54 protein-coding genes, 2 tRNA genes and 1 pseudogene (2 of these 57 only partly in view) are annotated in these 56128 nt (G+C 70.7%); 20 read left to right on the top strand and 37 right to left on the bottom strand.

Annotated features, from left to right (window positions below):
* The 4 genes from EER30_RS02665 to EER30_RS46880 form a co-directional block, all read right to left on the bottom strand.
* Positions 1-374: the 5' portion of a M18 family aminopeptidase gene (locus EER30_RS02665; protein ID WP_127497871.1), read on the bottom strand. The gene continues 904 nt to the left of window position 1, outside the view; only the first 374 of its 1278 coding nucleotides appear in the window; the start codon lies at positions 372-374; its stop codon lies off the left edge, out of view.
* Positions 375-408: 34 nt separating this feature from the next.
* Entirely contained in the window at positions 409-1755 is a 1347-nt protein-coding gene (locus EER30_RS02660; protein WP_127497870.1) for an ABC1 kinase family protein, read from the bottom strand.
* 95 nt (positions 1756-1850) lie between these two features.
* A complete protein-coding gene (locus tag EER30_RS02655; RefSeq protein ID WP_240669717.1) occupies positions 1851-2870 on the bottom strand; it encodes a ThiF family adenylyltransferase in 1020 nt (339 codons plus the stop codon).
* Between the two features lie 274 nt (positions 2871-3144).
* On the bottom strand, positions 3145-3306 hold the full coding sequence (locus EER30_RS46880; RefSeq protein WP_164842208.1) for a DUF5679 domain-containing protein: 162 nt from the start codon (positions 3304-3306) through the stop codon (positions 3145-3147).
* Between the two features lie 472 nt (positions 3307-3778).
* Here EER30_RS46880 and EER30_RS02650 point away from each other — a divergent pair, with 472 nt between their 5' ends.
* Together EER30_RS02650 and EER30_RS02645 are read left to right on the top strand one after the other, a co-directional pair.
* Entirely contained in the window at positions 3779-4312 is a 534-nt protein-coding gene (locus EER30_RS02650; RefSeq protein WP_127497868.1) for a M48 metallopeptidase family protein, read from the top strand.
* Positions 4313-4341: 29 nt separating this feature from the next.
* A complete protein-coding gene (locus EER30_RS02645; protein WP_127497866.1) occupies positions 4342-4938 on the top strand; it encodes a hypothetical protein in 597 nt (198 codons plus the stop codon).
* Positions 4939-4978: 40 nt separating this feature from the next.
* On the opposite strand, the gene EER30_RS02640 is transcribed toward EER30_RS02645, so the two are convergent.
* Positions 4979-6229, bottom strand: coding sequence for a zinc-dependent metalloprotease (locus EER30_RS02640; RefSeq protein ID WP_127497864.1), 1251 nt, complete (start codon positions 6227-6229; stop codon positions 4979-4981).
* 90 nt (positions 6230-6319) lie between these two features.
* Between EER30_RS02640 and EER30_RS02635 the strand changes: the two genes are divergently transcribed.
* The 3 genes from EER30_RS02635 to EER30_RS02625 all read left to right on the top strand — a co-directional run bounded on the left by EER30_RS02635 (position 6320) and on the right by EER30_RS02625 (position 10541).
* A complete protein-coding gene (locus EER30_RS02635) occupies positions 6320-7345 on the top strand; it encodes a YlbL family protein (protein ID WP_127497862.1) in 1026 nt (341 codons plus the stop codon).
* A 79-nt stretch (positions 7346-7424) separates the two neighbouring features.
* A complete protein-coding gene (locus tag EER30_RS02630; RefSeq protein ID WP_127497860.1) occupies positions 7425-10385 on the top strand; it encodes a UPF0182 family membrane protein in 2961 nt (986 codons plus the stop codon).
* An 82-nt stretch (positions 10386-10467) separates the two neighbouring features.
* Positions 10468-10541 (top strand) — tRNA-Met (locus EER30_RS02625).
* A 56-nt stretch (positions 10542-10597) separates the two neighbouring features.
* Here the strand turns inward: EER30_RS02625 and EER30_RS02620 are convergent.
* Positions 10598-11803: an integrase core domain-containing protein gene (locus tag EER30_RS02620; protein WP_127497858.1), complete on the bottom strand. Its 1206-nt coding sequence runs from the start codon at positions 11801-11803 to the stop codon at positions 10598-10600.
* A gap of 190 nt (positions 11804-11993) precedes the next feature.
* On the opposite strand from EER30_RS02620, the gene EER30_RS02615 reads away from it, so the two are divergent.
* The gene (locus tag EER30_RS02615; protein WP_127497856.1) at positions 11994-12203 is read left to right on the top strand and encodes a hypothetical protein; all 210 of its coding nucleotides are present in this window, start codon (positions 11994-11996) and stop codon (positions 12201-12203) included.
* A 67-nt stretch (positions 12204-12270) separates the two neighbouring features.
* Here EER30_RS02615 and EER30_RS02610 read toward each other — a convergent pair whose 3' ends face one another.
* From EER30_RS02610 to EER30_RS46875, 5 genes are read right to left on the bottom strand one after another with little or no spacing between them, the layout of a single operon-like run.
* The gene (locus EER30_RS02610) at positions 12271-12639 is read right to left on the bottom strand and encodes a S26 family signal peptidase (RefSeq protein ID WP_240669716.1); all 369 of its coding nucleotides are present in this window, start codon (positions 12637-12639) and stop codon (positions 12271-12273) included.
* Positions 12636-14438, bottom strand: coding sequence for an ABC transporter ATP-binding protein (locus tag EER30_RS02605; RefSeq protein WP_127497854.1), 1803 nt, complete (start codon positions 14436-14438; stop codon positions 12636-12638). Before EER30_RS02605 ends, EER30_RS02610 begins: the two co-directional genes overlap by 4 nt.
* Positions 14435-14986, bottom strand: a complete 552-nt coding sequence (locus EER30_RS02600) for a hypothetical protein (protein WP_127497852.1) — start codon at positions 14984-14986, stop codon at positions 14435-14437. The genes EER30_RS02605 and EER30_RS02600 overlap by 4 nt, the downstream gene beginning before the upstream one ends.
* A 10-nt stretch (positions 14987-14996) precedes the next feature.
* Positions 14997-15509: a MauE/DoxX family redox-associated membrane protein gene (locus EER30_RS02595; RefSeq protein WP_127497850.1), complete on the bottom strand. Its 513-nt coding sequence runs from the start codon at positions 15507-15509 to the stop codon at positions 14997-14999.
* Positions 15510-15561: 52 nt separating this feature from the next.
* The gene (locus EER30_RS46875) at positions 15562-15738 is read right to left on the bottom strand and encodes a hypothetical protein (RefSeq protein ID WP_164842207.1); all 177 of its coding nucleotides are present in this window, start codon (positions 15736-15738) and stop codon (positions 15562-15564) included.
* A gap of 174 nt (positions 15739-15912) precedes the next feature.
* On the opposite strand from EER30_RS46875, the gene EER30_RS02590 reads away from it, so the two are divergent.
* Positions 15913-16647, top strand: a complete 735-nt coding sequence (locus EER30_RS02590; RefSeq protein WP_164842206.1) for an AfsR/SARP family transcriptional regulator — start codon at positions 15913-15915, stop codon at positions 16645-16647.
* On the opposite strand, the gene EER30_RS02585 is transcribed toward EER30_RS02590, so the two are convergent.
* Positions 16644-19376, bottom strand: a complete 2733-nt coding sequence (locus EER30_RS02585) for an AfsR/SARP family transcriptional regulator (RefSeq protein ID WP_127497846.1) — start codon at positions 19374-19376, stop codon at positions 16644-16646. The two genes, EER30_RS02590 and EER30_RS02585, sit on opposite strands and share 4 nt — an antisense overlap.
* Positions 19377-19523: 147 nt before the next feature.
* Positions 19524-20354: pseudogene (locus EER30_RS02580) on the bottom strand (M20/M25/M40 family metallo-hydrolase).
* Positions 20355-20504: 150 nt separating this feature from the next.
* Here EER30_RS02580 and EER30_RS02575 point away from each other — a divergent pair.
* Positions 20505-20578 (top strand) — tRNA-Met (locus EER30_RS02575).
* A gap of 139 nt (positions 20579-20717) precedes the next feature.
* Here the strand turns inward: EER30_RS02575 and EER30_RS02570 are convergent.
* From EER30_RS02570 to EER30_RS02540, 7 genes are read right to left on the bottom strand one after another with little or no spacing between them, the layout of a single operon-like run.
* On the bottom strand, positions 20718-21869 hold the full coding sequence (locus EER30_RS02570) for a DUF6745 domain-containing protein (RefSeq protein WP_127497844.1): 1152 nt from the start codon (positions 21867-21869) through the stop codon (positions 20718-20720).
* A 12-nt stretch (positions 21870-21881) separates the two neighbouring features.
* Entirely contained in the window at positions 21882-22199 is a 318-nt protein-coding gene (locus EER30_RS02565) for a DUF8820 family protein (RefSeq protein ID WP_127497842.1), read from the bottom strand.
* Positions 22199-23113, bottom strand: a complete 915-nt coding sequence (locus EER30_RS02560) for an STM4011 family radical SAM protein (RefSeq protein WP_127497840.1) — start codon at positions 23111-23113, stop codon at positions 22199-22201. Before EER30_RS02560 ends, EER30_RS02565 begins: the two co-directional genes overlap by 1 nt.
* Positions 23100-24401 carry an STM4012 family radical SAM protein gene (locus EER30_RS02555; RefSeq protein WP_127497838.1) on the bottom strand — a complete coding sequence of 434 codons (1302 nt, stop codon included), beginning with the start codon at positions 24399-24401 and terminating at the stop codon, positions 23100-23102. Before EER30_RS02555 ends, EER30_RS02560 begins: the two co-directional genes overlap by 14 nt.
* Positions 24398-25177 carry an STM4013/SEN3800 family hydrolase gene (locus EER30_RS02550; protein WP_127497836.1) on the bottom strand — a complete coding sequence of 260 codons (780 nt, stop codon included), beginning with the start codon at positions 25175-25177 and terminating at the stop codon, positions 24398-24400. The genes EER30_RS02555 and EER30_RS02550 overlap by 4 nt, the downstream gene beginning before the upstream one ends.
* Entirely contained in the window at positions 25165-26238 is a 1074-nt protein-coding gene (locus EER30_RS02545; RefSeq protein ID WP_240669715.1) for an STM4014 family protein, read from the bottom strand. Before EER30_RS02545 ends, EER30_RS02550 begins: the two co-directional genes overlap by 13 nt.
* Positions 26208-27128 (bottom strand): STM4015 family protein, encoded by a 921-nt coding sequence (locus tag EER30_RS02540; protein WP_127497834.1) that lies wholly within the window; start codon positions 27126-27128, stop codon positions 26208-26210. The genes EER30_RS02545 and EER30_RS02540 overlap by 31 nt, the downstream gene beginning before the upstream one ends.
* A 146-nt stretch (positions 27129-27274) precedes the next feature.
* Here EER30_RS02540 and EER30_RS02535 point away from each other — a divergent pair, with 146 nt between their 5' ends.
* The gene (locus EER30_RS02535) at positions 27275-30541 is read left to right on the top strand and encodes a S8 family peptidase (RefSeq protein ID WP_127497832.1); all 3267 of its coding nucleotides are present in this window, start codon (positions 27275-27277) and stop codon (positions 30539-30541) included.
* A gap of 47 nt (positions 30542-30588) precedes the next feature.
* On the opposite strand, the gene EER30_RS02530 is transcribed toward EER30_RS02535, so the two are convergent.
* Positions 30589-31017, bottom strand: coding sequence for an SDR family NAD(P)-dependent oxidoreductase (locus EER30_RS02530; protein WP_127497830.1), 429 nt, complete (start codon positions 31015-31017; stop codon positions 30589-30591).
* Here EER30_RS02530 and EER30_RS02525 point away from each other — a divergent pair.
* Positions 30995-31438 (top strand): TetR/AcrR family transcriptional regulator, encoded by a 444-nt coding sequence (locus EER30_RS02525; protein WP_127497828.1) that lies wholly within the window; start codon positions 30995-30997, stop codon positions 31436-31438. The two genes, EER30_RS02530 and EER30_RS02525, sit on opposite strands and share 23 nt — an antisense overlap.
* On the opposite strand, the gene EER30_RS02520 is transcribed toward EER30_RS02525, so the two are convergent.
* Together EER30_RS02520 and EER30_RS02515 are read right to left on the bottom strand one after the other, a co-directional pair.
* Entirely contained in the window at positions 31423-32490 is a 1068-nt protein-coding gene (locus tag EER30_RS02520) for a lamin tail domain-containing protein (protein WP_205650090.1), read from the bottom strand. The two genes, EER30_RS02525 and EER30_RS02520, sit on opposite strands and share 16 nt — an antisense overlap.
* A gap of 63 nt (positions 32491-32553) precedes the next feature.
* A complete protein-coding gene (locus tag EER30_RS02515; RefSeq protein WP_127497826.1) occupies positions 32554-33243 on the bottom strand; it encodes a hypothetical protein in 690 nt (229 codons plus the stop codon).
* Positions 33244-33321: 78 nt separating this feature from the next.
* Here EER30_RS02515 and EER30_RS02510 point away from each other — a divergent pair, with 78 nt between their 5' ends.
* Positions 33322-34107 (top strand): pentapeptide repeat-containing protein, encoded by a 786-nt coding sequence (locus EER30_RS02510; RefSeq protein ID WP_127497824.1) that lies wholly within the window; start codon positions 33322-33324, stop codon positions 34105-34107.
* A complete protein-coding gene (locus EER30_RS02505; protein WP_127497822.1) occupies positions 34107-35342 on the top strand; it encodes a TerC family protein in 1236 nt (411 codons plus the stop codon). The genes EER30_RS02510 and EER30_RS02505 overlap by 1 nt, the downstream gene beginning before the upstream one ends.
* Positions 35343-35402: 60 nt before the next feature.
* Here EER30_RS02505 and EER30_RS02495 read toward each other — a convergent pair whose 3' ends face one another.
* Together EER30_RS02495 and EER30_RS02490 are read right to left on the bottom strand one after the other, a co-directional pair.
* Positions 35403-36680, bottom strand: coding sequence for a translation initiation factor 2 (locus EER30_RS02495; RefSeq protein ID WP_205650089.1), 1278 nt, complete (start codon positions 36678-36680; stop codon positions 35403-35405).
* Positions 36681-36841: 161 nt separating this feature from the next.
* Entirely contained in the window at positions 36842-37693 is an 852-nt protein-coding gene (locus EER30_RS02490) for a spermidine synthase (protein ID WP_127497820.1), read from the bottom strand.
* Positions 37694-37828: 135 nt separating this feature from the next.
* On the opposite strand from EER30_RS02490, the gene EER30_RS02485 reads away from it, so the two are divergent.
* Positions 37829-38209 (top strand): hypothetical protein, encoded by a 381-nt coding sequence (locus EER30_RS02485; RefSeq protein ID WP_240669714.1) that lies wholly within the window; start codon positions 37829-37831, stop codon positions 38207-38209.
* A 19-nt stretch (positions 38210-38228) separates the two neighbouring features.
* On the opposite strand, the gene EER30_RS02480 is transcribed toward EER30_RS02485, so the two are convergent.
* Both EER30_RS02480 and malQ read right to left on the bottom strand, forming a co-directional pair.
* Complete coding sequence (locus EER30_RS02480) at positions 38229-38408, bottom strand: antitoxin (protein ID WP_127497818.1); 180 nt, start codon at positions 38406-38408, stop codon at positions 38229-38231.
* Positions 38405-40333: a 4-alpha-glucanotransferase gene (malQ, locus tag EER30_RS02475; RefSeq protein ID WP_127497816.1), complete on the bottom strand. Its 1929-nt coding sequence runs from the start codon at positions 40331-40333 to the stop codon at positions 38405-38407. The genes EER30_RS02480 and malQ overlap by 4 nt, the downstream gene beginning before the upstream one ends.
* Before the next feature lie 94 nt (positions 40334-40427).
* Here malQ and EER30_RS02470 point away from each other — a divergent pair, with 94 nt between their 5' ends.
* Positions 40428-40709 carry a hypothetical protein gene (locus EER30_RS02470; RefSeq protein WP_127497814.1) on the top strand — a complete coding sequence of 94 codons (282 nt, stop codon included), beginning with the start codon at positions 40428-40430 and terminating at the stop codon, positions 40707-40709.
* Between the two features lie 26 nt (positions 40710-40735).
* Positions 40736-41965 (top strand): chitosanase, encoded by a 1230-nt coding sequence (locus tag EER30_RS49560; protein WP_127497812.1) that lies wholly within the window; start codon positions 40736-40738, stop codon positions 41963-41965.
* Here the strand turns inward: EER30_RS49560 and EER30_RS02460 are convergent.
* From EER30_RS02460 to EER30_RS02450, 3 genes are all read right to left on the bottom strand, one after another.
* Positions 41962-43188 carry a glycoside hydrolase family 16 protein gene (locus EER30_RS02460; RefSeq protein WP_127497810.1) on the bottom strand — a complete coding sequence of 409 codons (1227 nt, stop codon included), beginning with the start codon at positions 43186-43188 and terminating at the stop codon, positions 41962-41964. The genes EER30_RS49560 and EER30_RS02460 overlap by 4 nt on opposite strands.
* A 93-nt stretch (positions 43189-43281) precedes the next feature.
* A complete protein-coding gene (locus EER30_RS02455; protein ID WP_164842205.1) occupies positions 43282-44088 on the bottom strand; it encodes a carbohydrate-binding protein in 807 nt (268 codons plus the stop codon).
* Between the two features lie 53 nt (positions 44089-44141).
* On the bottom strand, positions 44142-44642 hold the full coding sequence (locus tag EER30_RS02450; RefSeq protein ID WP_240669713.1) for an ATP-binding protein: 501 nt from the start codon (positions 44640-44642) through the stop codon (positions 44142-44144).
* Here EER30_RS02450 and macS point away from each other — a divergent pair.
* Positions 44626-45759, top strand: coding sequence for a MacS family sensor histidine kinase (macS, locus tag EER30_RS02445; protein WP_127497806.1), 1134 nt, complete (start codon positions 44626-44628; stop codon positions 45757-45759). The two genes, EER30_RS02450 and macS, sit on opposite strands and share 17 nt — an antisense overlap.
* Positions 45756-46418 carry a response regulator gene (locus EER30_RS02440; protein WP_127497804.1) on the top strand — a complete coding sequence of 221 codons (663 nt, stop codon included), beginning with the start codon at positions 45756-45758 and terminating at the stop codon, positions 46416-46418. The genes macS and EER30_RS02440 overlap by 4 nt, the downstream gene beginning before the upstream one ends.
* Here EER30_RS02440 and EER30_RS02435 read toward each other — a convergent pair.
* From EER30_RS02435 to aroA, 7 genes are all read right to left on the bottom strand, one after another.
* A complete protein-coding gene (locus EER30_RS02435; RefSeq protein WP_127497802.1) occupies positions 46409-46966 on the bottom strand; it encodes a DUF5709 domain-containing protein in 558 nt (185 codons plus the stop codon). The two genes, EER30_RS02440 and EER30_RS02435, sit on opposite strands and share 10 nt — an antisense overlap.
* 9 nt (positions 46967-46975) lie before the next feature.
* A complete protein-coding gene (locus EER30_RS02430; protein ID WP_205650088.1) occupies positions 46976-47791 on the bottom strand; it encodes an anti-anti-sigma factor in 816 nt (271 codons plus the stop codon).
* Positions 47792-47999: 208 nt separating this feature from the next.
* Positions 48000-48875, bottom strand: a complete 876-nt coding sequence (locus EER30_RS02425; RefSeq protein ID WP_240669843.1) for a hypothetical protein — start codon at positions 48873-48875, stop codon at positions 48000-48002.
* Between the two features lie 143 nt (positions 48876-49018).
* On the bottom strand, positions 49019-49813 hold the full coding sequence (hisN, locus tag EER30_RS02420; RefSeq protein WP_127497798.1) for a histidinol-phosphatase: 795 nt from the start codon (positions 49811-49813) through the stop codon (positions 49019-49021).
* A gap of 28 nt (positions 49814-49841) precedes the next feature.
* Positions 49842-51221 (bottom strand): IS607 family element RNA-guided endonuclease TnpB, encoded by a 1380-nt coding sequence (gene tnpB, locus EER30_RS02415; protein ID WP_127497796.1) that lies wholly within the window; start codon positions 51219-51221, stop codon positions 49842-49844.
* Between the two features lie 590 nt (positions 51222-51811).
* The gene (gene rsgA / locus EER30_RS02410) at positions 51812-52888 is read right to left on the bottom strand and encodes a ribosome small subunit-dependent GTPase A (RefSeq protein ID WP_205650122.1); all 1077 of its coding nucleotides are present in this window, start codon (positions 52886-52888) and stop codon (positions 51812-51814) included.
* 2 nt (positions 52889-52890) lie between these two features.
* Positions 52891-54183, bottom strand: coding sequence for a 3-phosphoshikimate 1-carboxyvinyltransferase (aroA, locus tag EER30_RS02405; RefSeq protein ID WP_127497794.1), 1293 nt, complete (start codon positions 54181-54183; stop codon positions 52891-52893).
* Between the two features lie 69 nt (positions 54184-54252).
* Between aroA and EER30_RS02400 the strand changes: the two genes are divergently transcribed.
* The 3 genes from EER30_RS02400 to EER30_RS02390 all read left to right on the top strand — a co-directional run.
* On the top strand, positions 54253-54945 hold the full coding sequence (locus tag EER30_RS02400) for an SOS response-associated peptidase (RefSeq protein WP_127497792.1): 693 nt from the start codon (positions 54253-54255) through the stop codon (positions 54943-54945).
* A gap of 443 nt (positions 54946-55388) precedes the next feature.
* Positions 55389-55784 (top strand): WhiB family transcriptional regulator, encoded by a 396-nt coding sequence (locus EER30_RS02395; RefSeq protein WP_127497790.1) that lies wholly within the window; start codon positions 55389-55391, stop codon positions 55782-55784.
* 72 nt (positions 55785-55856) lie between these two features.
* Positions 55857-56128 carry the beginning of an alpha/beta hydrolase family protein gene (locus EER30_RS02390; protein WP_127497788.1) on the top strand. Its footprint extends 331 nt past the window's final position, so 272 of the gene's 603 nt are visible here — the first part of the coding sequence; it begins with the start codon at positions 55857-55859; the stop codon falls past the right edge of the window.

Here is a 56128-nt window from a genome sequence, read left to right as displayed (position 1 = left end):
TCGAGTTCGCGGTCGAACCAGGACGACACGATCGGTCCGCCGTAGACCTCGACGCCGGCCTGCCACCAGCCGAACGTGACCGTCGACGGCTTGGGCTTGAGCTTGAAGCCGGGCGAGTCGGTGTGGCTGCCGAACACGCGGAACGGCGTGCCCCGGCCGGCCGTCGCGGGCAGAGCCAGAGCGATGACCGACCCATCCCGTATGGCCACGAGCCGCGCCCCGGGCTGCACGGCCTCGGACCAGTCGGCCGTCTCGTCGAGCGTCACGTAACCGGCCTCGCTCAGCCGGCGGGCGACCTCGTCGGCGGCGTGATAGGAGCTCGGCGACGCCGAGACGAAGGCGGCCAGGTCGTCGATGTGGGCGGAGGCATCCATGTCGACCATCAGATCATGGCTGGTTGCCGGGGGGTCATCCGACCGGAGCGAAGCCGGGCAGCCATTTCTCGAGGATCGCGCGGTAGGGGGCCTCGGCCTCGAGCTGGCAGAGCACACCGATCGAGCCCAGCGTGACCCGGTGGATCAGCAGGTAGGAGGGGGGCAGGTTGAGCTTGCGGCTGAGCTGGTAGGCCGGGGAGCGGGGGCTGCTCAGCCGGGTCGCCTCGCCGCGCAGCCAGGAGCGGGTGAAGCGGAAGTTGTCGACCGCGACCGGTTCGATCATCGGAAGCAGGAAGTCGAGCACGGCCTGCGCGTCGAGCTCGTCGTCGGGCTTGATGAAGCCCTCGTCACGCAGCCCGTCGGCGACCCCCTGGGCGTCGCCGTCGAGCGCCAGGCGCACCAGCCGGCCGATCGGCTCGGGGTGGCCGCCGGGCAGCCGGGCCACCGCGCCGAAGTCGATCACGCCGAGGCGGCCGTCGGGCAGCATGCGGAAATTACCCGGGTGGGGGTCGGCGTGCAGCAGGCCGGCCCGCGCGGGCGCCGAGAAGTGCAGCGTGGCCATCAGGCGGCCGGCCTCGTCGCGTTCCTCGATCGTGCCGTCGCTGATCACCCTGGACAGCGGGGTGCCCTCGACCCACTCGGTGACCAGCACCCGCGGCGCCGACGCGATCACCCGCGGCACGAAGATCTCGGGGTCTTTGGCGAACGCCTCGGCGAAGGCCGTCTGGGCCTCGGCCTCCATCGCGTAGTCGAGCTCTTCGGTGATGCGGGTGCGCAACTCGGCCAGGAGCGGCTTGATGTCCATGCCGGGCTGGATGATCTTGAACATGCCGGCCAGGCGGGAGAGCTGCTTGAGGTCGGACAGCAGCGCGTCGCCGGCCCCGGGGTATTGGACCTTGACGGCGACCTGCACGGTCTTGGGCCGGGCGTTGCGGCGGGCCGGCGGCAACTTCCACACCGCGCGGTGCACCTGGCCGATGCTGGCCGCGGCGGCCGGGCTGTCGTCGAACTCGGTGAACAGGTCGCGCCAGCCGGGGCCGAGCTGCTCGGCGAGAGCCTTGTGCAGGCTGGCCACCGGCATCGGCGGAGCGGCCTCTTGCAGCTTGGTCAGAGCCTGGCGATAGGGGCCGGCCATCTCTTCGGGCAGGGCGGCCTCGAAGACCGACAGTGCCTGACCGAACTTCATGGCGCCGCCCTTGAGCTGGCCCAGGACGCTGAACAGCTGCTCGGCGGTGCGTTGCTGGATGTCGGCCGAGATCACGTCGGTGGCGATGCCGACGGCGCGCTTGCCGAAGCCCAGCGCCGTGCGTCCCGCGAACCCCAGAGGTAGCGCGGCCAGCTTGGCGGTGCGGGCCGCCGCACGGCGCGGTATGTCGCTCACCAGATCATTGTGACCGAAGTAGCGCCATTCAACCGTCCGCCTCGATGGCTTTTGTACCCACTGCAAAGCAAAAGTCCGCCCCGGATTCTTGAACATCACCGGCTCCGGTGTGGGCGACGGGCGCAGGGGCACCCGGGATGAGGCGGCCAGGTGCGGCGGCGGAACCGGGACGGCGAGGTCAGCTCGGTTGAGGCGCCGAGCGTCTCGGGGGTGCCGCCGTCGAGGAACGCCAGAGTCTCTTCGACGGCGTAGGCCGTGGCTGCCAGCAGGGTCGCGACGGTGCAGGGCTCCGGCCCGGTGCGCGGCGGCGGGCCGGGCCAGTCGGCGTCGCGGTCGCGGCGGTGCCTGTCGAGGCAGGCCAGGCACGGGCTGCCGGTGGCGGGAACCAGCGGGCCGATCACCACGGTGCCCTCGCGGATCGTGACGGCCAGGTGCGGCTGGCGGCGCTGGGCGTGGCCGGCGGCCAGCAGGACGACGGGCATGTCGGGGTCGAGTTGGACGACCAGGGTCGCCGGGGAGCGGCCGCCGGCGGTGTCGATCTTCGGTACGACGCGCTCGAGAGCCTCGGCGACCGCCTTGTTGCGGGGTTTGCCGACGTCGGAGCCGCGCAGCGGACCGGCGGCCAGCTCGCCGCGCTGGACGACGCCCGGCAGCTCGGGATGGATGTGCCCGACGCCCGCCTCGGCCAGCGCGACCGCGATCGGGGCACCCAGCCGGCCCCGCCCGCTGATCGTCACCCGGGCGGCGCGGCGACGGCGCAGCCGGGTGGCGGGGGTGCGGGACGGATCGCCGCGCAGTGCCAGCACGGCGGCCTCGCCGGTGAGCCGGTGGCTCGAGGAGAACGAGGGCAGCAACGACGAGGCGGGCAGCGCCAGGCCGGCTGCGCGCAGTGAGTCGAGAACGGCCTGGGTGTCGTCGGGCGGGATGCCCTGTCGGGCGGCGTCGTGCAGCACTCGATGCTCGGGGCGGGTGCCGTCGAGCAGGTCGAGCACGCCGGCCGTGCGGGGGTCGGGGAAGCGGAGCATGACTGACCGCGCGGGATCGGAGCCGAGCTGAAGCTCGCCGCTCTCGCGCCAGACGCGGGGCAGACCGGGGATGAGGGTCGGGCGATTCACGCGTCACAGGATGTCATCGCGAGGATGCGGAGAGGATCGGTTGTCCACAGGCCCGAAGAACCCGTGACACGCGTTGTCCACAGCCTTCAGTGAGTTATCCACAGGCGTGGAGAGTTGTCCACAACCTCACTCAACGTGCCACGCGCGTACGGGATATGCGGTGCGGGTGGAAAGTACCGGGGAGGGCGACGTGCCCTCCCCGGGTGGGTGAACGGCCGGACCGCGGACCGGTGGAGCTGGCCTAGTGGGGCTGGTCCGCGGGGCCGTTCGTGGGTCAGACCTTGGCCTTGCCCAGAATGCGGTTCACCGTCGTCCCGCAGACCGGGCACTTGCCCTTGGCCATGTTCATGCCGGTCTTCGAGACCTCGACAGTGCCCTGGAAGTCGCGCTTCTCCTTGCACTTCACGCAGTAGCCGTTGTACGTGTTGTCGGCCACGGTTCCTCCTCGTCATGTTGTCGGCCGGGTCGGCCCTGTGCCTGCTCGCGGTGGCAGGCCGCGACCTGTGTTCGGCGCTGGACCGCTCCGGGACCACGTGGATGTGGCCACCCTTCGAAGGCGACCACTACCCAGGTCAGACCTGTTCCATGTCAGCGCGGCGTCGGCGGGTGTCACCGACGTCGTGAGTGTGCCCGTCCGAATCGCCCTTTTTGGGATGTTGTGCCGCAACACGCCGTGCGGAGCCTTCAAACGGGCGGAAAGGGGACGTTGGGCGTGATGTTGACAGGATCTCGTCATGAGTTAGGTTGACGAACGGCCATCGATGTTGCAGCCGTGGAAAATTTTTTCGGTATTACACGGAGAAACGGCACATATCCGGCGCGTGTCATCGGGCGTACTCTTGCGGTGACATGGGTCTCACGGATTAGCGTCTCAACGTGAACCCGAACCTGGGCTGCGCGAGCCGGTAATGGCCCGCACGCGCAAGCCTGTCGTGGAAGTGCGGCGCAGCCAGCGTCGTCGTCGCACAGTGTCCGCCTACCGTGACGGTGAGCGCGTGGTCGTGCTCATCCCCGACCGGTTCTCCCGCGCCGAAGAGACCGAGTGGGTCGAGCGGATGCTGGCGCGCCTGGCCGCGCGCGAGGAACGCATCCAGCGCACCGACGACGAGCTGCTGACCCGCGCCCGCCGGCTGACCGTGCGCTACCTCGCCGATCACGCCGACGAGGTCCGGCCGGCCAGTGTGCGCTGGGTGACCAACCAGAACGGCCGCTGGGGCTCCTGCACCCCCGACGACGGCACGATCCGCATCTCCCACCGCATCCAGGAGATGCCGGACTGGGTGATCGACTACGTGCTGCTCCACGAGTTGTCACATCTGGTCGTACCCAGCCACAGCCCCGACTTCTGGGAGCTGGTCAACCGCTACCCCAAGGCGGAACGCGCCCGCGGCTACCTGGAGGGCATCTCCGCCGCCACGGGTCTCGTGCTGGCCGACGACTGACGCCCCGCCCGCCCGGCTAGGGTTGGCGAGTGGTTCGACGGGTGGTTGCGGCGCTGCTGGTGCCGGTGGTGTGGAGTCCGCCCGGGGTCGACCTGGCGGCCTGGCGGGCGGCGCTCGCCGAAGACGTGGTCGACCTGCTGGCGCGGTTGGCGCAGGCTGAGGGCGCTGTCGCGGCGACACCGGAGGATCGCGAGCTGGCCGAGGAGATCGCCTGGCCCGGCATGCGCGTCTACGAGGTGCCCACCGCGACCTACCTGCCCGTCCTGAAGGCGGCCGCCGCCGATGGGTTCGACCAGGCGGCCGTCATCGCCGCCGACGCCGCCGACGTCCCGGGCATGATCCTGGGCAAGCTGCTGGCGCCGCTCGAGTCGAAGGCTGTGGCCGTTTCGTCCGGCGGGCCCGGCAACGGGCTGTTCGGGCTGGCCACGAGCCTGCCCGCTCCGTCCTGGCTCACCGACCACGATCTTGAGACGGCGACGGCGCAGCTTCTTCGCCGCACCGCGCCCAGCCCGGGCGACGTGTCCTCCACGCCCGAATGGCGTCGTTTGCGGGGGGCGGCCGAGCTGGCCAGCCTCGACCCGGCGCTGGAGGGCTGGGAGAACACGCGAGCGTTGCTCGGCGGATAGACGGCCGGCCCCTCCCGTGCGGGAGGAGCCGGCCTCGGGCTTACTTGTCGCTCTCGTCGCCCTTGTCGTCCTCTTTGCCGAGGTTGTCGAGCTCGCTGATGTCCCAATCGGCGCTGCCCTGGGCGAAGACCTGCGGGTTGGCGAAGTCTTCGTCGGTCGGCAGCAGGTCGGGGTGCCCCCACAGGGCGTCGCGGCCCTGAACGCCGCGCTGCTCGAGGACGGCCGACCACAGCGCGCCCGCCTCGCGCAGGCGGCGGGGGCGCAGCTCGAGACCGACGAGCGCGGCGAACGTCTGCTCGGCCGGACCGCCCGCGGCACGACGGCGGCGGAAGGCCTCGCCGAGCTGGACCACCGACGGCAGCCGATCACCGGCGGCGTTGTCGACGACGTGACCGACCCAGCCCTCGATCAGCGCGAGCGCCGTCTCGAGGCGGGCCAGGCTGGCCTTCTGCTGCGGGGTGTCTTCCGGCGTGAAGATGCCCTCGAGCGCCATCGCCTGCATCGACTCAGGGTCGGTCGGGTCGACGCGGCTCATCGCTTCCTCGATGGCCTCGCGGTTCACGGTGATGCCGTTGGCGTACGTCTCGACGGCGTTGAGCACGTGGGCGCGCAGCCACGGCACGTGGCCGAAGAGGCGCTGGTGGGCGGCCTCGCGGAGCGCCACGTAGAGGCGAACCTGGTCTTCCGGGATCTCGAGACCGTCGCCGTACGCCTTGATGTTGGCCGGGACGAGCGCGGCGGTGCCGGTCGGGCCGAGCGGGAGGCCGATGTCGCCGGCCGAGAGCACCTCGGCCGCGAGCTGGCCCAACGCCTGGCCGAGCTGACCGCCGAAGAGCGCGCCGCCGAGGGTCGCGACCATCGACTGCATGGGGCCGAGCTGGGCCTTCGCCTCGTCGGGGACGAGGTCGCCCATCGCGCCGACCATGCGGCCCGCGATCGGGTCGCACAGCTTCTTCCACACGTCGAGGGTGTTGTAGATCCACTCGTTGCGGTTCCAGGCGGCGGCCGTGCGGATGCCACTGGGCAGGGCCGAGGCGGGATCGAGCCACAGGTCGGCGAGCCGCAGCGACTCTTCCACCTGGTGACGCTCGAACATGTTCACCGCGGGGTCACCGGCGGCCGAGAGCTGGCTGGCGGCGACCTGCCGGGCCAGGTCCCAGTTCACGGGGCCGCTGCCGGGGCCGGCGAACATCTGCTGCAGCTGCGCCATGAACTGCTGCATCTGCTGCGGGTCGGAGGGGTCGGGCGGCTGGGCGCCCGGCAGGGAGAAGCCGAACGGGATATCAGGCACGTAGACAACCGTACGCGCGAAACGGCCGCTCCGGACCGAGGGCGGTGTCAGCTCAGAGAGAACTCAGGCAGGGGCGCTAGTCTCACGCGCATGAGACGTCGTGGTGTCACCGTTATCCTCGGCGCCCTGATCACCGCCCTTCTGGCCGTCGGTGTGATGGCCGCACCCCTGCCCTATGTCGTGTTGAAGCCCGGCCCGACGGTGAACACGCTCGGTTCGGACAACGGCACCGAGGTGATCCAGGTCAAGGACGCGAAGACGACGACGTCGACCGGTCAGCTGCGGCTGACCACCGTGAACGTGCAGTCGCAGGTCGAGTTGGTGTGGGCGATCAGTGGCTGGTTCAACTCGTCCGACGCGGTCGTGCCGCGCGAGCTGATCTATCCGCCCGATCGCACCGAGAAGCAGGTCGAACAGCGCAACGCCGAAGAATGGACCGAGTCGCAGAACAGCGCGGTCACGGTCGCCCTGACCAAACTGGGCTATCCGGTGCTCACCGTCGTCAAGGCGGTGACCGCGGGCGGCGCCGTCTCCGGCGTGCTGCAGAAGGGCGACGTGGTCACCGCCCTCGACGGCACGAAGATCACCGGTCCGGCCAAGCTGACCGAGCTGCTCCGGGCCAAGCCCGCCGGCACCACCTTCACCCTTTCCTATACGCGGGCCGGCAAGCCCGCCACCGCCAAGGTCACGACCAAGGCCGGCGAGGACAAGACGCCGCGCCTGGGCATCGAGATCGAGACCAAGCAGAACGCGCCCTTCAAGGTCGAGATCGATCTCGACAAGATCGGCGGACCGAGCGCGGGTCTGATGTTCACCCTCGGAATCATGGACAAGCTCGAGCCGGAGGACCTCACCGGCGGCAAGATCATTGCGGGTACGGGCACGATCGACAACAACGGCAACGTCGGGCCGATCGGTGGCATCCCGCAGAAGCTCGTCGGCGCCAAGAAGGCCGGCGCCCAACTCTTCCTGGTGCCTCAAGGCAACTGTGCCGAAGCGCTGCGTAACTCCGTCGACGGACTCCCGATGGCCGAGGTGGCCACCGTGGACGACGCGTTGACCGCGCTCAAGACCTTCACCGGGGGTGGCACACCCAAGCCGTGCTCGGCTGAGTGACAGATGTCGTACTGTGAGACACCGGCCCGACTGAAATGTGGAGCCTCCGTTGGTTATGCGTAACAGCCCTCTACCGAGGATGAGCCGGCGCGGTCGCGTCACCGTCGGCGTCCTGGTCGGGGTCTTCCTTCTTTTCACTCTGCTCGGGTGGGGCATCGACGCGTACACCGATTACCTCTGGTTCAACGAGGTCGACTTCACCAACGTCTTCTCCGGTGTACTGCTCACCCGTCTTCTTCTGTTCCTCGTCATCGGCCTCGGCGTCGCCCTGATCGTGGCCGGCAACCTCTATCTCGCCTACCGTCTGCGCCCGCTGCTGCGGCCACACTCGGCCGAACAGGCGACGCTCGAGCGCTACCGCATGATCCTCGCGCCGCGGCTGGGCACCTGGATCGCCGTGCTCACCGTGGTCATCGGCTTCTTCGCCGGGCTGTCGGCCCAGGGCCGGTGGAAAGACTGGATGCTGTTCCGCAACGGCGGCAGCTTCGGAGTCCGTGACCCCGAACACAACGTGGACATCGGCTTCTACATCTTCGACTACCCGATCCTGCGTTACGTGCTGGGCGTCGCCTTCACCGCGGTCGTGCTCTCGGTGCTCGGCGCGCTCGCCGTGCACTACATCTTCGGCGGCGTGCGTCTGCAGGGCGTCGGCGACCGCATGACCACCGCCGCTCGGGCCCACCTGACCTCGCTGGTCGCGCTCTTCGTGCTGCTCAAGGCCGTGGCCTACGTGCTCGACCGCCGCGCCCTGCTGCTCGAGCAGCACGTGTCGCCCGGGCTCTACGGCGCCGGCTATACCGACGTCAACGCGTTGCTGCCGGCCAAGGAGATCCTCGCGTACATCTCGATCGTCGTGGCGATCGCGATCATCGTGTTCTCCAACGCGGGCATGCGCAATCTGGTATGGCCCGGTGTCTCGCTGGCCCTGTTGGCGATCTCGGCCGTGGCGATCGGCGGCATCTACCCGCTGGCCGTGCAGAACTTCTCGGTCAAGCCCAGCCTGAGCGAGAAGGAAGCGCCCTACATCCAGCGCTCCATCGACGCGACAAGAGCGGCCTTCGGGCTCGACGGCACCCAGGTGGCCCCCTACCGGGCGACCAACGTCGTGCCTCCGAGCGGGCTGGCCGCCGACACCAGCGCCCAGAACGCGCGCCTGGTCGACCCGCAGCTCGTCTCGCAGGCCTTCACGCAGTCGCAGCAGTCCCGTGGCTTCTACGACTTCGGCAAGAAGCTCGACGTCGACCGCTACACGATCAACCAGAAGACCGCCGACTACGTGGTCGGCGCGCGGGAGATCAACGACGACAAGCTGACGCCGCAGCAGCGCAACTGGCTCAACCGCCACACCGTCTACACCCACGGGTACGGCCTGGTGGCCGCGCCCGCCAACCAAGTGGTCTGCGGCGGCCTGCCCTACTTCGTGTCGGGCTTCCTCGGTGACGACCGCCCGCCGGGCTGTTCCGCGCCGACCGAAGAGATCAAGGTCGACCAGCCGCGCATCTACTTCGGCGAGCAGTCCACCGAGTACGCGATCGTCGGCCAGGAGAGCGACGACCGCAAGGTCGAGTTCGACCGCCCGCAGGAAGAGAACAACAACGCCGAGGAGCTCTACACCTACAGCGGCGAGGGTGGTGTCCAGATCGGGTCGTTCTTCCGGCGGCTCGTCTTCGCGATCAAGAACACCGAGAGCAACTTCCTGCTCTCCGACGCGGTCAACAAAGACTCGCGACTCATGTACGTCCGTGAGCCGCGCGAGCGGGTGGCCAAGGTCGCGCCGTTCCTGACCATCGACGGCGACCCCTACCCGGCGGTCGTCAACGGCCGCATCACGTGGATCCTCGACGGCTACACCACGTCGGCGACCTACCCGTACGCCCAGAAGATCAACCTGGCCACCGAGACGCAGGACGAGCTCACCGGCCAGGGGCAGTTCGCTCTGGCCCGCGACGACGTCAGCTACATGCGCAACTCGGTGAAGGCGACGGTCGACGCGTACGACGGCACCGTCAAGCTCTACGAGTTCGACGAGAACGACCCGGTGCTCAAGGCTTGGAACAAGGCCTTCGGCGGTGACCTGATCATCCCGAAGTCGGAGACCCCGGCCGCGCTCGCCGCGCACTTCCGCTACCCGCAGGACCTGTTCAAGGTCCAGCGGAACCTGCTCACCCGGTTCCACGTGACCGACCCGCAGGCGTTCTTCTCGGGGCAAGACTTCTGGCAGGTCCCGAACGCGCCGGACGCGCCGTCGAGCAACCAGAAGCAGCCGCCGTTCTATCTCAACGTCCAGCTGCCCGAGCAGGAACAGACCAGATTCCAGCTCACGGCCGGTGTGACGCCGGCCAACCGGGAAAACCTGGCCGCGTTGATCTCCGGGTCATACGTGGACAACAAACCGGTGCTGGAGGTCCTCGAACTACCGGACCAGACGGTCATCCCCGGACCCATCCAGGTCCATCAGAAGATGACCAACAACGCGGGGGTGAGACAGCAGCTCACCCTGCTCTCCAACAACACGCAGTCGCAGGTCCTCTACGGCAACCTGATCTCCCTGCCGGTCGAGGGTGGCGTGCTCTACGTCGAACCGGTCTACGTGAAGACCGGCAACCAGGAGAACGCGGCGCCGCTGCTGCAGAAGGTCCTGATGTCCTACGGCGACGGCGGCACGTACGTGGTGCTGGCCGACAACCTGAAGCAGGGCCTCGAACAGTTGGTCCAGCAGGGCAAGGCCGCCCAGACCGGCACCAACAACCCGGGCAGCAACAGCGGCACCAACAACCCGGGCAACAACAACGCGCCACCACCGGCCCTGACGGGTGAGCTGGCCCAGGCGGCGACGGCGCTGGACACGGCGATCGCCAACGTCAAGGCGGCGCAGCAGTCCGGTGACTTCGCCAAGTACGGCGAGGCGCTCAAGGCCCTGGAAACGGCCATGGACAACTTCCAGAACGCCCAGAACGCGGCGGGGGGAGCCGCGCCCACACCGGGCGCCTCGGCAACACCCTCCGCCCCGGCCAACCCGTCGCCGACACCGAGCGGCTGAGCGAACGGGGTCCGGTGACTCGCGTGTCACCGGACCCCGTTTTGCAGCTAGCAGGCGGTCTGCGCTAGTCTTTACAAGGCGACGCGGGGTGGAGCAGCTCGGTAGCTCGCTGGGCTCATAACCCAGAGGTCGCAGGTTCAAATCCTGTCCCCGCTACAATGTGATGTCTCAGGACATCGGCATAGCTCGAACCTACGTTTTGTAGGTTCGGGCTATTTTGCTTTTGGGGTGGGTCCGGGTGGTCGGCCGGTGGGCTGGTAGTCGCGGCGGGGGTCGATGGTGAGTTCGCGGAGGAGTTCGCCGGTGGCGGCGTTGATGACGCGGACGTTGAGGTCTTGGACGAGTAGCAGGACGTAGGTTCCGGCGTAGGTTCGGCCGATGCCGAGGTGGCGGAGCCGGCCGGCGACGCGCAGGGTGACGGTGCCGGTTTTGCTGATGGTGTCGTGGCGGACCCGGTCGTGGGTGTCGCTGCTGCGGTCGGTGCCGGGGACAGCTTTCGGGCGGGCGTGGTAGGTGGTGGCGGGGGTGGCCCGGTGCGGTAGTGATCGGTGGGGCCGGCGGTGGTTGTACTCGTCGGTGAAGGCGTCGATCAGGGCTTGCAGCTGGGTGATGGTGGCTGGTTGCTGGGGTTGGGCGCGGAGCCATTTTTTCATCGTTTGCTGGAAGCGTTCGACTTTGCCGCAGGTGGTGGGGTGGTTCGGGCGGGAGTTCTTTTGCACGATGCCCAGCCGGCGCAGTTCGGTCTCGAGTGCGGTCCTTCCGCCGCGGCGGCTGGCGTAGCGCACGGTGTAGACCATGCCGTTGTCGGTGAGTGTGGATGCGGGATGTCCGTGCTGGTCAGCGGCCTTCTTGAAGGTGGCGAGCACGATCGGTGCGGTGATTCGTGGGTGGGCGCTGACGTGCAGGGCGTAGCGGGAGTGGTCGTCGAGCCAGGTGATGATCTCGGTGTCCGGGCCTGGCCGGTGGTCGGGTCGGGTGAGCCGGTAGTGGGTGAAGTCGGATTGCCAGGTCTCGTTGGGCTGCTCGGCTTCGAAGCGGAGGTAGGAGCTTTTCGGTCGCTTGGCGGGTTCGGGGGTGACCTGGCCGGCGCGGGTCAGGATCCGGTTGATCGTGGCCCGGGACACGGTGGTGTTGTGGTGGTGGTGCAGGTGCCAGGCGATGGTGTCGGCGCCGGCGTCCAGGCCCGTCTCGCTGAGCTGTTTGCGTAAGGCCAGGACGAGCTCGACCGTCGCGGCGGGGGTGGCGGCGGGGCGGGTCTTCGGGGCGCGGGAACGGGGCTCGAACGCCGCCTCGCCTTCGGCGTGGTAGCGGGTCATGAGCCGGCTGATCCAGCCCTGGGAGACGCCGTAGGTGCGGGCGGTCTCAGCCTGTGACGCGCCGGCCAGGACAGCGGTGATGACGAGTCGACGTGTGGACACGCCGCACCCTGCCGCAGCGACCCAGCACGGCTACGACGCCATGCCGATGTCCTGAGACATACCTATTCCGATGACGCGAGACCCCTATTCCGATGTCCTGAGCCAGGACACTGTCCCCGCTACAAAGTAAGTGCATGTCAAAGGCTCGTCACCCGAATGGGTGGCGAGCCTTTGTGTATTCCGTGGTCGCTTGACGGTCGGCTCGCTCCGAGCGAGCTCCGATCAGGTGCTGCTGGACGCGGCCATGCAGACCAGCAACGGCGAGGACAGCGGCTGGTCGGGTTCAGGCACCCACGCCCGCGCTGTGCGCTGCCTGTTCGGCGACCTGCGCCGCGCTGCGGCCCTGCTGCGCCCTGCGGGGGACGCGAAGCTTGAGCGTCACCGTTTCACTCAGGCTTGACCGTCACCGTTTCGCTCAGCGCGGGGGCGTCACCGTTTCGCTCAGCGCGGGAGCGTCACCGTTTCGCTCAGCGCGGGAGCGCACGACAGCAAACCCCGGCCACCGACCCGAGATCGAGATAGCCGAAGTGGCGGGAGTCCAGGCTCTCCGGGTTGTCGCCCAGCACGACCAGGCGGCCGGGCGGCACCGCCGGCTCGATCCGGCCGGTCGCGGCCCGGAAAGCGGCTGGGAGCGGGTCACCGGGCAGCGCCGCCACCCGCTTGATCAGCCAGCGCGGACGACCGGCCGAGCCGTCGCCGCGGAACATCTCGGGCGGCTCGAACGCCACGCAGTCCGCCACCGCGACCCGGCCGGTCCGCCGGAACAGCAGGCGGTCCCCGTCGGCGAAGGTGGGCGTCATGCTGGTGCCGACCACCCGGACCAGGAACCATCTCACCGAGGGGCCGCCTCGACGTCGTAGCCGCTGGCCTGCAGGCGGAACAGCGCCGCGTAGCGCCCGTCGGCCGCCATCAGTTCCTCGTGGCTGCCCTCCTCGGTGATCCGGCCGTTGTCCAGCACCACAATGCGGTCGGCGCCGCGCAGGGTGGAGAGCCGATGCGAGATCAGCAGGCAGGTACGCCCGTGCCGGTGGTCCCGCAGCGTCGCGTGGATCTCGTGTTCGGCGAGCGGATCCAGTCCCGCGCTCGGCTCGTCGAGGATCAACAGATCGGCTTCGGTACGCATCAACGACCGGGCCAAGGCGATCCGCTGCCACTGGCCGCCGGACGGGTTGACCCCGTGCTCTTCCTCGTCCTCGTCGAAGAACACCCGGCTCAGCATCGTGTCGTAGCCCTGTGGCAGCCCGGTCAGGTAGTCGTCGATGCCGGCCAGCGCGGCGGTCCGGCGTACCTCGGACAGCTCGCCCGCCCGCGGCAGGTCGCCGATCCCGACGCTCTCCCGCGCCGTCAGGTCGAACTCCATGAAATCCTGATAAGTCACGCCGTAGCGGCTTCGGAGCTCGGCCGAGTCGAGATCGCGCAGGTCGGCCCCGTCCCACCGGATGCTGCCCCTGGACGGGTCATAGAACCGGCAGAGCAGCTTGACCAGCGTGCTCTTGCCGGCCCCGTTGAGCCCGACCAGCCCGACCGTCTCGCCGCGGCGGATGGTGAACGAGGCGCCGCGCAGGATCCAGGGGCCGCGCGGGTAGCGGAACCAGACGTCGCGCAGCTCGATTCCGTCCCGCAGCGCCGGCACCCCGGCCCGCCCGGCCGGCAGGTCCTCGGTCCGGCGTTCGACGGTCAGGAAGCTCTCGAACAGCCCGAGCGAGAATCGGACCCGCCCGAACGCGTCGATCACCCCGGACAGGCCGAGTTGCAGACCGGCCACCGCCGCCCCGAGAAAGGCCACATCACCGATCGTGGACTGGCCGAGTAGCACCCGGTGCGCGACCACGAGCGTGCCGGCCGCCGCGATCACCCCGCCGACCAGCGCGAACACCGACTGGTTGAGGGCGGCCCGACGGGTGACGCTCAGTTCGGCGGCGTTGCCCCGGCGCAGCGCCCGCATCATCCGGCCGTGGAAGAACGCCCCCAGGCCATAGAGCCGGATCTCCTTGGCCGCCTGGGCGCTCAGCATGACCAGCTGATACATCGAGCGGCGGCGCATGCTCGACGCGATCGTGGCGGACGATGCGATATAGAGGCGGGCCAGGTAGGACTGGGCCGCGACCGCCCCGACCGCGCTGATCACGATCAGCACCACGAGCGGGGGCCAGAGGGCGAACACGACCCCGACATAGGCGGCCGCGGTGATCATCCCCCGGACGGTGTCGGTGACGAACGAGGCGACCGCGGCCGGCGCCTCGGTGGCTCCGTCCTGGGCCATCCGGAGCTGGTCCTGATAGCCCGGATCCTCGAACTGGTGCACCCCGACCAGCCGGTTGACCCGGTCGAACAGCCGGGCGTGGAGCAGCGCGGTGGTCCTCAGCTTGAGGAAGTGGGCAAGCACGTCGACCAGCTGACTGCCGGCCGCGGCGAGCGCGACGATGCCGGCCCCGGCGACCGCGTAGAACGTCACCCGGTGCGGGTCGGCGGCGTGGCCCCGGGTCAGCTCGTCGAGCAGCAGCTTGCCGAGCCAGGCGGCCGCCGCCGGAGCCACTCCGAGACCCAGCGTGAGCAGCATGAGCGCCACGCTGCCCAGGCGGGACGCCCGGAACTGGACCGCCGCCGCCTCCCGGGCCGCGTGCCGCAGACTCATCGCACGGCGCCGGCGCGGGACGCCGGGAACGTCCGGAGGATCGCGTCGGCCTTGACGTGGGACGCGACCACGACACCTCGCTCGAGCCGCATGAAGGTCGGGAACGCGGTGATCTCCCCGAAGGCGGCCAGCTCCGGGCCGTCGTCGGCGGTCACCACGACCGAGGCGTACGGGCGTAGCCGCTCGACCATCGACGCCGGGTCGTCGCCCTCGCCCGCGGTCACGATCAGCAGCGCCCGCTCGGGCAGTCGGTCGGCCCGCTCGGACAGCCCGTCGGCGAACGCCTCGCAGGCCGGGCAGCCGACCGAGACCACCCCGACGAAGTCCTCGTCGTGGGCCAGGTCGGTGGTGCCGAGCACGATCCCGTCGCTGGTCACGGCCGAGAAGCCGGTGACCGCGGTGCCGGGGCGGGGCAGGTCGTCGGCGTACTGTTCGCGGCCCGAGGACTCCTCGACCGCCCGCAACCGACGGATGACCGCGAAACAGATCAGCAGGTTGAACACGGTCAGCACGGCCAGTGCGACGACCGCGGCGGTGAGGGTCAGCATCTCGGTTCCCCTAACGGAAGACGTACGCGATGTCCTTGACGTGGAGCAGCGCGAGGGTGGCGGTCGCGGCGATCACCGCGGTGAGAGCGGCCGCGGCCAGGGGTGCCGCGACGGGAGCGAGCGCCAGGGCCGGCAACCCGAGCAGGGCCAGCACGGTCAACAGCAGATTGCGTACGACCTGGGACCGCCCCCACTCGTCGGATCCGCCGAAGCACCGGCATGTGGCGTGCCCGCCCCGCCGCTCGACGCTCGCCATCGCGGCGGTGAAGACGACCAGCGTGACCGCGGCCAGGACCAGTCCGGCCGGGACGGTCGTACGCCACACCAGCAGGGCCACGATGGACAGTTCGACCGCGATCGTGGCCACCCCGGCGGCCGGGCGCAGGCGGGCCGGCAGGCGCTCGAACATGCGCAGCGAATCGGTGAACGCCTGGAACGCCGAACGGTCGCGGGCTTTGCCGACCGCGGCGGCCAGGAACGTGACGCCGAGGGTGACCCGGCAGACGATTTCCAGATAACTCATGACGCCTCCCGGGCGTCGGGGCGGCTCGCGCGGGAGCCGCCCCGACGGGTCATTACTGTTGGCAGCCGAACTGGGTCGCGCGGCAGACGCCGTTGCAGTCGTACAGCTTCTGCCGCCCGCCCGAGCAGCCGCAGCCTTTCCCGTAGTTCGCCGTGCAGGCCCCGGCCTCGCGCTCGGCCAGCAGCAGGCCGAGCATCCGGTCGCCGAACTTGTTCATCAGCTTCGACACCCTGTGCACTCCCTTCTCGTCCTCCCGGCCGAGTGCCGGGCGACGAGAAGGACGATGCCGAGCCGCGCTGCGAAGCCACTACGAAGCCGCTATGCGCCGGTCGCACGCGTGTGTAGGCGATGTATGAACCGGGTGGACCAGACTGTGCGGCGCCAGAGAAAACGGGGGTTGTCGATGGTTCCGGTCGAGGCTGTGCAGGTGTTGGTGCTGGGTTCGATCGAGGTGTTCGCGGGTGATCATCAGATCGCCATGTCGCCCCTCGAACGCGCCCTCGTCGCGCTGCTGGCTCTCGCACCCGCTCGCGTCGTGTCAACGGGGGCGATCGTGGACGGGCTGTGGGGCGATCGACCGCCGCGGTGTGCCCGGACCAGGGTGCAGGCCCTGGTCTCGGGCATACGCCGCAAACTCGCCGGGTCGGCCGGGGCGCTGCGCACCAGCGCCCCGGGTTACGTGTTGACCGCCGACGTCGACCAGGCCCGGTTCGACCGGCTGGTCGCGCTCGGCCGGTCCGCGCCCGACGCCGAACAGGCGTGTGTGGCCTATGACCGGGCGATCCGCCTGTGGCGCGGCCCGGCGCTGGACGGCGTCGAGGCGCCGTTCGCCGGCCTGGCCCGGGCGGCGCTGGCCGAGGGCCAGTTGCTGGCCGTCGAGGATCACGCCGACCTGAAGCTGGCCTGTGGCCGCTACCGCCACCTCACCCCGGACCTGGTCGAGTTCGTCGCCCGGCATCCGTTCCGGGAGCGGGCCCGCGGCCAGCTCATGACCGCGCTCTATCACGCCGGCCGCCAGCGCGAGGCGATCGAGGTCTATCGGGCCGGGCGCGACCTGCTGCGCCGGGAGCTCGGCCTCGACCCGTGCCCGCAGATTCAGCAGCTCTATCAGCGAGTGCTGCTGCAGGACCTGTGTTAGGGCTTCTCGAGGGCTCGAACCGAGTCGAGCTCGGCCTGCACCTCGTCGGCCGCCGGATCGTCGTCCTCGCGATAGAGCATTACCGCTTCGGCCAGCACGGCGGCCGCCTCGGCGAACTCCTTGCGGTCGCGATGCACGTCGCCGAGGCCGCGCAGCGCCCACCGTTCATAGACCCGATAGCGCAGCTCGCGGGCCATCGTGAGGGCGATCCGATAGTGTCGCAGGGCCGCCTCGGGGTCGCCCGCGAGCAGGTGCAGGGCGCCCACGTTGACGTGCGTGTTGGCTGCCACGTCATCGTCCCCGGCCGCCTCCGCCTGGGCCAGCACGGCCTGGTTGAGGGCGAGCGCCCGGTCATAGGCGCCGGCCCTGCGCAGGGCATAGGCCAGGTTGAGCCGGGTCACCCGGATCACCACCGCATTGTCGCCGGGCAGCCCGACGAGCACGGCCAACGCATCCTCCAGGGTGGAGACCGCCTCGTCGACCTCGCCGATCTCGCTCTTGAGGCAGCCGATGTTCATCGCCACCACGGCCGCGCCGCGGACGTCGCCCATCTGCTCGCGCACCGCCCGGGCCCGGGCGTACGTGGCTAGCGCCTCCTCCCGGCGGCGCAGGTGGCTATAGGCGATGGCCAGGCTGTTCAGGATGTCGGCCTGCCCGGCCGCCGACCCGTCGGCCTCGGCCGCGACCAGCGCCGACCGCATCACCTCGATCCAGGTCGTGCGCGACGCGCGACGCTCCAGCCAGCCGCGCAGGTTGGTCGCCAGCTGCCAGCAGGCCCGAGGGTGCCGGTCGGTCCAGCGCCCGATCAGCGCGATCAGATTGGACGCCTCGGCGTCGAACCAGTCGAGGGCGGCGTCGGCGTCGGCGAGAACCACCGGCTCGACGACCGGACCGTGCAGCTCGGGCTCGACCGGCGGCATGTGCGGCCGCAGGAACCGCTCCCCGGCCGCGGCCGCGGTGCCGTAGCGGTCGAGCAGCCGCAGCTCGGCGTCCGGGTCGTGCTCGGAGAGCTCCCGGGCATAAAGCGCGAGCAAATCGTGCAACGCATAGCGGTCGGGGCCGGTCTCGGTCAGCAGATGATTGGTCACCAGCTCGGCCAGGGGTTCAGCGGCGTCCGCTCCGGCCAGGGCGGAGGCGGAACCGGCCGCGGGCGCCGGACCGGGGAACTGGCCGAGCAACCGGAACAGCCGGGCCGCCGGGACGGACAGCGCGCGGTAGGAGAGCTGGAACGCGGCCCGCACGGCCACCCCGCCGTCCTCGACCGCCAGCTCGTGCAGCCGCTCGTGCTCGGCGGTCAGCGCGTCGGCCAGCTCGCCCACCCCGATCGAGGATGCGGGCCGCAGGCGGGCGGCCGCGATCCGCAGCGCCAGCGGCAGCTGGTCGCACAGCGCGGTCAGCCGGCCGAGCTCCGGATCGGCCGCGTCCAGCCCGGTCAGGGCGGCCAGCAGGTGGCGCCCGTCGGCCTCGGGGAGCGGCGGGATCGACACCACGGTCGCGTCCGAGTGGACCACCAGGCCGTCCAGCCGGCGCCGGCTGGTCACCACGGTCCGGCTCGTCCCGGCCGCGAGCAACGGGCGTACCTGGTCGGAGTCCTCGGCGTTGTCGAGGATCGCCAGATAGCGGCGGTTCGCGGTGAGCGACCGATAGAGGGCGCCGCGCTCGTCGACGTCGGCCGGGAGCTCGTCGGCCGGGACGCCGATTCCGCGCAGCAGCCGTTCCAGTGCCCGGTGCGGGGTGAGGGCCGGCTGCTGGCCGAACCCGTGCAGATCGACGAAGAGCTGACCGTCCGGCGACTCGGCGGCCCGGTCGGCCGCCCAGTGCACGGCCAGCGCGGTCTTGCCGACTCCGGCCCCACCGACGATCACCGCCACCCGGGGTGTGCTGTCGAGGGTGCGCAGTTCGGCCGTACGCCCGACGAAGTCCCTCGGCCGTGGCGGCAACTGAGCCGGGGCCGGAGGGCGCCAGACGGTCGGGACCGGCGCGGGCGGGTCGCCGACCAGGATCGCCTTCTGCAGGGCGGCCAGCTCCGGTCCCGGGTCGAGGCCCTGTTGCTCGGCCAGCGTCGCCCGGAGCTGCTGGAACTGCTGGAGGGCTTCCTCGCGGCGCCCGTCGCGCCAGAGGGCGCGCATGAGCTGGCCCCGGAAGCCCTCGTGCAGCGGATGCTGGACGACCAGTTCCCGCAGCTCGGGCTGTACGGCGGCATATTCGTCCAGCTTGAGCCGGCACTCCATCGAGGACTCGACCGCGCCGAGCCGCTGATCGTGCAGGCTCAGCCGGCTGGCCGCGACGAACGCCCCCGACGCGTCGGCCAGCGCCTCACCCCGCCACAGGTCGAGGGCCGACCGCAGCGCGTCGGCGGCGTCGGCCCAGCGTTCGGCCCGCATGTCGGTGCGGGCCCGGCTGACCAGCTCCTCGAACCGCACCAGGTCGAGCTCGTCGCCGCCCAGCGAGAGCTGATATCCGCCCGCCCGGCCGACCAGCTCGGCGTTCGACCCGGCGGTACGCAGGTGACCCCGCAGCACGCTGACCGTGGTGTGGACCTGGGAGCGGGCACTGGCCGGCGGCTCCGGCCCCCAGAGCGCGGCCGCGATCCCGTCCGCGGTGACCAGGCGGTCGCTGTTGAGCAGCAGATAGGCCAGCAGGCCGCGGCGTTGCGCGCGGGGCACGCTGATCGGTTCGGCGGCGGTGCGGATCTCGACCGGCCCGAGGATGGCGAATCGCGGCGTCAACTACGGGCCCTTCAGCGGTCGTGGCGTGTGACCGGATGAAAGCTACCTCGCCCTGTCGCGCAGTTTCGAGTGGCTGTGCACGGTCTTCGCGCACGGCCACGCGCCGCTGATCGTCGAGCAGGCCTTCCGGGACCGGTTCGCCGACTCTCATTGGCGGATGGAGGCGAGATTTCGCAGCAGCAGGGCTTCGGACAGGCAGATTCGGGCTAGTTCCGTGAGGTCCAGGCTCTCGTTCGGCGAGTGGGTGCTGGAGTATGGGTCTTCGGCTGCGGTGACCATGATCGTTGCGTGGGGGTAGAGCGCCTGCAGCTCGGCTACCAGGGGGATCGAGCGCCCAGGCCCATGTCTACGGGGTCGGTGCCGTCCCACGCGTCGCGTAGGGCGGCGTGGGCGGCGTCGATCACCGGGCCCGAGGTGGGGAGGCGATTGGGCTGGCCGCTGACCTCCAGGGCGACGGTTGTCTGGGCGCCCCAGGGGACGTGCTTCTCCAGGTGGGCCTGCAAGGCGGTCCAAGCGTCTCCGGCGTCCACTCCTCCTCGCCCTCGACGAACAGGACGACGCCGACCGGCAGCTCGTCGCCGAAGGCGCGCGGGGCGGCGACGTGGGCCACGATGCCGGCCTTGTCGTCGGCGGTGCCGCGTCCGTAGAGGCGGCCGTAGCGCTCCTGCGGCCCGAACGGGTCGCCGGTCCAGAGCGAGCGGTCGCAGGCGGGCTGCACGTCATGGTGGGCGTAGAGCATCACGGTGGCGCCCCGGGTGGGGCCGGCCGGCGGGCGATCACGGCGTTGTGCGTGATCGTCGGGGTCAGGCCGCAGCCGCGAAGCAGGTCGGCCACGGCCTCGGCGGAACGTTCGAGCTCGCCGCGGTCGAAGCCGTCGAAGGCGATGCCCGGAATGCGTATGAGCCGTTCAAGGTCGGCGCGTAGGCCAGGAAGTTCACGGTTGATCGCGGCTCGAAGGTCCTGCACGGAGAGCGTCATGGGCAGTGTTTGCCCGCCGAGCCCTCGCTCGTCACGGCCGCCGGTCGTGATGATCAGAACATGAACCCGCAGGTCAGAGGTGCGTTGAGGCCCGGGCGGACCCCCGGATTGGGCATTGGGGGACCGGGCAGGGTAGGGTTTAACTACCGACGCGGGGTGGAGCAGCTCGGTAGCTCGCTGGGCTCATAACCCAGAGGTCGCAGGTTCAAATCCTGTCCCCGCTACAAAGGGAAACGCGGTCAGTCTTCGACTGGCCGCGTTTTTCGTTTCGGAGACACCGGGGCCCTGTTCGCGTTCTGGAAGAAGCTCGGCCGAGCCCTGCGAACGATCAGAGCCCGGCAGCAGTCGGCGACGGCGAAGAGCCTACGTCTGGATCAGCGGGTGGTATTCGTCCTCGGTGAGGCCGAACGTCCAGGCGACGCCCTCGCGGGCTGTGCGGGTGGTGGGCGGCACTCGGAGCCAGTAGATGCGGCTGGTGCCGTCGGGCTCGGGGGTGGCGTTGACGACCTCGACCATGACGAGGGGCTCGTCGCCGTCGAGGGGGAGGTGCCAGAGGGTGCCGGTCTCGTCGTTGTGGATCGTTTGGGCGCCGGCCTCGCGCAGGTAGCGGTCGTAGCCGAAGTGTTCGAGCATGACGCGGCGCAGTTCGGCGTTGGGTTCGGCGCCGATGCGGGCGGCGGTCAACGTGGGCAGCTCGGCGGCCAGGTCGACCGGGATCGGCATGCCGCGCCAGGCCCACAAGGCGTAGCCGTCGGGAAATTCCATCGCCGGACCCTCGCCGCGGTGCAGGCGGCCCACGTTGTCGCGGGTCAGCAGGCTCGGGCGTTCGGTGAGGACGGCGAAGCGGGTGCCGGCCCACCACCAGCCGCAGTGGCGAGCGGTGGCGGCCAGCCCGGTGAGACCCGCCATCAGGCCGGCGTCGGGGCGCAGGCGGTCGGCGGCCTCGAAAGTGGACAGCCAGGCGCCGTCGTGTTGCCCGTAGATCGCGTCGAGCAGGCGGGAGCGGGCCGACCGGCCCAGGTCGCCGGGGAGATCGGCGCTCAGGTCTTCCCCGAGGCGCAGCCGCAGCCGGGCGGCGACCCGGTCCATCACCAGGGCCCAGGAGCGGCGGCCGGCGGCTGCGCTGAGCTGGGCCCACCCGTCGGGGCCGAGCGCCTGAGCGGCCCGGTCGCGGGCAGCGGCCCACGGCTCGGTGCGCACGAGCCGCCGGACCGAGGGACCCGCGGTGTCGCCCGGAACCCACCCCTGCCGGACCAGGGCCGACTCCACCTCGGCGACCCAAGCGGGACCGGCCGTGGGAAGCGCGGCGGACAGCAGGGCGGCGGCGACTGCGCCGGCGCGGGGGGAGCCGAGCCAGAAGATGCGCTCCGGTGCTGGGAGGCCGGCCTGGCGGTAGGCCTCGCGGACGGCCTCTTCGGCGGCGGGACGGTTGGCGGGAGCGGTTTCGAGGGCCGCGGCCAGCCACTGGTCTTCGACGGCGGCGGCCATCGTCTCCTGGTCGTCGGTGAGTCGCATGGCGGCTGCCTCTCAGTCGGCGACCGGGCGGAAGGAGCCCGGCACGTATTCACGCTGGCGGATCACGCGGTAGTGCCCGGCCGGCAGGGCGATCGGACCGTGCTCCTCGTGGCTGACGCGGCCGTAGGTCGGAGCGTCGATGAACATGCGCTCGGGGTCGTCGACGTCGGCGAGCAACTGGAGGCCGGGGCCGCCGACGACGTGGGCATGACCGGTTGCCTCGCCGCGCGCCAGCACCATGCGCCCGCGCCGGTCGCGTGGCACGGCCGTGCACTGTGGCACGTCGGTGACGAGAACGGGCACCATCAGCACATCTCCCTGCCGATACATCAAGCCTCCCGGGCATCGAGTTCGGCGGTACCGTACCGCTCGCCTACGACAGTTTTGGCGGGCCAGGCCGCCGGGATCCGTTCCAGCAGTCCATCGGTGTAGACGTCGCGCAGCCCCAGCGGCTTGAGGTGCACATAGCCGATGTGGCAGTCGCAGATCGCGTTGCTGCACGGCCGGGGCCGCAATGCCGTCTGCCACGATCCGTCGTACAGGTTGCCGAGTGGTGTGGGTATGAAGTGGCACCGCCGTACGGTCCCGTCGCCCAGCACCGAGATCGCCGTCTCCCCGGCGTGGCACGGCAGCCCCAGCGAGGAATGCGGCCGCACGCTGTCGCCGAAGAGCGGGTCCAGCGCCGTCCACCGCTGCTCGTCCGAAGAGCTGTAGAGGTGGCCCTCGGCCGCGTTGATCCACAGGTAGACCGACGGCGGCAGCGCCTCCCGCAGGGCAACCGCGTCGTCGTAATGCGACGGCAGCCCGACCACGCCGACCGAGTAGCGCGCACCCAGCGCGTCCAGGCGCCGGCAGCGGTCGAGGAACCGGTCGCGCGTGACCTGCCCGGGGTGATAGGTGGCCCACAGCGCCGCGACTGTCGTGTCCGCCTCGGACAGCCAGTCGACCCGGGCGGCCAGGTTGGTCTGGATCGCGACCCGGGCGACGTGCGGCAGGTGCGAGAGCCGCACGATCGTGTCGCGGTACCAGCTGCGCGTCAGCCCTTCGCCCCACGGCGTGAACAGCACCGACAGTCGCCGTTCGCGAAAGCCGGAGACCCAGTCAGCGAAGCGTCGCAGGTCAGCTCGGTCGGCCCGAAGCAACGAAGGTGGATCGACCCGCTTGGCGAAGGGGCAGTAGGGGCAGTCGTAGTTGCAGCTGGCGAGCGGGCCGCGGTAGAGGATGTAAAGGTCATCGGAGGACATAGGCGCCCATCGCCTCATGCACCGGGCCCGACACCAGCCAGGGACCGATCGCATCGGACCACGCCAGCCCCGCAGCGGTCAAAGTCGCGAGATCATCGGAGAGCCAGCCGCGCGAGACCAACGAGGCGAGCTGCGGGAAGTCGTCCGCGTGGGAGCTGCCGAACCGGGCCCGGTAGGCCGAGGCGTCCACACCGGAGCTGCGCAGCAGGGACTTGAGCAGCCACCGCCGCCGCTGCTCGGCCAGGTCGAGGTCGAAGCCGATCTCGGCGTACCGGAAGTCGTCGGACGGCCGGGCCAGGTAGTCGTCGATGACCGCGCGCACCTCGGAGACGCCGACCGCGTAGTCGAAGGAGTAGTGCAGGGACGACGTGTACGACCGGGCGCCGCACCCGAGCCCGACCATTCCGTCGTCCTGGCAGCAGTAGTCGGGGCCGTCGATCACCGGCGTGCCGGCCAGCCGGAACTGGCGCATCGACTGCTGCACGTAGCCCGCGGCCGTCAGCACCGACACGGCCTGGTGATAGAGCTGCTGACGCTGCCGGTCCCAGTCGTCACGCCCGTGCGCGCGTCGTCCCAGACCGGTCAGCGGCCGCACGTAGAGCGGGTATAGGTATAGCTCCTCGGGCCGCCAGCGAAGTGCCTCGTCGAGCGAGTGCTGCCAGGTCTGCGGAGTCTGACCGTCGATGCCGTAGATCAGGTCGATGTTGAGCACGGGGATCCGGGCCGCACGGATCGTCTCGAGCGCGGCCAGCACCTCGGGCAACCGCTGCGGTCGCCCGGCGGCGTGGGCCTCGCGGTCGAGGAAGCTCTGCACGCCCATGCTGACCCGCGTCGTGCCGTGCGCGGCCAGGACTTCGAGCCGGTCGGCGGTCGCCGTGGCCGGGGACGTCTCCACCGACATCGGCAGCCGGGCCGGGCCGAACGCCAGTTGCACGATCTCGAACAGCGAGGTGAGCTCGTCCGCGGTCAGATAGGTCGGGGTGCCGCCACCGATCGCGAGCTGCGCGAACGACGCGTCGCCGGCCAGCGAGTCGCGGACCGCCACGGCCTGCCGCCGCAGCTGGTCGAGGTAGGCGGTCACCTGTTCGGCGGGTGGGTTGGCCCGGGTGAAGAGGTTGCAGAAGCCGCACCGCATCTCACAGAACGGCAGGTGGACGTACCCGAAGAGGTTCTCCTGCCGCTCCGGGGCCCACACCGACGTCAGGGTGCGTCGTGGCGAGAGGCGGCGATAGGCGGTCTTGTGCGGATAGGCATAGAGGTAGCCCTGATAGGGCGAGTCCAGATTCATGAGCGTGGTTCCAAGACGAAGTCGGCGTACGGGACTGTCCAGACCGCTTCGTGGGCGACGCGATGGCCGACGTGGCCGTCCTCGCCGTAGAGCGTTCCGTGGTCGGAGCAGATGATCACTTGGCAGGGCCGGCCACGCCCGGTGACCAGGTCGAAGAGCCGGGGCAGCAAGCTATCCACATAGGTCAGAGCGGCCGACTGGCTCGCCATGCTGTCGACCTCGGCTCCCGCCAGATAATGCTTGTTGGGTTGATGCATCGCCGCCACGTTGATAAAGGTGAAAAGCGGACGAGAACCGGCGACGATGGTTTCGAGCCGGTCGAGCTGGGCGCCGAAACAATCGGGCGCGGTGACACCGAACGACGGCGACCAGTGCGACTCGGCGAACAACCCCGGCAGTACGCATCCCAGCGGCGAGGCCGGGTTGAAAAAGCCCACGCCGCCCAGGCAGACGGTGTGATAGCCCTCCTTCGCCAGCGCGGTCGGCAGGTCAGGGGCGTCGAAGACGTACGTCGAGGGGCCGCTGGACTCACTGCCGCCGAACCGCGCCGCGAACAGCCGCTCGTGCGGCCCGGGCGTCACCGGCGTGGGCAGGAACCCGGCGAAGAAGGCGTGGTGGGCCGCATAGGTGAAGCTCGCCGGAGTGTGCCGTCGCTCCCACCGGCCACCCGGCAACAATCGGGCCAATGAAGGCGTCGGGGTCGACACGGCCACGTCGTAGCGCAGCGTGTCGAGCGTGACGAAGAGCAGGTCGTGACTGCCGATCAGCTCACGCATGCGCCGGCCCACCGGTCGTAGCGGCCGTCGAGGAGCGAGGCGATCTCGACGTCGTACGTGTCGAGGCCGGGCAGCAGGTCACCGAACGCGTTGACCTCGGCCACCGCGTGCTGCCGCCACCCCGAGCGGAACATCAGGTCGACCCCGACGTGCAGGCTGCGCGGAAAACAGCGCGCCACCTCGGCACAGGTTCGCATCGCCGCCTCCCACGACGCCGCCCCGGCCGCCGCTCGTACGGCGGCCACGTCTCCGCGGGCGTTGCCGAGGTGCAGGTTGGTCAGCGGCGTGCGGCTGGTGCGGACCACGACGTGCGACGGCGAACCGGCGATCACGACCACCCGCAGGTCGAGCACGCGGTCGGCCAGCCCCGCCTTGGGGAACCAGCGCTCGACATGCAGACCGTCGGGGGCGAGCCGGTCGACGATGGCGGCGACCGTGGCCTCGTCGTCGTAGCGGCGGACGCGCAGGCTGTTGTAGAGCCGCCCGTAGGGCCCGACCTCGACTGAGGTCACCGCCAGGACGCGCGGCCCGGCGACGGCGAGGGCGATCACCCCCGAGGCCGACGACCCGTGCGCCGGCTTGACGAAGACCCGGCTCCACCCGGCCGCGCTCATGGCCTCGCGCAGCGACGCCCAGCCGTGCACGGCCGGCAACGCGGGCGGCACCGGGATTCCCGCGTCTCGGAGCATCGCGTGGCACAGGCGTTTGTCGTTCATGGTCAGGATGTCGTCGGCCGGGTTGAGCAGACGGCCACCGATGCGGCCGAGGGCAGAGCGCAATCCCCGATAGGCCGCGGCGGTGCCGACGATCTCGCCCGGTGCGCACGGCGCAGCGGCCCCGCGCAGCAGCCGGTCGACCTCGGCGTCCTCGCCCGGCGATTCGATTCGCACGAGACCATCAAGAACGGGGGAGCCGGTGAGCACGGAGTGCCATGAATGGACCCGCGGCGTGGGCAGCCCGGCCCGGACCGCGGCCGCCGCGAAGAGCGTCACCCTGCGGTTGTCCGGGTTGCCCACCACCGCGAGCCGCATCACTCGGCGACCGCGGTGTAGCGGCCCCACTCCCGTTCCTCCTGGCGGTCGGAGACGTCGACGCGCACGCCGGGCAGCTCTTCGACCAACCGCTGGGCCAGCTCTTCGGAGAGGAAGTGGTGGCTCAGGCCGAGGGAGTTCAGGTGGGTGAGCGGCTGCCCGGCCAGCAGGGCCTCGGCGCCGGCGTCGGACAGCACGCCCATCGAGAGGTCGAGATCGGTGAGGCGGGCCACCACCGGCGCGGCGGCGACGGCCGCGGCCAGCTCGTCGGCGATCTCGGCGTTGCGCAGCCCGAGCGAGGTGAGCGCGGGAAACGCCCGGCCGGCCAGGATGGGCGCGAGGTCGTCGGCGCGGGCGTCGCCGCCGTAGTTGTCGACACCGAGCCAGAGCTCGAGGTGCGTGAGGTGGGGCAGCTCGGCGGCGCCGACCGCGCGGACCACCTCGGCGGACAGCCCGCCGGACTGGATGACCAGTTCGCGCAGCCCCTCGTGACGTTTCGGGGTGAGCGCGAGGCCCTGCGCGCCGCGCACCCACAGCCGTTCGAGCGCGGGGAACGCCTCGAGCAGCGGGGTGAGGTCGGCCTGGTTGATCCAGGAGATCTCGCACTGCTCGTAGGTCAGCTCGCCCGCGAACAGGGCACGCAGCCTGGTCAGCCGGGACGCGTTGCGCACCAGCAGGTCGACCGGGAAGGGGAGCTCGTAGGCCGAGCCCCACTCGCCGACGACCAGGGCGACCGGGCCGCCCTCGCCGGTGCGTTTCAGCAGGGCCTCGAACGCCTGCTCGAGCTCTTCGGGCTCGGCGTCGAACTCTTCGACCTCGAGCCGCCAGGCGACGGCGGTCGGGTCGGCCGGGTCATGGTCGTCGTCCCAGGCCACGATGGGCAGGCCCGCGAACTCGCTCAGCTTCGAACTGATCGTCACGGGCGAGACCCTAACAACGCCCTCCGACAAAAATCCGGCGCCGAAGATTGTTACCTTTCCATTAATTAATAAAAGAGGCGGTGGATCTTCGGGCAACCCCAGGTGCACGATCATGCGCACGCAACAAGATCCATCGAGGAGCCTCCATGATCGTGAGGACCCGCCACCTGCTCGCCGCCGGCCTCCTGGCCGCCGGGCTGACCGCGGTCCCGGCCACCCCGGGACTCGCCGCACCCCCGCCGAGCAGCGGCTCCGATCCCTACACAGTCACCCTGATCACCGGGGACGTCGTCACCGTGAACCCGGACATCCCGGGTTGCGGCGGCGTCCGGGTCCGCCCGGCCGGCACGCACGGCGCCATCCTGCGCCGCTGCGATCCCGACGGCCACGTCCATGTCATCCCCTCGTCGGTCGCGAGGCAGATCGGATCGCTTTATGACGAGGACCTCTTCGACGTCACCACGCTGATCGAGAACGGGTACGACGACGCCCGCTCGGCCGACCTGCCGGTGATCGTCCGCCCCGCGGGCAACGCGAAGATCGCCGGTCGCGCCCTGCCGAGCATCGGCGCGGTGGCCGTACGCCTGTCCAAGAAGCAGGACAACACCGCGCGCAAGGGCACGTCCATGGGCGGGGCCTCCAAGATCTGGCTGGACCACCGGGTGCGGGCCACCCCGCTGCGCGGCAACGGCCGCCTCGACACCAACCTCACCCAGATCTCGGCCCCCGACGCCTGGCGCTCCGGATACACCGGCCGGGGCGTACGCGTCGCCGTGCTCGACACCGGCGCCGACTTCACCCACCCCGACCTGGCCGGCCGGGTCACCGAGAAGGCCGACTTCATCACCAAGGGCGGCGACGCGACCGACCACAACGGACACGGAACCCACGTGGCCACCACGGTCGCCGGCTCGGGCGTGGCCTCGTCCGGCGCCCGCCGCGGCGTCGCCCCGGACGCGAAGCTGCTGGTCGGCAAGGTCCTCGACGACCACGGCTCGGGCTCCGACTCGCAGGTCATCGCCGGCATGGAGTGGGCCGCGTCCCGCGCCGACGTGGTCAGCATGAGCCTGGGCGACTCCTCCCAGGGCGAGGACGGCCCGCTCACCCAGGCGGTGAACGAACTGACCGCCTCGACCGGCGCCCTCTTCGTGATCGCGGCCGGCAACGACGGCCCCGGCTTCGGCACGGTCGCCTCGCCCGGTAACGCGGCCTCCGCGCTCACCGTCGGCGCGGTCGACGCCAAGGACCGGATCGCCGACTTCTCGAGCCGCGGTCCGCTGACCGTCGCGCACACGGCCAAGCCCGACGTGACCGCGCCGGGCGTCGACATCGTCGCCGGTCGTGCCGAGGGCACCACGCTGGGCGCCCCGATCGACGCGCACTACGTGAGCCTGTCGGGCACCTCGATGGCCACCCCGCACGTGGCCGGCGAGGTCGCGCTGCTCGCGCAGCGTCACCCCGACTGGACGGCGGCGCAGCTCAAGGCGGCCGTGATCGGCGCGACCGACCCGGTGCCGGGCTCCGACGTCTACACCGCGGGCGCGGGCCGGATCGACGCGGCCCGCGTGCTGGGCGACGTCGTCAGCCGGCAGCCCGTCGTCTCGCTCGGCACGACCGGCACGACGGCGCCGCTGCGCTGGTCGAACAGCGCGACCGTGCTGTGGCTCGACGTGACCGTGCAGGACCGCTCGGGCGCGACGATCCCGACCCGGGCCGCGACGCTCTCGGCGAGCACGATCAAGGCGAGCGCGGGCGCGACGCTCCGCCTCGACCGTGGCGCGCTCCGCGGTCGTACGGGATATTTCGCCGCTGTCGTGACCGCCCGCACCGCCAAGGGTGAGCTGGTCAGCCGTACGCCGGTGACCTTCGAGATCCCCGCCCCGAAGCACGCCCTGACCGTGGCGACCGCGCCGATGCCCGACGCCTACCCCGACGGCGAGACCTTCGTCGCCGCCACGCTGATCAACGAGGACGACCCGGCTATCAGCAGCCGCTCGTCCAGCGGCGCCCCGGGCGACACGCTCACCTTCGCCGACGTGCCGGCCGGGCGTTACTTCGTACAGACCATGTATTTCAGCAACCCGGCCGATTGGGAGAGCCAGCGGGTGACCTCGCTCTACGACGAGGTGCTGGTGAACCGGGACGTCAAGGTCAACGGTGACGCGCGGCGGGCCAAGCCGCTGACCGCCACCGTGGACGGTGTGAACGCGCGGGTCGACGAGCTGTCGATCTCGACGTTCCGCACGGCGGCCTCGGGCCTGGCCTGGGGTCAGCAGCTCTCCGCGCACGGCGTCGACCCCGTTCGCGTCTCGGTCGGCCCGATCAGCAAGCCCCTGACCGGAACCCAGCGCGTCTACACCGCGTACAGCCTGGTCTCGCCGACTGTGCAGCCCAGCCCGTTCCACTACGACCTGATTCGCGCGCATCCGGACGGCTTGCCCGCCGGGGAGACCTATCGGGTCACGCGGGCCGAGCACGCCAAGCTGGCCCGGATCGAGCAGCACTCCGACAAGATGACCTTCCCGTACGAGGTGATCCCCGCGATGCGCCGCTGGGGCTTCACGCCGCAGGGCGAATACGTGTCGCACAGCTACGGCAACGTGCCCGTTCCCGGAACACGCACCGACTACGTCTCGCCGGGCTTCCTGTGGTCGGACGAGGGCCAGTTCAGCCAGCTCGGGCAGGAAGGCGCCCGGGCGTACGCTCCCGGAAGCCGCACCGAGAAGCACTGGGGCCGTCAGCCGTTCCACTCCGACTGGTACGACGACCCGGCCGGCGCGCTCTGGGGCTGTGCCCAGCCGCCCTCGCGCACCGTCGGCAACCTGCACTTCGACCTGACCACGCAGACCGAGTCGCACGACCGGGCCGACTGCCTGGCCGCCGGCTCGATCCTGTTCACCCGGCAGCTCTCGCTCTATCGCAACGGCAAACTGGTCGGTACCCAGCCCGAGTCTCGGGCCGACTTCTCGGTGCCGCGCGAGGCCGCCGACTACCGGCTGCAGTTCGATGTGGACATGAGCCGCATCCAGACGGTCTCGACCAAGACGAGTACGGCTTGGACGTTCCGTTCCGAGGGCAGGCCCGGGGTGGGCAGCACGCGGCTGCCGCTGCTGGCGGTCGACTATGACCTGGCGCTCGACGACGAGAACCACGCGACGGGCGCGGCGGCCACGTTCCAGGTGCGCCAGTCGCGGGAGCTCAAGGCCCAGCGGGTCACGTCGTTCACCGTGCGCACGTCGGTGGACGACGGCCAGACCTGGAAGGTGGTCACGGTGAAGAAGGCCGGCGACGGCTTCCGCGCCGTGCTGCCGGTTCCGCCCGCGGGCGGTTTCCTCTCGCTGCGGGTGACCGCCTCGGGCGACGGCGGCAGCGCCATCGACCAGACGATCATTCACGCGTACGCCGGAGTCTGAACCCGGAAAGGGGGGCGGCTCTTCGTGAGCCGCCCCCCTTCGTCATTTCACTTCACGAGCTGCGGGTAGAGCAGCGTCAGGTCGCCGGCGAGGGCCGCCTTGACGTTGCGGCTCGGCTCGTCGGCCAGGACCTCGAAGGCGTTCGCCTCGATGCCGTCCAGCGCGGCGGCGGCCACGTCGGCCGGGCTCGACTTGGGCGCGTCGACGCCGGCGGCCATGTCGGTGTCGACGTAGCCGACGTGCAGGCCGGTGACCTCGATGTCGCGCGGGCGCAGGTGCAGGCGCAGCGCGTTCGACTGCGACCAGAGCGCGGCCTTGGAGGCGCTGTAGGGGCGTCTGTCGCTCAGCCACGAGAGCGCCGAGTGCACGTTGAGGATGTGGCCGCCACCGTTGCGCTCGATCACCGGCACGAAGGCGCGGGCCACGAGCAGCGGGCCGTAGAAGTTCGTGTCGATGTCGGCCGCCCTCGAGCGCATCGGCCCCGGCTACAACGCCAGCCTGCTGCCCGCCGACGACACCGGCACCCCGCGCGAGCGCATCCTGCACGTCTTCCGCGTCCTGGAAGAGGTGTCCACCGAGCCCGAGTTCCGCGGCTGCCCGTTCATGGCCACGTCGATCGAGGTCAAGGCGGCCGGTCACCCGGCCCGGGGCGTCGCACGCCGCTACAAGGACGGGCTCACCGGGTTCTTCCGGCACGAGGCCGAAGCGGGCGGCGCGGCCGACCCCGAGCGCATCGCGCGTCAGCTCACGATGACCTTCGACGGCGCGAGCGCGTGGGGCGTCATGCACGGCGAAGCGGTCAGCGGCCAGGCGGTGGAGATGGCCGAGGTGTTGCTCGACGCGGCAGGGCTCGGCTCCCCGGTGGAAGCCGAGCCCTCCGATCAGCAGTTGGTGTAGCCCGGCGACTTCTTCGCCCACTTGCAGGTGTCGATCTGCTTGTTCGCCGGCGTCCGCAGGAAAGCGGTGTCGCCACCGTTGTTCCAGACGTAGCCCTTCTGGCCGGCGCGACCCCAGTAACGAGTGCTCGCCGACGACTTGCCCTTGCCGGTACGCACGACGACCTGGGCGCCGGGCTTCAGGGTCAGGCTGGGGAACGTGAACACGATGTTCTGCTTGTCCCGGACCGTCCAGCCCTTGAGGTTGATCGAGCTCTTCGTCCGGTTCTTGAGCCGGAACCACTCGCCGTTCAGGCTGCCGTTGCTGCCCGAGTCGGCACCCGGCGAGTCGTACTGGATGCGGTTGAAGACCACGGAACCGGCCGCCGGGGTGACCGGCTTCGCGGGCGGATTGGCCCCGCCCGGACCGGCGACCCACGTGTGGTGCGCGGTGGAATAGTCGCCCCGCACGCCCTGGGAATCATCCCCACCGACGTACGCCCGGTAGTAGTGCTCGCCGCGCGCCAGCCCGGTGAAGGTCGCGTCGAAGGTCGCCGTCTCGCCGGCCGTGTGAGTGGTGCGCACCGTGGTATAGGTGCCGTTCGCGTTGCGCCGCTGGATCTGCACCGGCAGGCCGGGCTGGGCGGGGGTGGCCCGGCCGGTGGCACGCAGCGTGCCGACGGCCGACGACGTGACCCAGAAGGTGACGTCGACGCGGCTGTGCACGGTGATCCGGTTCGAGACGGCGTCGTCCTGGTGGACCTCGAAGTAGAACCCGGAGTCTAGCCAGCGCCGGATCGTGAACCGGCCCGACGCGTCGGCGGTCGCGGTCACCAGCCCGTTGTCGCGCTCGAAGTCCTTGGCCGGCTGCATGTCGTTCCAGCCGATCGCCGTCTCGTAGAGGTGGACGACCGTGCCGGGGTCGGCGGTTCCGGTCATGGTGAACTGGCTGTAGCCCTTCACCTCGGCCGGGCCGGAAAGGGTGGGAATGGCGGCGGCAGAGGCCGGGGCGGCAATGGCGAGTGTCGCCGTCACCCCGATCACTGCGGCAGCGGTCACGAGCCTGGTGATCATTGCAAAAGTCTAAGGATTTGCGAACTGCCTTGAATGGGCCGGTAGGACAATTACCGACAACCGTCAGGACACCGGCTCGGACTCTTTTCGGCGGTGACTTTCGGGGCTCTTCGGGTGGTTTATGCGGTCGACATTCTCCAACACCGTTTCGGTCAGAGGAATCCGATGACGGTAGGTGATCCCCTCGTCACGCACGACGAAGTCGTCGGCATCCGGGCGACGCCAGGTGAGGATCATCTGACCGTAGCGTTCGGCCTGCCTGACCAGGGCGGGGAAGTTGTCGACGTTGACGACGGGCTTGCCGGGCGGGGTCGACATCGGCTCCACGTGCACGAGTAGCCGGGGGTGTCGTTGCTCGATGGACTCCCGGGTCCGCAGCGGCGTTTTGCGGCGCACGAGCAAAAAGACGGCCACCGCGCCTGCCGAGGCGAGTAGAAAAACAATAATCGCGTACGACCGGGCGGCTGCCGTGCTTATGAAATTGTGGCCGAAGACGGTGATGTTGCGAGGGTGAACGGCTGTGCCGGGAGTGGCATTCGAGGGCGGATCGAGAGAATTGCCGGCGGTGACGGCGAATTGCACGCTGTTCATCTGTAGCTGAGTGGCCGACGTGAAAGGCGGGAGGCCGTCGGAGCGCACCGTGCTGGTCAGCTTGATGGTCACCGGACTACCCGGCTGCAGGCCGATCGCGCGGGACGCGGCGCTGGGCTCGGTGATGTTGCCGGCCGCGGGCCGCCGGCTCAGCCGTCCCATCGGTGTCGCCTGGTCCCGCCGGCCCTGAACCGGGCACCCCACGCGGGCTGCCGCGAAGGGTTTGAGACAGTGGGGGAAATGCCTGAACGGGAACTTCGTGCCGACTGCGCCAACTGCGCCGCCCTCTGCTGCGTGGCGCCGGCCTTCGCCAAATCGCCCGACTTCGCCATCAACAAGCCGGCCGGGACCGCGTGCCGGAACCTCGGCGACGATTTCCGCTGCACGATTCACGAGCGGCTCGATGCCGGCGGGTTCCACGGCTGTGTCGTCTTCGACTGTTTCGGGGCGGGGCAGCGGCTCACCCAGGAGACGTTCGGCGGCCGGACCTGGCGTACGGCACCCGAGCTGGCCGGACCGATGTTCGCCAGCCTGGCCGTGATGCGCCAGCTCCACGAGCTGATGTGGTACCTCACCGAGGCCCTGAAGCTGGACGAGGCCCGTCGGCTGCACCCGAAGCTGCGCGAGGCGCTCGCTCGCACCGATGAGCTCGCTGCCGGCTCACCGGAGGAGCTGCGCGGCCTCGATCTTGACGCCGTACGCGGGCGGGTCAATCCGCTGCTGCAGAAGGCCAGCGAACTGGCGCGAGCGTCCCTGAAAAGTCGGAGGGATCATCGCGGGGCCGACCTGATCGGCCGCCGGATGCGCGGAGCCGACCTGCGGGGGGCCAGCTTCCGTGGCGCGCTGCTGATCGGCGCCGACCTGCGCGAGGCCGACCTGCGGCGCGCTGATTTCACCGGTGCGGACCTGCGAGGCGCGGATCTTCGGGGCGCCGACCTGACCGGAGTGCTCTTCCTCACCCAATCGCAGCGAAGAGCCGCCGTCATCACCGACCGCGAGAAACATGTCGGCCCTACGATGAGCTGATGCAGGATGTGTCGGGTGTGGTTTGGCTGCTGACTGTTCTCGGCATCATCGGCCTGCTGCTGTATGACTTCTTCTTCCACGTGCGCAAGGCGCACATCCCGTCGATCGGCGAGGCCGCCCGGTGGACGGCGATCTACGTGTCGATCGCGATCCTCTTCGGCGTCGGCGTCTGGATCTTCGGCGGCAACGACTACGGCGCCGAATATTTCGCCGGCTACGTCACCGAGAAGGCGTTGTCGGTCGACAACCTCTTCGTCTTCCTGCTGCTCTTCTCGAGCTTCAAGGTGCCGCGGGCCGACCAGCAGAAGGTGCTGCTCGTCGGCATCGTGGTGTCGCTGATCGCGCGCACCGGGTTCATCTTCCTGGGCTCCGCGCTGATCAACTCGTTCGCCTGGGTGTTCTACCTGTTCGGGCTGATCCTGCTGATCACCGCGGGCAACCTGCTACGCGAGCAGCACGGCGACGAGGAGAAGCCGGACAACGTCATCGTCAAGCTGGCCCGGCGGGTGCTGCGCACCTCCGACCGCTACGACGGGGACAAGCTGTTCACGTACGAGGACGGCCGCCGGGTGCTCACGCCGATGGTGCTGGTGATGGTCGCGATCGGCGGCACCGACATCCTGTTCGCGCTCGACTCGATCCCGGCGATCTTCGGTCTCACCCAGAACGTCTACCTGGTCTTCACCGCGACCGCGTTCTCGCTGCTCGGCCTACGCCAGCTCTACTTCCTGATCGACGGCCTGCTGGACCGACTGGTCTACCTGTCCTACGGTCTGGCTGCGATCCTCGCGCTGATCGGCGTCAAGCTGATCCTGCACGCCATGCACGAGAACAACGTGCCGTTCATCAACAACGGCGACCCGATCCACGTCGTCGAGATCTCCACGGCGCTGTCGCTCACGCTGATCATCGGCATCCTGGTCATCACGGTCATCGCGTCGCTGCTCAGCCCACGCGGACGGGCCCAGACCTACATCGCGGCGGCCCGCCGGCACGCGAACGAATTCCTCGACATCGAGACCGACCCGGCCTACTGCGACGAGATCTTCCACCGCCTCCTGGTCGAGGAGGCGCGCTTGAAGAGCCTGCCCGAGAGGTACCGGGCCCGCATCCGGTCCGAGGCCGAGCTGATGGAGCTGCTGGGCCGCGCCCACCTGCTGCACGACGAGCGAATCGCGAACGGCACCTGCTTCGCCCCCACCGGCATGGCCCCCGCCAAGAGCGCGGAGAGCTGACCAGGGGCCTGGGCCACGGAGAGCGGACCGGGCCGCCCCGTGACGGTCCGGGCCGCTTCCTCAGGCCCGCCGGTGGCTGCCGATCTCGCCGTCCTGACGCGGAGCGCTGCTGCGGCTCCGGGCCGCGTTCCCGGCCAGGCGGGCGGCCGTGCGCCGGACTGATTCGGCGCGGTTACCACCGTGGGACGGCGGTGCGTCGTCTGCCGCGTCGCGCGGTCGCGGCGCCGAGGCCGGCGGCACATCGAGGTAGGACGAGAGGTTGGCCTGGCTCTCCGGCTCGGCGGTCTGGCGGCCGCCTAGGGCGACGGCCCCGTCGGCGACCAGGCTGGCCACCCGGGCGGCGAGGTCGGCGGCGCGCGCGTCGAGGTCGTCGCGGCCGTGGAGCGTGGCGTCGTCGGCCGGGCGGGCCGACCAGCCGTCGCTCGCGGCGGACGAACGTCTCTTGGCGGCGACGGCCGAGAAGTCGACGCCGGGTGAGCGGCCCTCGGCGGCGACGGCCGGGGAGCCGACGCCGGGTGAGCGGCCCTCGGCGGCGACGGCCGAAAAGCCGGCCCCCGGCGAGCGGCCCTCGGCGGCCGCGGGGTGGCTTTCCGCGGCGACCGCCGCCCGCGTCTCGGCGGGGATGACGGCCGTACGGTTCTCGGCCGAGACGACCGCCGGCGAGCCCGCGATCGGGGCATAGCCAGGCCGAGGCTCGATGGCGGGAGCCTGCGCCTGGACCCGGACCGGAGCGGCGTGCGTGGCGTGGTCGTCGATCGAGACCGCGCCGATCAGCGACACCGTCTGGCCTTCGCCACCCTGGTAGTTCGAGAACTCCGGGCCGATCACGAGCCGGGACAGCATGCGGGCCTGCGGCGCCGGAATGCCCAGCCGGCCGGCGTTCTCGACCCGGTAGCGCGCGATCGCCTGGCGCAACGTGTTGGCGAGCCGGTCGGCGTCGCGCACCGTGGCCAGGTCGCCGCCCGCGAGGACCAGCGCCGGGAACGAACCCTGCGGACCGGCGCAGACGAGCTGGATCTGGGTGACCGTGGCCTGCCGTCCCGCATCGCGGCCGCCGGGCTGCACCCGCAGGTGCTGCGGCCAGTGCCAGCGCAGCTCGCCGGTGTCGTGGGCGCCGGGGCCGCGATAGATCACGCGCTCGTCGGTGACGACGATCTCGGTCTCTTCGGGCAGGGTCCACCGCGGCAACGAGGCGGGCTCGTCGAACGCGTATTCCGCGACGGCGCTGCGGCCGCTCCACAGAACGCGTTCGCCGGTGCCGGCGACGAAGCCGAGCAGAGCAACGGGTGACGACGGCGCGGGTAACTCCGCGTCGCTCGGAACGTAGTGCTCGGGCATGCGTGCTTTCCCCCCAGTGCGCGCTGCGCCGCGAACACGCGGCCACCACCGATTACAACTGCGTGTCATGGTGCAAACAAGCCAGCAGTCGCGAATCACACGACTTTTGCTGACGGCTACACGACAGGGCGAAAATACTTGCCCGTTCCGCCCTCGAAGTGTTACGTACGGTTACCAAAGAGCGCTTCAGGAGGCATGGGTGACGACACCGCGACACTGTCAGTGACGGGCGTCGCTCCGCCGGCGAAGCGGTCGAGGTCGGTCTCGACGCGCCCGGGGAACCAGTCGCCGGCGGCGCGGCGGGTGAGCCCGGCGACCGGCGGCGGGGTGCGGCCGGCGACGACCACGAGGTTGCCGAAGCGGCGGCCGCGCAGCACCGACGCGTCGGCGATCAGGCAGGCTTCGGGCAGCGCGGCGCGGATCGTGGCGACCTGGGTCTTGGCGTAGCGCAGCGGCGGCCCGTCGGTGATGTTGACCAGCAGGTGACCGGCCGGGTCGAGCACGCGGGCCAGCTCGTGGGCGAACTCGATCGAGGTCAGGTGGGCCGGGGTGCGGGCGCCGGCGAAGACGTCGAGAACGATCAGGTCGTAGCCCGCGTCGCGCATGCCTTCGACCGCGGCGCGCGCGTCCTCCACCCGTACGCGAATGTTGGCCTTGGCCGGAAGGGGAAGGCGGCTGCGCACGAACTCGACCAGCGGGCCGTCGATCTCGACGACGCGCTGGGCCGAACCGGGCCGGGTGGTCGCGATGTAGCGAGGCAGCGTGAGGGCGCCGCCACCCAGGTGAAGGGCGCGCAGCGGCTCACCGGCCGGAGCGATCAGGTCGATCGCCGCAGCCATCCGCCGGATGTATTCGAACTGCAGGTGGGCAGGGTCGGCGAGATCGACGTGCGACTGCGGGGCGCCGTCGAGCAGAAGGGTGTACGCCGTGTCGCGGTCGGGGTCGGGCCGCAGCTCGGCGACCCCCGAGGCCACCGTCTCGACCTGCCGTTCGGACCTCTTGCGCTGCGCCACGCCCCAAGTATCGCGGGTGCCGCCGAGCGCCTTCGACGGGCTCCGAGCACCGAGTGGGGGAGTTTTGCGGAAAAACGTCACATCCGGTCGGAAAGACCCCCAACACTGTGAGCAGCGCGAATGAGGAGGTTAGCCGTGTCCACGAGCGAAGTGCTGGCGCAGATCATCGGCGAGCAGCCGAGACGTCCCGCGATCCCGCCGGCCGCGGGTGAGATGCCCGCGATCATCGCCGCGGCTCAGGAGGAGGCCGGCCCGCCTCTCAAAATCCGGCGGTTCCCGGCCGAGGACGGTCCGGCGTTCTGGCGCTGGGACTGCGCCAACTGCGGCGAGTACGGCGGTGGGCGGCACCACTCGGACGCCATCAACCGGGCCACCCGGCACTGCTCCGAGCACCCCGAGCACCGGTCCTCGCTGCTTCCGCCGCTGCTGTGCCGCCAGCGCGACGCCTACATGCCCCTGCACCCGATGCTGTACGCGGTCGACGACGACCCGCCGCCCCCGCCGCTCTCGATCTGAGCGGGGGCGGCCGGAACGCCTACTGCTGGGTGTCGCCCTGGCCCGTGCGCTTCTGCGCCTCGTTGACGGCCTTGTCGATCTGCGCGCTGTGCTTGTGGCCGGTGCGCTTGTCGACCTCGTCGCCGACCTTCTCGATGGCCTGGTCGACCTTGTCGTCGTGCTTGTCGAGGAACTGCTTGGCCTTGTCCATGAAGCTCATCGGTGCGCCTCTCGCTCGGCGAGGATCACGGCGATCCGTTGTACGCGTGGATCCTCGGCTATCGCCTCGAGACCGGCGGTCAACGGCATCCGCCAGTTCGGGTACTCGTTCATAGTGCCTGGCAGATTGGGTTGTGCGAGCTCGCCGAGCACGTCGTAGAGCGAAGCGGTGACGAAACGGCACGGCGTACGGGCAAGGAACTCGTGCATCGCGACGATGATCTCGTCGTTCGTGCTCTGATCGGTGATCAGTTTTTCGGCCCGCAGGGCGGCCAGCAACTGGTCGCGGTCGCGCCGGGCGGCCTTGCGTTCCTGCTCGACCGGGCCGGCGAGCTGGCCCAGCTCGGCCCGCACCCGCACCTGTTCGCCGGTGAGGAAGCCGGCCGCGGTCGGCAGGTCGTGCGTCGAGATCGAGGCCAGTGCGTTGCGCGGGTAGTCGGCCGGCGGGACGAAGACCTGGTCGGGGTCGTCCCAGTCGCGGGTGAAGTAGAGGACCGCCGAGCCGAGCATGTTCATCCGCTCCAGCCCCTCGGTCACCTCGGGCAGCACCGTGCCCAGGTCCTCACCGATCACGACGGCGCCGGCCCGCTGCGCCTCGAGCGCGAGGATGCCGAGCATCGCCTCGGGGTCGTAGTGCACGTACGTCCCGCCGTCGGGACCCATGCCCGGCGGCACCCACCACAGCCGCCAGAGCCCGGCCACATGGTCGACGCGCAGGCCGCCCGCGTGGTGGAAGATCCGCCGCAGCATGTCGCGGTAGGCCGCGTACCCGGTCTCGATCAGCCGGTCGGGCCGCCACGCGGCCAGCCCCCAGTCCTGGCCGAGCTGGTTGAAGGCGTCCGGCGGGGCGCCCGCGTGCACCCCGGCGGCCAGCACGTCCTGCAGCAGCCAGCCGTCCGCGCCGTTCGGGTCGATGCCCACCGCCAGGTCGTGCACGATCCCGACCGGCATCCCGTTCGCCCGGGCCGTGTCGTTGGCCGCCTCGAGCTGGGCGTTCACCAGCCGTTGCAGCCACGCGTGGAAGGCCACGCGGTCGCTGTGGAAATCGCGTACCGCGGGGGAGTCGGGCCGGCGCAGCTCGGCCGGCCACTCGGGCCAGTTCGGCCCGTGCCGCTCGGCCAGCGCGCAGAACCGGGCGAAGTCGGTCAGGCCCGGGTCGGCCTCGAGGTCGATCTCGCCGGCCAGCGGCCAGAGCATCTCGAGCGCCGCCCGTTTGGCCTGCCACACCGCGCTGTAGTCGATCAGCCCGTCGGCGGTCGGCGCGGGTTTGAGCGCGTCGACCGCGGCCCGCAGCGGCGGATCGGCCCGGCGATATTCGTCGGTGTCGGCGATGCGCAGGTAGAGGGGGTTCGCGAAGCGGCGACTGGACGGCGAGTACGGCGAGGCCGGCACCGGCAGCGTCGGGGTGATCGCGTGCAGCGGGTTGAGCAGCACCAACCCCGGCGATCCCGGCACGGCCAGGAACTCGCGCAGGTCGCCGAGGTCACCCATGCCCCACGAGCGCTCCGAGTGCAGGGCGTAGAGCTGCAGCATCCAGCCCCAGGTCTGCGGTGCCTCGGGCAGCTCGGCCGGCACCACGACCAGGGTGACCTCTTGATCGCCGGTGCGCAGCCGGTGCCAGCCGAGCGGCAGGTCGTCCGGGTCGCCGGCGGTGCCGTCCTCCAGTTCGATCGTGACCGGGCCGGGCAGCACCAGGGGTTCCCCGGCCCGCATGACCACCGTGCCCGGCACGCGACCCAGCCGATTCCGTTCCCGCACCGCGGCCAACTCGCGCCGGATCGCCGCCGGGGTGGTCGCGTCGACGCCGAGCAGCCCCAGGACGCCGACGACCGACTCGGCGGCGACGTCCTTGCGTTCGCGGTGCCAGTCCTCGTACCAGGTCGCCACTCCGTGTGCCGTCGCCAGTGCCGCCAGATCGGCGTCCATCCGGTCCCCTCTCGTCGATGCGCTGCCCATACCCTGCCCGATATCCGGGTAGTCCCGGAGGTCGGTCTTGCCGGGATGGGTCAGGATGGAACACATGTCTTCAGTGGTGAAGTTCTGGTCGCGCCTGGTCGCGGCCGTGACCGGGGCGACGTTTGCCCTGGTCGTGCCGGTGCACGCGTGGGCCGCGAGCAACGGCGTGGCCGACGTGACGATCGAGGCGGTGAAGTCGCGCCGCCGTGGTGGGTTCGGCATCTTCGGTCTGTTCGGCGCACTCTGCTGTCTCTTCGTGGTAGCCGCGATCGTGCTGGTCATCGTCCTGGTGCGGCGTAACGGGCGGGGCAAGGGCGACGGCAAGGGTCAATACCGGGGGCAGTGACGCCGGGCCCGGCCTAGCGTTGAGGCATGCCGACAGACGTCCGCAAGGTCGCCCTCGGCGGTGGCGTGGCCGTGGCGCTCTGCGCCCCGCTGGCCATCTCGATCGCCGCCGGCGCCGACGACAACGTGCTGATCTCGCGTGGTCGTCCGGCCGCCGCGTCGTCGGTGCACGGGGCCGAGGCGGCGGCCCGGGCGAACGACGCCAGCACGGTCACGCGGTGGACCAGCGCCGCCGGGCCGGGCACCCAGTGGCTACGCCTCGACCTGGGCGCGGTGCAGCGGGTCGAGCGCGTGCGCCTGCAGTGGACGGGCACCTACGCGAAGACCTATCGCGTGCAGACGTCGGTCGACGGCTCGAACTGGACAGACCTGTATGTCACCCGGGCCGGCAACGGCGGCGCCGACGACCTCAAGAAGCTCAGCGGCAACGGCCGCTACCTGCGGGTGCTGGCCACCCAGCGGGCCCGCGTGACCGGTGGCTACGCCCTGGCCGACGTGCGGGCGTACGGGCCGGCCTCAAAGGCGCTGCGAGCGGCCACCCCGGCCGTCGGGTCGCTGGCGTCGGGCCTGGAGAACCGGGGCAAGAAAGAGAGCGCGCTGCAACTCGTCTCCAGCGCCGAGAACTCCACGCTCGGCTGGCGGGGCTCGTTCACCTACATCGAGGACATCGGTGACGGCCGCGGCTACACCGGCGGGATCGTCGGCTTCACCTCGGGCACCTCGGACATGCTGGCCGTCGTCACCGAGTACGCGCGCCGCAAACCCGGCAACGTGCTCGCGAGATACCTGCCCGCCCTTCGTACGGTCGACGGGTCCGACTCGCACGCGGGCCTCGACCCGGGTTACCCGGCGGCCTGGCGTGCGGCCGGCCGCGACCCGGTCTTCCAGCAGGTGCAGGAGGCCGCGCGCGACACGTACTACTTCAACCCGTCGATGCGGATCGCGAAGGACGACGGGCTGCGGGCGCTCGGCCAGTTCGCCTACTTCGACGCCGCGGTGATGCACGGGGTCTCGGGACTACGCGTGATCAGGACCGCCGCCCTGCGCAAGGCCAAGACCCCGGCCCAGGGCGGCGACGAGCTGGCCTATCTGAACGCCTTCCTCGACGCCCGGGTGGCCGAGATGCGTACGGAGGAGGCCCACAACGACGTCAGCCGGGTCGAGACCGCCCAGCGCCTCTTCCTGCGCCGGAGCAATCTCGACCTGACCGCGCCGCTGAACTGGCAGGTCTACGGGGACCCGTACCGGATCAACTAGGACCTGGTCCACTTCTGGTTACTGCCGCCCGAGCAGTCGTAGAGCTGCAGCTGGGCGCCGTTGGCGGTGTTGCGGTCCCGGATGTCGACGCAGCGGTTGGCCGAGATGTTCACCAGGTCGCCGGCGCCCGAAAGGGTGAACCGCTGCACCGGGTTGCCGTTGCAGGTGACGAGCTGGATCGGCGTGCCGTTGCCGAGCGCGCCGCCGGCCGGGTCCATGCACTTGCCCATCGCGCGCAGCGTGCCGTCACCGTTGAAGCTCCATTGCTGGGCTGCGGTGCCGTTGCAGTCGTACATCTGCAGCCGGGCGCCGTCGACCGGGTTGGCCGCGGGGATGTCGATGCACCGGTTGCTGAGGTTGCTGCGCAGCACCGAGCCGCCGGTCGGGGGTGGGGTGCCGCCGTCCCAGGCCGAGACGCGCACCCAGTCGACCAGCATCGTCTGTGGGAAGACCGTGCTGCCGTCCGGGTAGCCGGGCCAGTAACCGCCGACCGCCACGTTCAGGATCATGAAGAACGAGTGGTCGAAGACCCACGGGTTGCCGCGCAGGCTGGCCGGGGTGACGCGGAAGTACTCGGCGCCGTCGAGGAACCAGACGATGAGGTTGGGCGACCATTCGACGGCGTAGTTGTGGAAGTCGTCGGCCAGCGCCCGGCCGATGTTGCGGCTGCCGGTGACCGAGTTGCCGCCGGAGTAGCCCGGGCCGTGGACCGTACCGTAAAGGGTGTTGGGCTCCTTGCCGACGTTCTCCATGATGTCAATCTCGCCGGTGTTGGGCCAGTTGTTGCCGCCCAGCATCCAGAACGCCGGCCAGATGCCCTGACCCCGCGGGATCTTGATGCGGGCCTCGAACCGGCCGTAGGTCTGCGCGAACCGGTCCGCGGTCAGGATGCGGCCCGACGTGTACTGACACGTGCCGTAGTGGCACTGGTAGCCCGCCGGGTTCTCGCGGCGGGCGGTGATCGCCAGGTTGCCCTGGCCGTCGACGCGCACGTTGCTCGTCGAGCTGGTGTAGTACTGCTGCTCGTTGTTGCCCCAGCCGCTGCCGCCGATGTCGAACTTCCACTTCGACCCGTCGATGGCTCCGGCCGCGCCGTTGAACTCGTCCGACCAGACGACCGGGCCGATGGCGGCCTGGGCTGTGGTGGGTGAGGCGGCCACGAGGCCGCTGGTGAGGGTCGCCGCGATCGTGATCGCGGCGAGCAGGATTCTCCGCTTACGCATGGGGATGCCTCCGGGGGAGAGGTTGCGTATCGGAAACAGTCTTTAGAGATTGACCGCGATCAGTCAATGGGCACGCCGCGGCAAGGCCCTTTTTTACACCTTCGTGAACAGATTGGGCAGCGCGGAGGGCTCCCAGCCGGGCAGCGCGGTGTGCGCCTCCTTGACCCGATAGGTCGCGCCCTTGAAAGTCACGAGATCACCAGGGGCGTACGAGGTGCGGACCTTCCACGGTGGGGCGGCGGGTGCGGGCGGCGCCGAAGAGCTCACCGTGGGCATCGGTTGCGGCTTCTCGCCCGCCGTGACCCGCACGAAATCGACCACCATGCGCGCCGGCCGCTGCCCGTCGGTGGCCAGGTTGAGCACCAGCGCGATCGGCAGGCCCGGCTCGTCCGGCGTCAGCTTGAGACTCGGCTGCCCGTCCACCGACCACACCACGGTCTCCGGGGTCCAATCGATGGCGTACGTGTGGAAGTCGTCCCCGGTGGCCGCGTCGCCGTCGAGTTTCTCGACCTTCCCGCGCAGCACACGTCCGTACTTGTCGACCGCGCTGAACGCCCGCCACGGCCCGTTCACGCGCCGCACCTTGACGCGCGCCTCCGCGTGCCCGAACGGCTCGGCGAACGCCTGCCGCGTGCTGATCAGCCGGTCGACGATCAGGTTGCCCTCGCCGTCGAGCCGCGCGTTGTGGTTGTCGCCGTCGAGCAGCCACTTGGACCGGTCGAGGTCGGTGCCGCGCTCGCCTTGGAAGTCGTCGTCGAAGACCGGCCGGTGCTCGGCGGCCGACGCGACATCGCTCTGGCCCGTGAGATAGACGGCTCCTGCCAGACCCACGCACGCGACCGCCAACGCGATGATCGCGCGCGGACGGATGGACCATGTCGAGCGGTGCCGAGCCTTCACAGCAGGCACCTTGAACAACATCGTGCGCCCTGCGCAAGATCAGTCGAAGAGACTTAAGAATTACTTAAAGTAGAGCGACTTGAGATCCGTACGGTGGTCCCCTCGGCGCCCGTGTGCAGCTGGAAGGAATCGGTCAGCTCCTCGGCCAGCCACAGCCCCCAGCCGCCCGGCTGTGTGGCCGCCGGGCGCGTCACCGGCTCGAGCCGCGCCGCCGACAGGCCGCCACCGGAGTCGCTCACCTCGCAGACCACCTCGCCGTCGGCCACCCACAGAACGACCCGCCCGACGCCCCCGCCGTGCCGCACCGCGTTGGTGAGCAACTCGTTCACCGCGACCACGAAGTCGTCGAGACGGTCGCCGATCAGACCGGCCGCCCCGGCACAGGACGCGACCGAGTGCCGCAGCGCGGTGATGGCGCTCCGATCGAAGGTCTCCGAGAGCAGGACGTCGGTGCTGATGCCTCCGACGGTAGGCCACGCCTGATCTTCCCGCAGGGCGGGCCACCCGTGGACGGCGCGATGTGGAAAGGTCGGCACCATGGCCGACGCGCGCACCAGCGGTCTCCAGGCGCCACTGTGGCGAGCGATCGCGGTCTATCGCATCGCCGCCCTGGGCTACGCGACGTTCCTGGTCGTCCGCAACGTCGCCTTCTACGAGCGGCCCGTGCTGGCCTGGCCCGTGCTGGCCGTGATGGCCGCCTGGACAGTGCTCACCACCTATGCGTACGCCGATCCGGTTCGCCGCCGGCCGCCGCTGCTGCTGGCCGATCTGCTGGTCACCATCGCCGCGCTGACCGCCAGCATCTGGGTCGTCGGCCGGGCCGCGCTCGAGGCCGGCCGCCCCACCCTCGCCGTCGCCTGGCACGTCGCGCCGGTGATCTGCTGGGCGGTGGCCGGCGGACGGCGCGGCGGCATCGTGGCCGCGCTGGCGATGGGGGCCACCGACCTGATCGTCCGCGCCCACTACGACCAGGCGGCGTTCACGGGCTCGGTTCTCATGCTGCTGGCCGCCTTCGCGGTGGGTTATCTCGTACGCTTCGCCGAGATCGCCCAGCAGCGGCTCGAGCAGGCGATCAAGCTCGAGGCGGCCACCCGCGAACGGGAACGGCTCGCCCGCGACATCCACGACTCCGTGCTGCAGGTGCTGGCCCTGGTCAAACGCCGGGGCGCCGGGCTCGACGGCGAGGCCGGCGAACTGGCCCGGCTGGCCGGCGAGCAGGAGTCGGCACTGCGCACGCTGGTGGCCGGGCGGCACGAGCCGGTCGGCGACGACCTCGACCTCATGGCTCTGCTTCAGGCGTACGCCTCCCCGGTCGTGACGCTCTCAGGCCCGGCCGGTCCCGTCCGGCTGCCCGCCCGCACCGCCCGCGAGCTGCGCGCCGCCGTGGCCGCCGCGCTGGACAACGTGGAAAAGCACTGCCCGCCCGGCACCAAGGTCTATCTCTTCGTCGAGGACGAGCCCGATCGTGTGGTCGTGACCGTGCGCGACGACGGCTGCGGCATCGCCCCCGACCGGCTGGCCCAGGCCGAGGCGCAGGGCCGGCTCGGCGTCGCCCAGTCGATCCGCGGACGGGTCGCCGACCTCGGCGGCCGGGTCGAGATCGTGTCGGCGCCGGGCGAGGGCGCCGAGGTCGAGATGGTCGTGCCGCGCACCGATATCGTGACGGCATGACCACTGCGATCCGGGTGATGGTGGTCGACGACCACCCGATGTGGCGCGAGGGCGTCAGCCGTGACCTGACCACCGCGGGCTACGACGTGGTGGCGACCACCGGCGAGGGGCGTCAGGCCGTGCGCATCGCGGCCGCCGCCCGTCCCGACGTCGTGGTTCTCGACCTGCAGCTCCCCGACGTCGCGGGCGTCGAAGTGATCACCGGTCTGGCCGCCGAGATTCCGGGCGTACGGATCCTCATGCTCTCGGCCAGCGGCGAGCAGCAAGACGTGCTCGACGCGATGAAGGCCGGCGCGACGGGTTACCTGCTGAAGTCGGCCGGCCTCTCCGAATTTCTCGACGCGGTGAGCCGTACGGCGGCGGGTGACACGGTCTTCACCCCGGGGCTGGCCGGGCTGGTGCTGGGCGAGTTCCGGCGCCTCGCGGTGACCCCGCCGGCCTCGGACGCGCCGGGGGCGGACGCGCCGAAGCTCACCGAACGCGAGACCGAGGTGCTGCGCCTGGTGGCGAAGGGCCTGTCCTACCGGCAGATCGCCGAACGGCTCGTGCTGAGCCATCGCACGGTGCAGAACCACGTCCAGAACACGCTCGGCAAGCTTCAGCTCCACAACCGCGTCGAGCTCACCCGCTATGCGATCGAAAAGGGCCTCTACTCGTAGCGAGGCGCGTTGGTCTCGTGGATCGCCAGCTCTTCAGCGCTGGCGCCGCCGCCCGAGGCGCCCGCGTCGTAGGCCACGCTGTCGGTCTCGTCGTCGAAGCCGTAGCCCTCGTCGGGCGCGACCAGACGGCCGACCGTCTGCGGGTCGTCGTCGTCGAGCTGGCCGTCGTCGTAGAGCGAGATCTGCGACTTCGGGTCGGAGGTCGGGCTGGCGCCCCACACGTCGGCGTCGAAGTTGCGCTGCTCGGAGCTGTCGATCGTCTCGTCGATCGGGTCGTGGCGCACCGGGATCGGGTCTTCGGCGCCGAAGTCGGGCTCCTCCTGGCGCAGGCGGCGGTCGAGCGACTCGCCCTCAAGCGCCTCCTCGGCGGTGTCGCCGAAGCGGTTGGAACCGCCCGGGCCGACCCCGGCCAGAGCCGCCGGATCGGGGCCGTCGGCCCAGCGGGAGCTTTCCACCTGGTCATACGCGGTCGAATCGTCATCCGCGGTGTCGGGCAGACCGGAAGCCTCCGGGTCCGAAACCTCAGCGGGGTAGTCGTTGTCTCGCATTCCCGCAATCTACCCGCGTGCGGGGTCGGTCATGCTTGCCGCGGGAGCGTTGAACGCCACTGTTTCCGCCTCTTGTGCGCCCGCGTCTTGCGCGTCGGCCTCTTGTGCCTCGCCTGACAGCAGGGCCCAGACCACCTTGCCGTCGTCGAGCGGCAGATTGCCCCACCGGCTCGCCACCGAGTCGATCAGTAACATCCCGCGACCCCCGTACGCCGTCGGCGGCACCGGGCTCCCGGTGAAGGTCGGCTGATGCCGCGACTGGTCGCGCACCGCCACGCTGATGCCGCTGCCGTGGGCCGCGACGAGCACGACCATGGGCGTACGGGCGTGCACGACCACGTTGTTCACCAGCTCGGTGACCACGATGCAGGCAGGACCGGCCACCTCGGCCCGCTCCCACCGTGCGCAAGCCTCGGTGATCAGCTCGCGGGACCGCCGGGCGGCGCCCACAGCGGGTTCCAGGGCGAGGCTGAAGCGGTGATCGGGGTCGGGACGGCCCAGCTCGGCGAGCGCCTCGGGGACGCCGGGCCACACCGGCCAACCGGCGTCGGGCCAGGCGGTCGCGCCGCGGGCGTCGCACAGGACGAGATGGGCGGCGGGCCAATCGGTGGTCTCCAGCCGCAGGTCGCGCAGGACGGCGACGTCGCCCGCGGTCGCGAGCGAGAGTTGCCCGACGTCGACGAGCATCGCCTCGGGCTGGTCGGCGAGAACCTCCAGCAGGGCGGCCCGCACCGCGCCGGCGGTGTCGGTGTCGAGCACCCCGGCGAGTTGGACCAACGGGTATTCCGACCCGCGGTCCACCCGGTGCCGCACCTCGCTCGCCATGATCGCTCCATTGTGCATAACGCGTCCCCTTTTCGCATTTCCCGCGCGTCCGAGACGAGGTTCGCCGAGCTGAACGGGATTAAGCGGGACATAACTGCCCGGTGGACATGGTCAGCAAGTACCCGGCGGGGCAGTACTCATGCCGCCGGGTAGGAGCGAATGTGGTCAGCGGGCCGGAGCGATGCGTCGGCGGGCCGGGAGCTTGCGGTCAGCGGGTGGTAGGCGCTGTGCGCAGGGGTGCGGGCTCGGGGCGGCGGGCCGGAGGCGGCGGCGCGGGCTTGGCCGGGTGGTGCTGCGGCTCGGCGTAACGGGTCAGGCCGATCACGGCGGCCAGCGTCACGACGAAGCCCAGCGCGGCCAGCCACTCCTTGCCGGGCTGGATGCGGTCGCCGAGCAGCAGCAGGCCCACGATCGCGGCCGGGACGGCACCCGCCGCGTCCATCGCCGCGACCGCCGCCGTGGTCGAGCCGCGCTGCATCGCCAGCCCCAGCAGCAACTGGCCGACCAGCGAGTGCACGACGAGCAGGTAGAGCAGCGGGTTGGCGAAGAAACCGGCGGCCGACGACTCGTTGGCCAGCGGGCGGGCGGCGATGGCGGCGGCGCTGAACCCGACCCCGGCCAGCGAGCCGAGCACCACCGAGCCGAGGGCGCCGTGGAGTCGTACGGCGAAGAAACCCAGGCCGCCGATCAGCAGCAACGCCACCGTCAAGCCGGCGATCCCGGCCGCACCCAGCGGGCGGGCGTGGGCCGGTTGAGCCGAGTTGACCAGGCCCGCGATGCCGAACATGAGCAGCACCAGCAGCACGATCTCGGCCACCGGCAGCGACCACTTGAGCAGCACCACGCCGAGCAGGGCGGTCACCCCGAGGCCGGCCGCCACGCTGGCCTGCACCAGGAAGAGCGGCAACTCTTCACGGGCGAGGAAGGCGAGCACGAAACCGAGCACCTGGCAGCCGATGCCGAGCAGGTAGGTGCGCTGCCCGGCGAGCCGCACGAGCAGGCCCGGGTCGAAGGTGTGGTGCACGGTCGTGCGCGCCGCAGCCGCTGACTGCAACAGGTTCGCCACCCCGTACGCCAGGATCATGGCGGCGAGGAAGGCCCAGCCCGAGGACACCACCTGACGCACGATAGACCAGCCGCGGCCCGGCATCAGCGCTTCGGGGGACACTCTCAGCGCGGGGTGTCCGGACCGTCACGCAATGCCACTATTTACGACCGGAATGTCCGTTATCGGGCCAGGGCGGTGAGCACCGTTTCGTGCAGCAGACCGTTGGTGGCGATCACCGACGACTTGTCGGCCGGCGGGCGCCCGGCGAGGTCGGTGATGCTGCCGCCGGCCTCCTGGACGATCGGGATCAGGGCGGCCACGTCCCACAGGGAGAGCTCGGGCTCGACCATCGCGTCGAGGGCACCCTCGGCCAGCAGCATGTAGCCGTAGAAATCGCCGTACGCCCGGCTACGCCACGCGCCCAGACTCAGGTCGACGAGTTGCTGCAGGCGCCCGATCTGGTGCCAGCCGTCGAGACTGGCATAACAGACGCTGGCGTCGGCCACCCGCCGCACGGCCGAGACCTCGATGCGGGTGGCGCTGTGCTGATGCTTTCCCGCGTACGCCCCGTGGCCACGCGCACCCCACCAGCGGCGGCCCAGGGCGGGCGCGCTCACCAGCCCGGCCACCGGGGTGTCGCCCTCGAGCAACGCGATCAGCGTGCCCCAGATCGGCACCCCGCGCACGAAGTTCTTGGTGCCGTCGATCGGGTCGATCACCCAGCGCCGGCTGCCCGGCCCGGCGGCCGCCGGGGTGAGCCCGAACTCCTCGCCCAGCACGCCGTCACGCGGCCGCGCCCGAGCCAGCGTCGACCGGATCGCCTGCTCGACGGCGGTGTCAGCGTCGGACACCGGCGTCAGATCGGGCTTGGACTCGACCTTGAGATCGAGCGCCCGGAACCGGCTCATCGAAATCGAGTCGGCGGTGTCCGCGAGCAGATGGGCAAGGGCGAGATCGTCGGCGTAACCGGCCATGCCCGCACGCTAGCCGATCCGTTACCTCTCAGCGTGCTTTGGTGAGCACATAATGGGTAGTCCTGCCTTGCGGCGGGACGGTCCCGGTCTGACCGACTGATGTCGTGCCGGGTTCACGCTTCACAGGCACCTGCCCGCATGCGCGGGTCTTCTGGTCGGCTCCACGTGCTGCCACCGGGCCACTCCCGGCGGTATCGAACTGTGCCGCCAGTGCGGCCAGGTTCAGGGCGGCGTTGCGGTCGCGGTCGATGACCAGCCCGCACGCCGCACACCGGTAGTTACGCTCGGACAGGGCCAGCTTGGTTTTCACTGTGCCACAGGCCGAGCAGGTCTTGGATGACGGATACCAGCGGTCGGCCACCACGAGCCGGCCGCCGTTCCACGAGGTCTTGTAGGCCAGTTGCCGACGGAGTTCGGCGAACCCGGCGTCGGCGATGTGCCGGGCCAGCCTGCGGTTGGTGAGCATGCCGGCGACGTTGAGATCCTCGACCACCACCGTGCCGTAGGTCGTAGCCAACTTGCTGGTGAGCTTGTGGATGGTGTCGCGGCGCAGATGAGTGACCCGGGCATGCGCCCGGCCGAGCCGTGCCGCTGCGCGCTGCCAGCGGCGTGACGGACGCTGTCCGGTCCTGCGGTCGGGTCCGGTCTTGCGGGACAGGGCCCGACCTAGCGCCCGCAGCCGGGTCTGCGCGGTGGCCAGGTGGCGCGGATTCGGCACGAGATCGCCGGTAGATAAGACCGCCAGGTGTTTGATCCCGACGTCCACGCCGATCACAGCATCCGGTCGGGCCGGGGTTCGTTCGGCCCGGTCGACTTCGACGGTGAACGACACGTGCCAGCGCCCGCCGTCGCGGCGCACGGTGGCCGACAGGATCCGGGCTGTGCCGGCTTCCAGGCGGCGGGCGAGTTTGCGGGCTGATTCGTGCAGCTTCAACCGGCCCAGCCGGGGCAGCACCACATGCCTGCGGTCCGGCTCGACTCGGATCGCTCCGGTCGTGAACCGCACACTCGGGGTGGTGCGGCGACGTGACTTGAACCGCGGGAACCCGGCCGCCCGGCCCGCCCGCTTACCGTTGCGGGAGTCGGCCCAGTTCTTCAACCCGCGGGCCAACGCGTCCAGGCCGGTGTTGAACGCCTCCTTGGACACCTCACTCCACCACGGCGCCACCTCGCTCTTGGCGGCGTTCCAGGTCTTGCGCAGCCCCGCCAGGGACCACGACAACGCCGGGGTCAGCAACCCGTCGGGCACGCCATATGAGCGTTCCGCGGCCCGCTGACCCATCACCGCCTTGACCTGCGCCAGCGCCCAGTTATGGGCGACCCGGGCCGCGCCAGCATGCGCGAGCACATTGCGGTGCTGGCGGGGTGTCAGATCGAGGGCGAACAGGTAGGCCTGGATCGTCGTCACGCTTGGGCACCCCCGCAGCGGACCTCGGTGACAAACCGATCCACGCCCTGACGATCATGCAACGCGGCCCTGGACACAGTGCCGACATCGAGGCCCTGCACCCAGATCGCCGATGCAGCACCGCAACACACACCGCCGCTCACGATTCCCCCTTTTTTCGCGGCCTCCATCAGAGCGAAAGCAGTCTCCCGCGCTGTGTGACAACTAGTCAAGAGACATGTTGTCGTCTGCCTACGATTCGGCACGTGGCGCCGCAGCGCAGCGCAGCTGCGTACGTGACACCGGTGACCGCTACCCACTCCTGCCATCGGCACCGCCACTATCGCCAACCAGTGAGCACTGACGACCATCAAGACATCACCAGCTGCCACCCCCACCAAGACCCGCCCCGGTGCCTACCCACCAGAGCCCGGCCGCCTGGCCCGCCCCGCCCACCAGAGCCCGCCCGGCCCGCCCGCCCGGCGCCCGACCCATCCGCCAGAACCCGCCCGCTCGGCCGCCTGACGGACCAAGGCCGCCTCGCACTGGGGCCGCTTCCGGAAATATCCGGTAAATCTGGCTTTGACCCCGGAACGAAGATGACCGTGTCGTCAGCTTGGGGGAAGTTCGTCGTCTGGAGGGGTGTCGCGTTGGTCGGTTTCGCCGGCTCGGGAGGCCAGCAGGCGGCGGTAGGACTCGAGGCGGCGTGGGTCGGCCTTGCCCTCGGCCACCCAGGCGTCGAGGCGGCAGTCGACGTCGTGCGGCGAGTGGCTGCAATTGGGCTGGTCCTCGACCGTGCCCTCGACCAGGTCGGGGAAGCCGTGCAGCAGGCTCTCGGCGCTGACGTGGGCCAGGCCGAAGCTGCGGATGCCGGGGGTGTCGATGATCCAGCCCGGGTCTTTGCGCGATCGCCCCACCGGCGGCAGTCGCAGGGCGACCGCGCTGGTCGAGGTGTGACGGCCCTTGCCGATCGCGCTCACCACCCCGACCGCACGCAGGGCCTCGGGGACGAGACGGTTGACCAGGGTGGACTTGCCCACGCCGGAGTGGCCGACCATGACCGAGATGTTGCCGGCCAGCCGCCGGCGCAGCTCGGAGAGGTCACTGTCGGGGCGGACCAGCACGTGCGGGAGGTCGAGCTCGGCGTAATAGCCGAGCACCGCTTCGGGGCCGGCCAGGTCGGCCTTGGTGAGGCACAGCAGCGGCTCGATGTCGGCGTCGTACGCCGCGACCAGGCAGCGGTCGATGAACCCGGTGCGCGGTTGCGGGTCGGCCAGCGCGCTGACGATCACGAGTTGGTCGGCGTTGGCCACGACTACCCGTTCGAGGCGGCCCTCGGGGGTGGTGTCGTCGTCGTCGGCCGTGCGGCGCAGCACCGACGTGCGCTCACCGATGCGCACGATGCGGGCCAGCGCGCCGGTATCGCCGGACACGTCGCCGACCAGCGCCACCCGGTCGCCGACCACGACCGACTTGCGGCCCAGCTCGCGGGCGCGCATCGCGGTGATGATCGGGCTGTCGGGCGGGGCGTCCTCGCGTACGCAGCCGTAACGGCCACGGTCGACGGTGATCACCAGAGCGTCGATGGCGTCGTCGTGTTTGGGGCGCGTGCGGGTGCGCGGGCGCGACGAACGGCCCGGCCTGATCCGGACGTCGTCCTCGTCGTATTCGCGCTTGCGGCCTGGCAGGTCTAGCTCCTCGCCACGAGTCCCGCCCAGAGTTCGGGGAACTCGGGCAACGTCTTCGACGTACACGCTACGTCGGTGAGGGAGGTGCCCTGCACGGCGAGTCCGATCACGGCGGCGGCGTGGGCCATGCGGTGGTCGGCGTAGGTCTCGAACTCGGCGGGCCGCAGCGGCCCCGGAACGATGCGCAGACCGTCGGGGAACTCGGTGACGCCGGCGCCGGCCTTGCCCAGCTCGGTAGCGAGCGCGGCCAGGCGGTCGGTCTCGTGACCGCGGATGTGGGCGACGCCGCGCAGCTCGGACGGCCCGTCGGCCAGCGCGGCCAGGGCGGCGATCACCGGGGTGAGCTCACTCACCTCGGACAGGTCGGCGGTGATGCCGTGCAGCGAGCCGGTGCCCCGCACGGTGAGCCCGTCGACCGTCTGGGTGACCTCGCCACCGAGCGCGGTGAGCAGCTCGCTGAGCCGGCCCACGGGCTGCCAGCTCTCGGCCGGCCAGCCGGCGAGCGTGACGACGCCGCCGGTGACCATGGCGGCGGCGAAGAACGGCGCGGCACCGGAGAGGTCAGGCTCGATCACCCACGTGCGCCCGCGCAGCTCGCCGGGCTCGACCGCCCAGACGTCGGGCACCGACTCGTCGACCACGGCGCCGGCGGCGCGCAGCATGTGGGTGGTCATGCGCAGGTGGGGCGCGGACGGCACGGGCGGACCCTCGTGACGCAGCACCAGACCCTTGGCGAAGCGCGGGGCGGAGAGCAGCAGCCCCGAGACGAACTGGCTCGAGCCGGACGCGTCGATCACGGCCTCGCCGCCCTCGACCAGGCCGGCCCCGCGCACGGTGAGCGGCAGCCCGCCGGTGGCCGAGGCGTCGATCGACACGCCGAGCGAACGCAGCGCCTCGACGATCGGGCGCAGCGGCCGGTTGCGCGCGTGGGGGTCGCCGTCGAACTCGACGGTGCCCTCGGCGAGCGCGGCGGCCGGCGGCAGGAACCGCATGATCGTGCCCGCGAGGCCGACGTCGACCCGGGCCGGGCCGCGAAGCGGGGCCGGCTCGACCAGCCAGCGATCGTCGTCGCCGGTGTCGAGGCCGATGCCGAGCGCGCGCAGGCCGGAGGCCATCAGCTCGGTGTCGCGGGCCCGCAGCGGCCGCTCGATCACCGAGGACTCGGTGGCCAGCGCGGCCAGCACCAGGGCGCGCGCCGTCATCGACTTGGAGCCCGGCAGACGCACGGTGGCGCTGACCGGACCGGACGCGGACGGAGCGAGCCAGGGGCGGGATTCTGCTGTCACGGAAGCCATTGTGCCGGGGCGGGCTGACAATTTCGTGGAGCATTCCCGCTCGACGGGACGGGTGTACCGTTCGGGAGCATGTGCGGGCGGTATGCGACGACCAGGAGCGACGCGGATCTACAAGATCTGTTCGAGGCCGTGAGCGTGGCCGAGCAGCCCGACGCGAGCTGGAACGTCGCCCCCACCGCCCCGGTGCCCGTGGTGCGCATGTCGCAGACCCATGACGCCCGCGTGCTCGACACCGCCCGCTGGGGCCTGGTGCCGCCGTGGGCCAAAGACCTGCGCGCCGGCGCCCGCATGATCAACGCCCGCTCCGAGACGGTGGCCACCTCGAAGGCGTTCGCCTCGTCCTTCGCCCGCCGCCGCTGCCTGGTGCCGGCCGACGGCTGGTTCGAGTGGATCCGCGAGGGCAAGCAGCGGCGCCCGTTCTACATGACCCCCGCCGACGGCGCCCCGCTGGCCTTCGCCGGCATCTGGACGGCCTGGGGCCCCGAATCGACCCTGACGTGCAGCATCCTGACGACCGCGGCCCTGGGCGACCTGACCCGCGTGCACGACCGCATGCCGTTGATCCTGCCGCGCGACCGCTGGCCCGCCTGGCTGGCCGGCGGCGGCGAGCCCGACGAGCTGCTGCAGCCCCTGTCGCCGGCCGAGCTGGCCGCGATCGAGATCCGCGAGGTCCGCCCCGACGTGGGCAGCGTCCGCAACAACGGCCCCCACCTGCTCGACCCGCCACCGGCCCAGACCCCCGAGCCGGCCTCCCTCTTCTGACGGGCGGCCTCCGCAGCCCGCGTCGAGTTGTGCCCCGCGCCGAGCAGCGCGTGCCGTCCGAGGAGCGCGTGCCGCGGAGCGACACGCGCCACCAGAGCCACCCCGTCGTGGGCCGGCACCCACCACGACGCCCCCGGCTGCTGCACGCATCCGAAAAGTCCACATAGGTCGGATCGGAAACGCTATGGGAAATTTTCCGTGGGCGAATGCGGGATGCCTAGTGGGCTACGCGCCGGTAGCGCCGCACCGACCAGCCGCAAGATTGATAGGGGTCTTTGTGGACAGATGTCCCCATTTCGTATTCGCAACTTTGTTTCAAGATAGATAACACCCTTGTTCTGATCTTCTACCCTGCGATACAAAACTGCGCCGGAGTGGTGCTGGTCCGCACGGTGCGGGCCTTGGACCACACGCAGTTCCGGTCCCACGGGGGAGGTGGGCTGATGACACGGGCTCGTATGCCGCGTCCGCACGAGGTGGCCATCGCGCGTCGCGATCCGCGACTGATCGAGGCCATGCACGAGCGGCAGGGCGACGAAGCTTGGCGGACCCGCGGCGCGTGCCGCACGGTCGATCCGGAGACGTTCTTTCCGGCGCCCAACGAACCGTCCGAAGGGGCGATCTCGCTCTGCGGCACCTGCGCGGTGCAGGGCCCCTGCCTTGCCTGGGCGCTGCAGGTCGGCGATTGTCACGGCGTCTGGGGCGGCACGACGCCGCGCGAGCGCCGCGCCATGCTGGTCGCCTGGCGCGAACGGGTCGGTCCGGACGGCGAGACGATCGACGACGACACCGACGAGGAAGATCGCAGGCTGCTCAGCCTGACACCGGTCAGCCGCTGACCGATTCACACGTTCCCGTCCGGCGCGCGCCACACCGGCCCGCCGGGCGGGAAGTGCTGGTTTCATGAACTCGTGAACGAGAGCGAGATCGAGACGCCGCGCGGCCCGGCCCGGGTGCGCATCACCGAGCCCGAGGGCAAAGCTGTCAGCCGGCTGGTTCTGGGCCACGGTGCCGGCGGCGGGGTCGACGCGCCCGACCTCACGGCCGTGCACGACGCCGCGATCGCCGCCGGGGTCGAGGTGGTTCTCGTCACGCAGCCCTACCGGGTCGCCGGACGACGGGCGCCCGCGCCGGCCGGCCAGCTCGACGAGGCCTGGACCTCGGTGATCAGGCAATTGGACGT

It is taken from the genome of Actinoplanes solisilvae (genome assembly GCF_003999975.1).
Classification (GTDB): Bacteria; Actinomycetota; Actinomycetes; order Mycobacteriales; family Micromonosporaceae; genus Actinoplanes; species Actinoplanes solisilvae.
This window is presented reverse-complemented; position numbering and strand designations above follow the sequence as displayed.

Bases quoted from the DNA above. Each gene is read 5' to 3' on its own strand.
- EER30_RS02650 (WP_127497868.1), top strand. From the start codon at position 3,779: ATGGCCCGCACGCGCAAGCCTGTCGTGGAAGTGCGGCGCAGCCAGCGT.
- EER30_RS02635 (WP_127497862.1), top strand. From the start codon at position 6,320: ATGAGACGTCGTGGTGTCACCGTTATCCTCGGCGCCCTGATCACCGCC.
- EER30_RS02630 (WP_127497860.1), top strand. From the start codon at position 7,425: ATGAGCCGGCGCGGTCGCGTCACCGTCGGCGTCCTGGTCGGGGTCTTC.
- EER30_RS02605 (WP_127497854.1), bottom strand. From the start codon at position 14,438: ATGAGTCTGCGGCACGCGGCCCGGGAGGCGGCGGCGGTCCAGTTCCGG.
- EER30_RS02600 (WP_127497852.1), bottom strand. From the start codon at position 14,986: ATGCTGACCCTCACCGCCGCGGTCGTCGCACTGGCCGTGCTGACCGTG.
- EER30_RS02595 (WP_127497850.1), bottom strand. From the start codon at position 15,509: ATGAGTTATCTGGAAATCGTCTGCCGGGTCACCCTCGGCGTCACGTTC.
- EER30_RS02590 (WP_164842206.1), top strand. From the start codon at position 15,913: ATGGTTCCGGTCGAGGCTGTGCAGGTGTTGGTGCTGGGTTCGATCGAG.
- EER30_RS02570 (WP_127497844.1), bottom strand. From the start codon at position 21,869: ATGCGACTCACCGACGACCAGGAGACGATGGCCGCCGCCGTCGAAGAC.
- EER30_RS02565 (WP_127497842.1), bottom strand. From the start codon at position 22,199: ATGTATCGGCAGGGAGATGTGCTGATGGTGCCCGTTCTCGTCACCGAC.
- EER30_RS02560 (WP_127497840.1), bottom strand. From the start codon at position 23,113: ATGTCCTCCGATGACCTTTACATCCTCTACCGCGGCCCGCTCGCCAGC.
- EER30_RS02555 (WP_127497838.1), bottom strand. From the start codon at position 24,401: ATGAATCTGGACTCGCCCTATCAGGGCTACCTCTATGCCTATCCGCAC.
- EER30_RS02550 (WP_127497836.1), bottom strand. From the start codon at position 25,177: ATGCGTGAGCTGATCGGCAGTCACGACCTGCTCTTCGTCACGCTCGAC.
- EER30_RS02535 (WP_127497832.1), top strand. From the start codon at position 27,275: ATGATCGTGAGGACCCGCCACCTGCTCGCCGCCGGCCTCCTGGCCGCC.
- EER30_RS02525 (WP_127497828.1), top strand. From the start codon at position 30,995: ATGTCGGCCGCCCTCGAGCGCATCGGCCCCGGCTACAACGCCAGCCTG.
- EER30_RS02530 (WP_127497830.1), bottom strand. From the start codon at position 31,017: ATGCGCTCGAGGGCGGCCGACATCGACACGAACTTCTACGGCCCGCTG.
- EER30_RS02520 (WP_205650090.1), bottom strand. From the start codon at position 32,490: ATGATCACCAGGCTCGTGACCGCTGCCGCAGTGATCGGGGTGACGGCG.
- EER30_RS02515 (WP_127497826.1), bottom strand. From the start codon at position 33,243: ATGGGACGGCTGAGCCGGCGGCCCGCGGCCGGCAACATCACCGAGCCC.
- EER30_RS02510 (WP_127497824.1), top strand. From the start codon at position 33,322: ATGCCTGAACGGGAACTTCGTGCCGACTGCGCCAACTGCGCCGCCCTC.
- EER30_RS02505 (WP_127497822.1), top strand. From the start codon at position 34,107: ATGCAGGATGTGTCGGGTGTGGTTTGGCTGCTGACTGTTCTCGGCATC.
- EER30_RS02495 (WP_205650089.1), bottom strand. From the start codon at position 36,680: ATGCCCGAGCACTACGTTCCGAGCGACGCGGAGTTACCCGCGCCGTCG.
- EER30_RS02480 (WP_127497818.1), bottom strand. From the start codon at position 38,408: ATGAGCTTCATGGACAAGGCCAAGCAGTTCCTCGACAAGCACGACGAC.
- malQ (WP_127497816.1), bottom strand. From the start codon at position 40,333: ATGGACGCCGATCTGGCGGCACTGGCGACGGCACACGGAGTGGCGACC.
- EER30_RS02470 (WP_127497814.1), top strand. From the start codon at position 40,428: ATGTCTTCAGTGGTGAAGTTCTGGTCGCGCCTGGTCGCGGCCGTGACC.
- EER30_RS49560 (WP_127497812.1), top strand. From the start codon at position 40,736: ATGCCGACAGACGTCCGCAAGGTCGCCCTCGGCGGTGGCGTGGCCGTG.
- EER30_RS02460 (WP_127497810.1), bottom strand. From the start codon at position 43,188: ATGCGTAAGCGGAGAATCCTGCTCGCCGCGATCACGATCGCGGCGACC.
- macS (WP_127497806.1), top strand. From the start codon at position 44,626: ATGGCCGACGCGCGCACCAGCGGTCTCCAGGCGCCACTGTGGCGAGCG.
- EER30_RS02440 (WP_127497804.1), top strand. From the start codon at position 45,756: ATGACCACTGCGATCCGGGTGATGGTGGTCGACGACCACCCGATGTGG.
- EER30_RS02435 (WP_127497802.1), bottom strand. From the start codon at position 46,966: ATGCGAGACAACGACTACCCCGCTGAGGTTTCGGACCCGGAGGCTTCC.
- EER30_RS02430 (WP_205650088.1), bottom strand. From the start codon at position 47,791: ATGGCGAGCGAGGTGCGGCACCGGGTGGACCGCGGGTCGGAATACCCG.
- EER30_RS02425 (WP_240669843.1), bottom strand. From the start codon at position 48,875: ATGATCCTGGCGTACGGGGTGGCGAACCTGTTGCAGTCAGCGGCTGCG.
- hisN (WP_127497798.1), bottom strand. From the start codon at position 49,813: ATGGCCGGTTACGCCGACGATCTCGCCCTTGCCCATCTGCTCGCGGAC.
- aroA (WP_127497794.1), bottom strand. From the start codon at position 54,183: ATGGCTTCCGTGACAGCAGAATCCCGCCCCTGGCTCGCTCCGTCCGCG.
- EER30_RS02400 (WP_127497792.1), top strand. From the start codon at position 54,253: ATGTGCGGGCGGTATGCGACGACCAGGAGCGACGCGGATCTACAAGAT.
- EER30_RS02395 (WP_127497790.1), top strand. From the start codon at position 55,389: ATGACACGGGCTCGTATGCCGCGTCCGCACGAGGTGGCCATCGCGCGT.